Below are 57,671 nucleotides of genomic sequence, written 5' to 3' on the forward strand. Positions count from 1 at the left end.
GAACACCAAAAGAAGGCCGCTCCAACCCGGAGCGGCCTTTTTTCATGCGGCGGCGACAGCGGGTTTGGGTTTCTGGGTACCCGTTCAACGGGGCGAGCTACCGTGGCGTTCTACTGGGCAGGTCGGTGCAGCAGGTCTAACCTGCACGGAAACCAAACCGGAGACACAGATGAAGTTTTATGATTGCTCGACCGCCCCGAACCCACGCCGGGCGCGGATGTTCATTGCTGAAAAGGGGCTTGATATCGACACCCAGGACGTGTCGATCGCCAAAGGCGAGCAACTGCGCCCGGAATTTCTGGCGGTCAACCCACGGGCAACAATCCCGGTTCTGGTGACGGATGAGGGACATGTTCTGACCGAGAACCTGGGCATTGCGGCCTATCTGGAGGCACGGTTCCCCGATCTCCCGTTGATGGGTCGGACGCCTGATGAAAAAGGGTTGGTTCTGATGTGGCATTCGATTGTCGAGCAACAGGGCGGCATGGCCGTCGCCGAGGCGTTGCGCAATACAAACCCGCATTTCAAAGACCGGGCTATTCCCGGACCCACAAATTTCCCTCAGATTCCTGCTCTCGCCGAACGGGGTTTGGCCCGGATTGATCTGTTTTGGGATATTCTGGAAGACCGGCTGCAACAGAGCCGCTGGATCGCCAGCGATGCGTTTACCTTTGCCGATATCAGTGCGTTTGTTTTTGCGGATTTTGCCCGGGTGGTCAAAAAGCGGATCCCCGAAGGCAATATTGCGTCGCTGGCGTGGTACGAGGCGATCCGATCGCGACCCAGCGCACAGCTATAGCGCGCTGATGCCAGACCGGGGCGGTGTGCCGGTGTTGCCCCGCCCAGTTGTTCCTCCCGGGCCAGTGTCCCCCCCCCACAGGGCCAGTGTTTTTCCTGTCCGGCGTATCCCCACGGGGTATCGTGACACAGTACAGTTGCGGCACTTGTTGGATCGGGCAGAGACAGACCAAAGGAGAGGCCCAAGCGATATGGCGATGTCTTTGCCGGCGTCGGACGCGTCGTCACCTATCTGCATTTTACCGGATAGGTGGTGCGAAACTCGGACGTAGGATACACCTGTTTTGGGTCAAAACAGGTGACGCGACCGACACCCTGCACCCAATGCAGATGGGGATCTGAATATTCTTCGCCCCGTATTCGGGCTTTGGTCAGGGTTTCAAAATGGAGGTGCACCGCCATCCCCAACGCCCCGGTCGCCCCCATGGTTCCAATCTGTTGGCCGCGGGCAACCTGTGTTCCGGGTTCGACCTGCCGTGTTTTGAGGTGTTTATAGACCGTCAGACGTTCGGCTCCGGTGTCATCAATCCCGTGGGACAGGACGATCCGATTTCCATAGGCTGGTTCATAAAAGGAAGCCTGCACCACGCCGGGTGCTGCTGCCAGAACCGGCGTGTGCAGTTTTGCCCAAATATCAATGCCCAGATGCTGTTTCGAACCGTCGTTGCGGTATTGCTCGGAAATATAGGGGGCGTTGGCCGGCATGGTCACGGGAATCTCCGGGATATGCTGATCGTAATAGTCTGATTTTCCATAAAGTTTTTCCCGGTCGCATCCACCAAGGAGCCCAAGGGTCAAAGCCAGTAAAAGGATGCGCATTCATATCTCCCCGAGATTTGTTGAAGATTTGCAAAACCGGGTCATCTGTGCAATCCAATAGTACTAGACAGAAATGTCTAGACAGGGCTGTTGTCGCTCAATACGCTCGTGCCGACAGTGTGATTCCGGGGAGGAACAGGGATGAAGTCTCATTATCGGGCCGTTGTGATCGGCGGCGGTGTGGTTGGTGCTTCGGTGTTGTATCATTTGGCCAAGATGGGATGGTCGGACGTCTGTCTGATCGAACGCAAGATCCTGACCGCTGGATCCAGCTGGCACGCGGCCGGTGGGTTTCACGCTTTGAACGCAGACCCCAATATTGCCGCCTTGCAAGCCTATACCATTGATTTGCTGGAAGAGATCGAAAAGGAAAGCGGTCAGCCGGTCGGTATGCACATGACCGGTGGGCTGACGCTGGCGGGGACGCCGGAACGCTGGGAATGGCTCCAGTCCGCATACCGTGTGTTTCAGACGATCGGTATCGACGATTGTCGATTGGTCACGCCAGAAGAGGCTGTAGCGTTGAACCCGGTCATGTCCGGTGATGGTATTCTTGGGGGGCTTTGGGCCGATCGCGAAGGATACATCGACACCACGGGCACGGTCCATGCCTATGCGGGGGCGGCCAAGAAATACGGTGCCACGGTGGTCGAAAACAACCGGGTGATCGAGCTGAACCAAACGGCTGATGGGTGGCAGGTGGTCACCGAAAAGGGCACGATCACCTGTGAACATGTGGTCAATGCCGGGGGGCTCTGGGCCAAACAGGTCGGGCGCATGGCGGGGGTCGAACTGCCGCTGTCACCGCTGAACCACCATTATCTGATCACGGATACCATCCCCGAAGTGGCCGCGCTGGATCGTGAATTGCCAATGACTGTGGATCTCGAAGGATTCACCTATATGCGCCAAGACCAAAAGGGGATGTTGGTCGGGATTTACGAGATCGACTATGATCACTGGATGGAGGACGGCGCGCCTTGGGAGTACGGGTTCGAGCTGCAGCAGGAGGACCTAGGGCGGATCGAAAACGAGCTGATGCTGGGATTTGAACGCTATCCGTGCCTGAATGATGTCGGGATCAAGACCTGGGTCAATGGTGCCTTTACCTTCTCGCCCGATGGCAACCCGCTGGTTGGGCCTGTGCCGGGCAAGCGCGGCTATTGGACGGCCTGTGCTGTCATGGCGGGTTTCTTGCAGGGTGGTGGCGTTGGAAAATCGCTGGCGGAATGGATGATCCATGGTGAGCCAGAGGCGGATGTCTATGGTATGGACGTGGCGCGTTATGGCGATTTTGCCCAGAACAAACGCTATATCCGCGAAACCACCGGGCAGTTCTATTCGCGCCGGTTCGTCATGACCTATCCCAACGAACAACTGCCTGCGGGCCGACCGCTGAAAATGGCCCCTGCGCATGATGCGATGACGGCAGCAGGGTGCCAATGGGGATGCAGCTGGGATTTGGAGGTGCCGCTGTATTTCGCACCGCAGGGGTTCGAGGAAACCCCGACGCTCAAACGGTCGAATGCGCATGACATCGTGGCCGAGGAATGCAAGGCGATCCGTGACGGTGTGGGCCTGTTGGACATCACCGGTTTCTCCAGGTTTGAGGTCACAGGGGACAATGCCGAAAGCTGGTTGAACCGGATCATGGCATCCAGGCTGCCCGCTCCGGGGCGGGCCAGGCTGGCCCCGATGCTGGGCGAAAACGGCAAGCTCAAAGGCGATCTGACCGTGCTGAATTGGGGTGAGGGACGGTATTGGATCATGGGCAGCTATTACTTGCGTGCCTGGCATATGCGTTGGTTCAACGACCATATGGAGGATGGCGTCTCGGTACGTGATCTGGGCGAAGAAATCTGTGGATTTGCCGTGATTGGTCCCAAGTCGCAGGCCGTCGTTGAAAAATTGGCGGAACAGGACATCGGCACGTTGAAATTCATGGGCTGTGGGCAATTCGACATTAGTCTGGTGCAGGCGCATGTGGCGCGCATGTCGGTGACCGGCGAAAAGGGATACGAGATCAACTGTCGCTATGGAGATCATATCGCCCTCCGCCGGATGTTGCTGGATGCGGGCGAACGCGAAGGTATCCGCGAAGTCGGATTCAACGCCATGCTGTCGACCCGGATCGAAAAGAGCTTTGGGATCTGGTCGGCGGAATTCACCCAAGGTTATACGCCGGGCATGACGGGCATGGATCGCTGGATCGACTGGGACAAGGAGTTTGTCGGAAAACAGGCGGCGGTGGCCGAACGTGATGGGAACGGGCCAGCGCAGGTGCAGGTGACGCTCGAGGTGGACACACCGGACGCGGATGCCAGCGGGTATGAACCGATTTGGTCGGACGGTGCACGGGTGGGATTTGTCACGTCCGGGGCCTATGGGCACCATACCGGGAAGTCATTGGCCATGGCGTTGGTTGATCATGACAAATCCGCAGAAGGCACCGAGCTGGGTGTGCATATCGTCGGTGTGGAACGTACGGCGCGGGTGATCGCGGCGTCCCCCTATGATCCAACAGGAAAGGCGATGCGAGGATGAGCCGCAGACGAGGACGTGACCGCGCACGCGAGGCAGCAGCGTCGCCCCAGCGCAAGGTGGACTATCGAAACCTGAAAAACCCGTTTCCGCCGATGAATGCCTTTACCGAAGACCGGATCGAGGCGCTGCACGAGGCGTCGATGACGGTGCTGGAAGAGCTGGGCATCAAGGTGCTTCTGCCCGAGGCGCGCAGGCTGTTTCGTGCGGGCGGAGCCAGGGTCGATGAGACCAGCGAGATGGTGTTCATTGGTCGTGACATGGTTGAGGCGGCGTTGTCCACGGCACCAAAGGCGATCCAGTTGCGCGCCGGGGCACGGCACCGTGATTTGGAGCTGAAGCTGGGCAATCTGGCGTTTCAACCCGGGGCTGGAGCCCCCCATGCCACTGATCTGGTGCGGGGGCGTCGTCCCGGAAGTTTGCGCGATTTTCAGGAAATGGTGAAAATCACCCAATCCTATGACGTTCTGCATATGGTGCCGCCTCTGGTCGAGGCACAGGATATCCCGATGCATCTGCGCCACTATGCGATGACGGAAACAGAACTGTTGCTAAGTGACAAGATGCCGTTTCTATATTCGCGCGGCACCCCACAGGTGATGGACGGGTTCGAGATGATCCGCGAATTTCGTGGGCTGTCAGAGGAGGAATTCCAGGCAGAAAGCCATTGCTACACGATTATCAACACCAATTCGCCGCGCGTGATTGACATGCCGATGGCGCAGGGGCTGATCGATTTTGCCCGGGCCGGGCAGATGTCGGTTGTTACGCCGTTCACCCTGATGGGGGCAATGGCACCGATCACCGTGGCGGGCGCGATGGCGCTCAGCCATGCCGAAGCGCTGTCGGCGATCACCCTGACTCAATTGGCCAAACCCGGCGCGCCGGTGTGCTATGGCACCTTTACCAGCAATGTTGACATGAAATCAGGTGCGCCCGCCTTTGGCACACCAGAACATTTCAGCGCCTCTCTGGTCGCAGGGCAATTGGCCCGGCGTGTTGGATTGCCGTGGCGCTGTGCCGGGGGCAGTGCGGCCAATGTCAACGACGCGCAGGCCGCCAATGAGACCCAGTTCGGGCTGTGGGGGTGCCTGATGGCCGGGGCGTCTGTGATCATCCATTCGGCCGGGTGGCTCGAAGGCGGGCTGACCGTGTCCTATGAAAAGATCATCACTGATCTGGAAGTGCTGCAGATGGTTGGTGAACTGTGCGCTGGAACCCCGGCGACGGACGCAGATATCGCATTGGACGCTCTGCGCGAGGTGCAGCCATCGGGCCATTTCTTTGGCGCAACCCATACGATGGAGCGGTTTCAGGATCAGTTCTATGAACCGGTTGTGGCGGATTGGTCGAACTTTGGCACCTGGACCGAACGGGGCAGCGTGGATGCAAACCATCGCGCGACAGGCGTCTGGCAGCGGGTAGTGGACAATTTCCAGCCACCACAGCATGATCCGGATCGGGTGGATGCGTTGAAATCTTTCATCGCCCGTCGTACCGAACAAGGGGGAGCTGCCCCCGAAAGCTGAGGAGCAAGCATGGCCCGTTCTAAACCTGTTCTGCACCGGGATGATCCCAAGGCCGAGCCCTTGGTCGGAAATATCAAGGTCACGCGGGAGGATTGGCTGAACGTGGCCATGGACGTTCTGATTTCGGATGGGGTTGAACAGGTCAAGGTGCTGGCACTCGCGGACCGTATGGCCGTGTCGCGGTCGTCCTTTTATTGGTACTTCAAATCCCGGCAGGACCTGTTGGATGCGCTGTTGCAGCAGTGGGAGGAAACCAACACGGCGGGCATGGTCGCCATGGCCGAACGCGCCGCGCCGACCATCACGGCTGCGATCTGCAATGTTTTCCGGTGCACGGCCAATTCGGGGTTGTTCAATACGGCGTTGGACTTTGCGGTGCGGGATTGGGCGCGCCGCTCTGGCCCTGTGCGCAGTTTGCTGGACCGGTCGGACCAGCGCCGGATGGAGGCGCTGAGCCGGATGTTTGCCCGGTATGATTATCCGGAATTTGAAGCGGAAACCCGTGCCAAGGTGCTGTATTACATGCAGCTGGGGTATGATGTGGCACAACTGAACGAACCCAACGAAGAGCGTGTCGGGACAGTGCCCGAATACCTGCGCATCTTTACGGGGCGCGACCCGCAACCCGGCGAGGTGGAAGAGTTCCAGGCCTATGCCATGGAGCAGTGGAAACAAGCGCGCTGATCCATCGCGGTCGAACACGCGACGATGCGATGGATCAGATTTGTGATCATGCTGCGTTCCGGTCCAGATCGTTCAACAGATCCAAGGCCGTTTTGCGGGCCGCCTTTGCGGCCTGTTCGCGAACGGGCCCATAGCCGCGAATTTCCATGGGCAGGGACAGGATCTGCTGCCAGGTCTCAACCGTCTGATCTGTGGCATCCCGCGCAGCCTGGGCAACCAGATCCTGATACCAGGCCAGCAGCGCCCGGTGCATGCGCGCTTCGCCGTGATAGGCAAAGGGATTCATGGCGGAGCGGCGGAGCCTCTTGCTTTGGGCAAGCAGCGACAGCACCGGGGTCAGCCATTGCCCAAAGGCGCGTTTCAGCGGGCGACCGCGGGTGTCAGTCTTGCGGCTGAACAGAGGGGGCGCGAGATGATAGTTCACCCTGAAGTCGCCTGTGAATTCCTGGCCCAGACGATCCGTGAACAACGGGTCGGTCATCAGTCGGGCAACTTCGAATTCGTCCTTGTAGGCCATCAGTTTGAACAGAGATCGGGCCGCCGGTTCGACCAGTGCCTCTGGCAGACCGGCCAATTGATCCGAATATTGCTTGGCATAAGCTGCATCTTGGTATCCGCTTAGAAACGCGACGCGCCGGGCAATCATCTGGTCCAGCGTTTCCTCCTGATCCTCTGGTTCGGCATAGTGGCTGGACAGGCGTGCGGGGTCGGCGGCCAGCGCCCGCCCGATGGCAAAGGCCAGCTTGTTCCTGTCAATGGCGACGCCGTTCAGAACAATCGCCTGATCCAGTGCAATTTGGCTGACCGGGACCAGACCCCTTTGCCAGGCAAATCCCAACATCATCACATTGGCCAGAACGGTATCTCCCAACAGGGTTTCTGCAACTTCGTTGGCGTCAAAGCCGCTCAGGTTTTCGGCACCGATCAAACCGGCGATCGCGTTGTGGCGCTCGGCGACCTTTAGCCGGGCGTCCCGGTGCAAGACCAAGTCTCCGGTGGGCATTTCGGCAGTGTTCAGCACCATACGGGTGCCGGGGCGGTAATGCGCGGATGCTTTGGGGGCCGAGCTGACGACCACGTCACACCCGATGACAGCATCCGCCGCGCGGGGATCTATGCGGACCTGGTTGACGCCTGCGGGTGTCTCCGCCAGCCGGATATAGGACAACACCGTCCCGAATTTCTGGGCGAACCCGGTGAAATCCAGAACCGAAGCCCCACGCCCTTCGAGATGGGCGGCCATGGTGATCAACTGACCAACGGTGACCACACCTGTTCCCCCCACTCCGGTGACCAACAGATCAAAGGCTGTGGTGAGAGGGGGGAGCTGTGGGGTGGGCAGGCCCTGAGTCAACTCGGCGACATCCAGTCCGGCGGGCTGACGTTTGCGCCGGGTGGCACCTTCGACGGTGACAAAGGACGGGCAGAATCCGTTCAGACATGAAAAATCCTTGTTACAGGAGCTCAGGTTGATCTTGCGCTTGCGCCCAAACGGGGTTTCCAACGGTTCGACGCTCAGACAGTTGCTCTCGACGGAACAATCGCCGCACCCTTCGCAAACCAGGTCATTGATAAAGGCAAACCGTTTGGGATCATCCATTGTGCCGCGTTTGCGGCGGCGGCGTTTTTCCGTGGCACAGGTCTGTTCATAGATCAGAACACTCACACCTTTGATCTCACGCAGCTCACGCTGGACGGTGTCCAGGGCGGCCCGATCATGAAAGCTGGTGCCCGCGGGGAAATCGGCACGGGTGAATTTGGCGATGTCATCTGACACCAATGCAATCCGGTCGACCCCTTCGGCGCGACACGTCTGGGCAATGCCCACGACACTGACGGGGCCGTCGACCGGCTGGCCCCCGGTCATGGCCACAGCATCATTATAAAGGATCTTGTAAGTGATGTTTGTGTCCGCAGCGACAGCCTGACGAATGGCAAGAGACCCCGAATGATACCAAGTGCCTTCGCCCAGGTTCTGAAAGACGTGTTTGCCACCGTTGAATTTCGACGCGACAACCCAAGGTACGCCTTCGCCGCCCATCTGGGCGTAGCCTGCTGTTTCCCGGTCCATCCAACTGGCCATCACGTGGCACCCGATGCCGGATTTGGCGACACTGCCCTCGGGAACTTTGGTCGAGGTGTTATGCGGGCAGCCCGAACAGAAATAGGGGGTGCGGGTGGCTCCGGATATGTTCAGCAGGGTGGGCGGAGTATCGACCAGCGCCTTGGCTTTGGCGGGCAAGTTTTCTTCTGGGAAAAAACTGTCGAGCCGCGCAGCCACAATGGGGGCCAGCATCTGCGGATTCAACTCTCCGGTCCAGGGAACCAGCGGTTCCCCGTGGCTGTCGTATTTTCCAACCATCCTGTCCGGCTTGTTGCCGGGCCAGTCATAGAAATACTCCTTGAACTGACTTTCGATGATGCCGCGTTTTTCTTCGACGACCAGCACTTCCTTTTTGCCGTTTACGAACCGCAAGGCGTTGCGTCGTGCCAGTGGCCAGACCATGCCGACCTTGTAGATGTCGATTCCAAGACGGCGACAGGCGGCTTCGTCCAACCCCAACAGGCGCAGGGCTTCCATCAGATCCAGATGCCCCTTGCCGGTGGTGACAAAGCCGAATTTGGATTTTTCGGTGTCATAAACGCGCGCATCAATCGGGTTGGCTTCGGCAAAGGCGCGCACAGCCTTGAGTTTGGCCTGGATGCGGGTTTCGATTTCGGGGCTGGGCAGATCGGCCAGACGCACATGAAGCCCACCAGGATAGTCGGGCAGATCAGGCAGGGTGAATGCCCGGTCGGGTTGCAGATCAACCGAACGAGCGCTTTCGACGGTTTCGGACACGGCCTTGAACCCGACCCAGGTGCCCGAATAGCGCGACAGCGCAAAGCCGTATTCGCCAAAGCTCAGAAATTCATCCACTGTGGCCGGGTTCAGCACCGGCATGAACCACGACATGAACGCCACATCCGACTGATGCGGCATGGATGAGCTGACACACCCGTGGTCATCTCCGGCCACCACCAGCACGCCGCCTTTGGATGATGACCCATAGGCATTGCCATGTTTCAGCGCATCGCCAGAGCGGTCCACTCCGGGGCCCTTGCCGTACCACATGGAAAACAGGCCTTCGACCTCGCAATGAGGGTCCAACACCGCCTGCTGCGCGCCCAATATTGCTGTTGCCCCCAGGTCTTCGTTCACAGCGGGCATGAAAGTGACGCTGTTTTCCTTCAATCGGTCCCGCGACCGCCACATCTCCAGGTCCACCCCTCCGAGCGGAGAACCGCGATAGCCAGAGACAAAACCGCCGGTGTTCAATCCGGCGTCTCGATCACGACGCGCCTGATCCAGCATCACCCGGGTCAGCGCCTGCGTGCCGGTCAGGAAAACCCGACCGGTCGTACGGGTGTAGCGGTCGTCCAACTGGTAGCTGGTAAAGTCATGAGTGAGCCGGGTCATTGCTGGGCTGTCCTTGCGCGGGTTTCGAAGTGACGGTTAAAATACCCTCGAATTGGTGGAGAATTCTTCCAATAATGTTCCAGAATGGAGATAATTCGGGTAGAGTTTCCAGAAGATAATGAAATTCTGAAAGGGATACCCAATGATCCTGGATAGCAGAGACCGGCGCATCCTGATGTTGCTGCAACGAGATTCCCGCATGTCGAATGCAGATCTCGCCGAAGCGGTGGGCATGTCGTCTTCGGCGCTGTGGCGCCGGGTGCGTGCATTCGAAGAGGCGGGCGTGATCGAACGCTATGGTGCCGTGGTCAATCCGCTCCGTATGGGGTTGGGGTTTCAGGCAATTGTGCATGTGCATTTGACCCGTCACGATCCAGAACGGATCGTCGAATTCATCCAGGCCGTAGAACGCCATGACGCCGTGGTGGAGTGTTACGCGACCACCGGGCAGGCGGATTACCATATGCGGGTGCTGACCCAGGATCTGGAAGTCTACAATCGCTTTCTCGAAGATTTCCTGTTTCGCCTGCCCGCCGTTGCCAGCGCACAGACCAATGTGGTTTTGCGGTCGATCAAGCAGAATGAACCAATATCCGGCTAGGACCATGCGGGATTTGCAGTGATTCCTTGTCAGGATATCGCAAGCACCAAAAAAGCGCGAAGTTGAGAGCTGGCGGTCCCATGGGGCGAGTGCGGGCTGTTTCCCCTTTGGAAACAAAGAGGAAGCTATGGCGGACATGGTTAACGCAAAGTCATCCTGAATCCGTCAAATAGGTGAATTTCCTTGCCTGAATTGGATTGGCAGCCAAGAATGGTGTCTATTCAAGTCAAATTTTTTCGACCTCGCCGTTTTGGAAAGGCATCGCATGTGATCCAAATGCGCACCGGAATACTCAAGGTCATGGCCCTGACGTTCTTGATTGTGGCGATAGGCACAGGAGGTGCGCGCGGCGTCCGAGCAAACCAGTTGAATGCTCCGATGCCGGTGATCGAGTTTCAGGCCGGTGATACGCTGCGTGAGTTGGCCGCGCAGTATTTGCAGGACCCGGACCTGTGGCCGGTGGTTCTGACATTGAATGGCATCCTCTCTCCTGCCCAGGTGGTTCCCGGCGTGCAGTTACGTATGCCGGTTGAACAGGTGCGGGCGGCTGATGTTGCTTTGACCGCGTCGCTGGATGCGATCCAAAAAGCCAATGCAGAGGGGGCGCAGATCTTTGCGCCCGTCGAAATTGACAGCGCCATCAACAATCGCGAACAGGCCGGTCTGCAACGTGCAGTCGGTGAATGGGAGGATGTTGTCGCGCTGTCCGATATTGCCACGGGATTTGCACAAGAGGCGTTGGCCATTTCCGTTGCCCAGCGGGATCGCTCAGCCGAAGCTGTGGTGTCGGACGTTCAGGGCAGCGTCGAAGGACGGTCACCCGCGGAACCGACATGGTCCGGGCGGACCCTCAACGATGTTCTGGTCGAATTCGAGCGCATGCGCACTCTGTCGAATTCGACGACACAGATCACCTTTCGCGACCTCAGCCGATTGCGTCTGAATGCCAATTCCAACGCCACCATCCAGCGCATGCGGTCAGATCCGCTGACCGGAGGCGAAGTGACCAAAGTGTCGCTGGTCAACGGGGATTTCTATGCGCTGCTGAACCAGCTGTCGGACAATACCAGCTTTGAAATCGATGTGCCCGGAGTCAAGACGACGACGGATTCCACCGACTTCTGGATCAAGAACGACCAGAAGGGCGCGCGGTTTGTCAATTACGACGGGCCGGATTTGGCAATCCAGCAGGGAAAAAACACGATTATGGTCGGGGCGAACGAGGGCGTGGTCCTGAGCGGCGGTGACGCCAAACGGGCGGATGTTCTGGGTGCGGTCGATCTGACGCGGCCCGCAGCCGAGGCCATTGCCTATGCCGGTCAGGTCGATCTGGCCTGGGCTGTGGTACAGGATGCCAAAGGATACTGGCTCGAAGTGGCACGCGACCCCGGTTTCAACCAGATGCAGGTGTCCGAGTGGGCGATCCCCGAGGCGGGGTTCAAGGCGCGGGATCTGGCACCGGGAGACTACCACTGGCGAGTTGCGGCGATTGATTTGTTGGGCTTGCCGGGATCATGGAGCCATCCGCGTGTTTTTACCATGCGTATAGACGAAACCCCGCCATTCCTGACAGTTTTGTCACCTGCCACGGATAGCCTGGTGACCAGTTCCCAGGTCGAATTTCTGGGCGTGACCGAAGCGGATGCAATATTGAACCTGAACGGGGAGCGGCTGGAACCCGGTGCGGATGGCAGCTTTGCCGCGACGCTGACTTTGGAACCGGGTGAAAACCAGATCCGTGTTGATGCTCAGGATCCTGCGGGGAATCGGACGACACGGGCCATTTCGGTGGTCTACCGTCCCGTCGAGCAGGTTTCGATCACGTTCTCGGATCAAATTCCCAGATCAGGTCAGGCGCTTGCCACACGCACGGAACAGATTTCGGTTTGGGGGTTCAGTACCGCGGCTCCGGGGGCGGATATGGTTGTGATTGGTTCCGAAGCCGAGACCGTCCGGTCCCGTATCGGTCCGGATGGTGGGTTCCGGTTCTCTGTACCAGTCAACGAAGAGCCGTCGACGTACCGGGTAGAGATCCTGTCTCCGACCGGAGCAGTCGAAGGCCGAGCAGCGTTTTCGGCGTTGCAAGACCGGACGCCGCCCGATCTGGATCTGGACTTGCCACCGCCGCAGGCCACCGGCGAGCCGGAGTTGCGGCTGGAAGGCGATGCGGGAGATGCGGTGCGGCTGATGTTGAATGATGCTCCGCTTGCCATGCAGGATGGCCGGTTTTTGATCGATGCGGAATTGGAACCGGGGCAGAACGTATTCGAACTGGTCGCTGAAGACGCAGTGGGGAATCTGCGAGTTCTGCGGTTGGAAACCCTCTTGGATGTGGACCCGCCGCAAATCATCAATGTCGATCTGGGGCGGCCGAACGGGGCAAATGGTCCGATCGAACTGAAGGTGGAGGCCACCGACGCCAGCGGTCTGCGACAGGCGGCGTCCTATGTACTGCGCATCGGAGACGTGGAGCGTGAAGGCTTCCTGCGGTGCAACGCTGCACAGAATATATGTTCGGCGAGCCTGCCGGCCGAGCCTGGGGAGCTCGAGTTGGTGGAGTTGATCATCGAAGACTACGCCGGAAACGCGGCATACGAATAGCACTGGGATGGGCCTAACCGGGGTCTCGATGAAGACCCCCCTGGGAAATGCGACAACGAGGTACGGATGACAGCACAATTCACAAGGAGGGCAACCCGCGCTGTGGCGCTGGCCGTTGCGACAGTGTTGAGTCTCGCACCAGTTGCCGACGCTGACGGGCCAGGACTGGATACCGGAAAATTGGTTGTCTATGGCGCGCTTGCGCCCAGTCGCGAAGGCGATGTGGACCGGCGTGAACAGGTGTTCTTCAGTGTGCCAAAGGGGCTGCGCGACCGGATCTATATCCGGGTGTTTGACCCCGAAACCTCGGGGCAGGATGATTTCACCTATGGGGGGACCGGCAACGCAGAAACTGCGTTTCGGGTGTTTGGGGGCGAAGGTGCCTTTAGCGCTGCCGAGCGTCCCGTGGCCGTCGCCGATGATGCGCGTGAACCGCGCCTGACAAAATCCGTCCCCGTGACCGGTCCGGGCAAGATGCTGACCGAAAAACTGTATGGCAATGACCGTGCGACGGACCAGCGGTGGGTCACGCTGACCGGAGTGCGGACGCGACAGGGCGAGATCATCGGCGAACGGGCCTGGTTCCGCATCGACGTGCAGGGCACCGGCGGTGATGACGGCAATGGGTTTACTGTGGGGGTGAGCCTGTCGCGGGATCGGGATCGCGCGCCCGACGGGCTTGAGATGTTTTCCTATCAACCCACCGTGCGATGGGAGGCAGGTGCCACCCCGACGCAGGTTTGGTTTGACGCCCCAAAACCGGGCAAGTTGACCGTCCAAAGCTTTGATGGAGCCAACGGTCGCCTGGCGCTGTTGACCCAATACAAGGATATCGACCTGCCGATTTCCGGGCAGGACCATTGGCGCTCTGCAGAAGTCATGGTGGATGAGAGTAACCTGTCGTTGTCGCTGTCGGGTGGGTTTGAAACCCCGAATGACGTCACGCTCGCAGTCTATGATAGCGACGGCAATCCGCTGCCTTTGCGGATGCCCCCGTTGCGCGCACCGGAACCAGAGCGCCCGACGGCGGTTGGTACGGCGCGACCTCTGGCCGATTGCCGGTCGGTGGCCTTTGACGGCAACCTGTCGCGCGGTCTGACACCGCTGGGAGTCGAATGGAGTTTCGGGGACGGTCAAAGCGCTCAGGACGCGGTGATCGCCTATCGGTACAGCGAACCAGGGCGCTATACGGCGCGTTTGCGTGTGCTCGAAGAGGGCATTCGTCCGGGCCGTGGTGCCGAAATTGATGTGCCAGTGCATGTGCGCAATGCCCCTGTGGCGGTCGCCGGGGCGGACATCGTGGTTGCACCCGGGCAGGCGGTCACCTTTGAAGGCGGAGGGTCGAACCCTTCGGACAGTCCAATCACCCGGTATCGCTGGAGTTTTGGCGATGGGACTCTGGCCCAATCGGTGCGCGCAACACATGTCTATGCCCAGCCGGGACAGTATCGTGCGGTGCTGCGGGTCGAGGATGACAGCCAGCATCCTTGTAACTTTGGTGTGGCAACGCGGCTGGTTGCTGTGAACTTTGCCCCCGTCGCCGAAGCGGGCACGGATCAGAGCGCGGTTGTCGACCAGCCGGTGTTTCTGTCTGGCGCGGCCAGCTATGATGTGGATGGGGCCGTTGGAGCCTGGCAATGGGACATGGGTGACGGTACCGTTCTGAACGGGACCAATGTTTCCCACATCTACCGGGACTCCGGGGTTTATACGGTTCGGTTGACCGTGACGGATAACAGCGGTGTCGCCAATGCTTCGGCCGTGGATCACCTGCAGATCAGCGTCAACGCTCCGCCGGTGCCAGTGTTCGCCATTCCGGATCGTCCGGTGTCCGTGTCCGAGGCCGCGTTGTTGGATGCAGGGGCCTCCAGCGACGCCGACGGGCAGATTCTGTCCTACATCTGGGACTTTGGCGATGGCGCATCTGGCGAGGGACCACTGGTCACCTATGCCTGGACGCAAGCGGGTGAATTCACGGTTACACTGACGGTGATAGATAACAGTGGCACCGCTTCGGCGTTGCAAAGCACGACCCGTGTGGTTCGTGTGGATGCAGCCCCTGTGGCGAATGCGGGTGCGGACCAATTTGTCAGTGCCAGCGAGGTGCAATTTGATGGAGCAGGATCGGCGGATCCCGATGGCACCATTACCGAATGGCTCTGGGATTTTGGCGACGGCAGCACGGGGCAGGGGCCCAATCCGCGCCATGTCTATGCACGTCCGGGTGTTTATGAGGTGTCCGTGCGGGTGCGCGATGACAGCGGCGCGCCGCTGAATGTGGCGCGCGACCGGATGCGGGTCACGGTGAATGCCGCTCCGATTGCCGACGCCGGCCGCCCCCAGGTCGTGGCACCCGGCGAAGAGTTCCTGTTGTCCGGGCGTGGATCAATTGATCCCGATGGCGCGATTTCCGAATATCTGTGGACCTTCCCTGACGGCGGCCAAGCCACCGGAGAACGGGCGGCGCATCAGATTTCTGACCCTGGTTTGTATCGCATCGGATTGACGGTTACCGACGATTTCCCCGGCCCTCCTGCACAGGATGAGGCGGAGACCCTGATCACCGTCAATGCCCAACCTGTGGCCGTGGCAGGGGCCGACCGGTTGGTGGCGCCGGGAGACAGTCTGGTGTTTGACGCGGGCCAAAGCTTTGATCCGGATGGTCAGATCATTTCCTACCGTTGGGAGTTTGATGACCTGGGCGTGCCGCTGGATGCACAGCGGGTTGAACGCGCCTATGACGCGCCGGGAACCTGGAGCGCGCAATTGGTCGTTACCGATGACAGCGGCGTGTTGAATGCAGTTGCTGATGATGACGTGACCATCCGGGTCAACAGCGCCCCCGTTGCAGATGCCGGTGATCCGGTGATCTCGGATGGTTTGATTGTGACGCTGGATGGTTCTGGGTCAGCCGATGCTGACGGTGATCCGCTGATCTATCGTTGGGACATGGGCGATGGGTCGGGGCCGATCTTTGGCAAGACGATATCCCATACCTATGACAAGGCTGGCAAGTTCCCGGTGACCCTGTTGGTGGACGACGGCACCGGATTGTCCAACGCCCTGTCCACCGACGCCACAACGGTTTCCGTGCGGGCCCGCCCGATGGCGGATGCCGGGGGCAACCGGGATGTCTGTTCCGGCCAGCCGATCCTGTTTGATGCGTCGGCCAGCGCCGACCCGGACGGTGGGCTGTTGCTGTATGAATGGGATTTCGGGGACGGCAATACTTCGGATCTGATCAACCCGACCAAGACCTATGAACAACCTGGTATTTACCCGGTTACGCTGAAAATCCGCAATGAAACCGGCACCGATTGGGGAACAGCCATGGACCGCATCGCGGCATTGGTGCGCGAGGGCCCAATTTCGGATGCGGGGGCGGACCGCACTGTATGTTCGAACCAGCAGGTGCGTCTGGACGGGTCGGGATCGACCGATGCGGATGGTGCAGTGAACGCCTTTGCCTGGGATTTCGGCGACGGCAAGGCGGCGAATGGCGAAACCCCGCTGCATATTTTTTCCCGCCCCGGCACATATACGGTCACGCTGACGATTACCGGCGAGGCGCGCGGCGGTTGTAGCCCGTTGGATTCCGACACGGCGATCTACAAAGTGATCGCAGCGCCCGAATTGAAGGTGGAGACCAACGACCGTGCCGCTCAGGGGTTGGACCACTTGATGTCGCTGAGCCTGCGCGAAGGGGGCACAGATCTGCCGTTGGATGGGGTCGAAATCACTTGGGATCTGGGAGATGGCACGACGGCAACTGGGCCGTCCCTATCGCATGTGTACGCCGAGCCCGGCGAATATCTGGTCAAAGCCACTGCACAATTGCCCGAAGGCTCAAGCGACAGCAGCCGGATCTGTGGTCAGCTCGAAGCTGTCCGCAAGATCATGGTGAATGCTGCACCCGTGGCCGAACTCTCCGCACCGGACCGGGCGTCGATCGGTGAAGCGCTGACTTTTACCGGGTTGGGTTCGTTTGACCCCGACGGGGCAATTGCCCTGTTCGAATGGGAATTTGGCGATGGGGCCAGTTCAGTTGGGGTTGATGTGAGCCACCGCTATACGCAGGCCGGGACTTATCCGGTGATCCTGCGTGTCTATGATGATGCTGGTGTCGGTAATTCGGTTGTGGAACGCCGCCATACGATCACTGTTGAACCGGCGCCCGATCCAGGATTGGCGCTGTCGGGTCAGGTATGCCCTGCACAGGATGTGCCATGGTCGGTTCAGGTGCCCGAAGGCGCTGCGGTCGCCTGGAACTTTGGGGAGACCAAAGCCGAGGGCGCGGCCGTGAGCCACGCGTTTTCGGCACCCGGTCTGTATCCCGTTTCGGCGGTTCTGGACGACGGGGCCAACCTCCCTGGCAGCCAGCGCCGGATCGAAGTCTATCAACGCGTCAATGCCGCGCCCACCGCTTTGGCCGGGGCTGATCGCATTGTCTGCCCCGGAGACGTCGTCGTGTTTGACGCGGGGGCGTCCTCGGATCTGGATGGCAAACTGACGGAATGGGAATGGCAGTTTTCGGACGGAGAGGTGCTGACGGGTCCGCGGGTTGAACGGGTGTTCCAGTCCGCCGCCGACATTGCGGTTACCTTGACCGTGCGCGATGACAGCGGTGCCGCGGCATGTGACACGGGACGCGATACTGCACGGGTTTTGGTCAATGCTGCGCCGCAGCTGGATGCGGGCGAGGATCGGACTGTGTCGATTGGCGGATCCTTTGACATCGAACGGTTTGAACCTGCTCGGGTCAAAGACCCGGACGGGCATGGGGTGATGCTGGATTGGTCATTTGGCGACGGAGCACAGGCAACCGGGCGCGTGGCGCGTCACGGATATCAATCCGCCGGAACCTACACCGTGACCTTGACGGCACGTGACAGCACAGGGTTGGCCTGCGGTGTCGCGCAGGATCAGCTCCAGGTCACCGCAACTGCCCGAAACTAAGGCACGTCAAAGCGTAAAAACAAGCCCGCGCTGCGCAATACCGGTGACTTCCCGGCGGATTCCTTTAATCTGCCGGGCATGCGGTTTCCTTTGCGCCTCAAGTTCTTTGTCTTTGCAGCGGCCCTGGCGGTTGCACCTTTGGTGATGGTGGCACAAAATCTGACCCAGTTGACACGGGACGAATTGAAAAGCGCCGCCAACGAGAGCCTGACCCTGGTCGCCGCGCAATTGCGTGAAGATTTTGATGCAACGTTTCAGGGGCGCTGGTTGACCCCGCTGATGGTGATCCGCAATGGGGTGGACAGCATCGATCTGGGCGTTGCGCAAAAGATGTCACTGCTGACGCTGGGGCTTCAGGAACTGTCGGATGTGGTGGCGCTGCAGCTTAGCGTCGAGGGCGCACCGCAGCCTATTCTGGTCACCAACGAAGCGTTTTCGCAAAAGCTGGTCGAGGCCGGCATTGACCCCGTCCAAGCGCTCACAACCGGGCCCGATCTGTTGCGCTCCATTGCCGCGACCGGGCAGTTTGGCCGCCCATTGGTGTCACGACTGCCGGGAACAGGTCGTTGGATGGCAACGTTGGCTCTGCCACTCAACCAGAAGATCGCAAACCGGCGTGTCACCATGGTGGCCAAGGTTGACCTGTCCATGCTGGGAGAGATGGTGCGCCGACATCCCTTTGCGCAACGGGGCGAAATCACTGTGATTGATCAGGCCGGTCGCACCGTTCTGGTCGATGACATGCAATTGCTGACAGAGCGGCAGATCGTTCAATCCGCCCTGCCGCTGATTGTGGCCGGGGCGCGGGCCGACGCGCTGGAACCCTATGTGCGTCCGGACGGTCAGGCGATGCTTGGGGCTTATGCCTTTCCCGATTGGTTTCCCTGGGCTGTGATCACCGAGCTGAGCGAAGCAAATGCCTATGCGGTGGTCAATGCGATCACCCGACAGATTTTCGTTGTCGGGTTGGTTGGGTTCGCCATCGCCAGCTTGGGTGCAATGCTGTTTGCCCGTCGCCTGACGCGGCCGATCCTGCGTATCGGTGAGGTGGCAGAACGGGTCGGGAGCGGTGATTTTGGCGCCCGGGTTCAGGATGTTCGGTCGCGCGATGAAATCGGCGACCTTGCGCGCCGTTTCAATCAGATGATTGCGCATCTGGGAGAGCGGGTCGAATTGATGAAATTCGTGTCGCACGGAACAGTCTCGGCCATTCAGAACGCCGAAGAGACCGGAATGGAGCGGGGCGGCGAACGCAGGCGCGTCTCAGTGATTTTCACCGATATTCGCGGCTACACCGAATTCTCCGAGCGCGTGCCGCCGGAACGGGTGATCGAGGTTCTAAATCAGTATTTCGACGCGCAGACAGATATTGTCGTCCAGCATCACGGGGATGTCGACAAATTCATCGGGGATGCCCTTGTCGCCGTGTTCGAAGGCGATGACATGGAGCGGCGCGCCGTGTCGTGTGCAGTGGGGATTACGCGGGCCATGGCCCGCCTGCTCGAAGAGCATCCGGAACATGAACTGCATGTTGGCATTGGAGTGGCGTCGGGCGTGGTCGTCATGGGGGCCATGGGCGCGCGTGATCGTATGGATTTCACTGTGTTGGGATCAACGGTAAACCTGTCGGCCCGCCTGTGTTCCAAGGCGGCACCTGATCAAGTGTTGACAGATCGGGCCACACGAGACGCTGCGCGCGGATTGACGGGTGTCGATTTCGACGAACTTCCGGCAATTCCGCTCAAAGGCTACGCCGACCCGGTTCCGGTCTTTGCTGCAACGCCACGCCCGGATGTTCATGGGGATCAATATCAAGCGGAAAATGCCCCGGCGGACTTGCGATCTGCCACAACCGGTGCAGATGCGCCAACCTGATCAACGTCCAACGCCTGTCGTGGGCTACCCGGTGTAAACCACCCAGGCCCAGACCATCGCGATATACGTCAGATGATGAGCCGCCTGATCTGTACCCGCAGCACGCCAGAACCCTGCCTGTGTCGGGGTATACTGTTTGGCGTCCGAATAGCGGGCTTTGCAGTAGTCGATGTTGAAATGAACCACCCATTCGATACCGGCCAAAACAAGGGAAAACAAAAACGGTGCCCCAAACAGCACCAGCACCAGAAACGATCCAATCGCGTGAATGCCCGCATGCTGAGCACGTCCCATATGCAGGTATTCGCCCCGACCAGACAACATCTTGGGCGTCTGCATGTAATAATCGGCAAACATATGTTTAATCTGCAGGGCGCAGAGCAACAGCAGAACAGTGCCGACAGACGTTAACAAAATCACGATCCTCGAGTGGTTTGAGCGCGGTTACACTCACAGCTTACGGATTTTTCGGAGGGCTGCAAATGAACCGTTTCACACCGGTTATTTTAGGAAACCAATTGCCTGTTTGCTCTGCAACTTGCTAATCTGGCGCTGAACCCGCGGACAGAGCTTTTTATTTTCTGGAATATTGACATCGAACGTACCCTTTTTGGATTCATCTGGAAGTACTCCAAACGTGACCAACTGATCCTGTTGGCTGTCACGACCAGTTTGTTTCCATTGCTTTACCTGACGCTTGAGCTGCCTAAACGCATCATCAACGATGCCATCGGATCACAGACCGCCGTCATTGACGTCTTTGGCATTCCTGTAGAACAGATCATGTTCCTGGGGATTTTGTGTATCGCCTATCTGCTGTCGGTTCTGGCGCATGGGCTGATGAAAATGCGGATCAACACGATGAAGGGTGTGTTGGCCGAACGCATGCTGCGTCGTTTCCGGTTCCAGTTGATCGCGCGGGTTCTGCGGTTCCCGCAGCCCTATTTTGAACGGGTGAGCCAGGGCGAATTGGTGTCGATGGTCACCGCCGAAAGCGAACCGATGGGCGGTTTGATGGGGGATGCGATCAGTCAACCGGTACTGCAGGCCGGTCAGATGATCACCATTCTGTCCTTTTTGTTTCTGCAGAGTGTCTGGTTCGGGTTGGCCGCTGTCGCGCTGATTCCGCTACAGGCCTGGCTGATCCCCAAGCTGCAAAAACAGATCAACCTTCTGAACAAGAAGCGGATCAAGGAAGTGCGGGCGCTGGCTTCGGAGATTGGGGAAAGCGCAGCCGGGGCGTCGACATTGCGGATCAACGGGGGCTGGCGCTATCGGTTGGCGATGATCACGTCGCGCCTGGGTCGTCTGTACGAGATTCGCTTTATCATCTACCAGAAAAAGTTCTTCATGAAGTTCCTCAACAACTTCATCGGGAACCTGACCCCGTTCTTTTTCTATTCGGTTGGCGGGTTTCTGGTGCTTCAGGGCACCGTGTCGCTGGGGGCGCTGGTGGCGGCACTGGGCGCTTACAAGGATCTCTCGAGCCCCTGGAAGGAATTGTTGGCCTATTACAACCAGACACAGGATATGGCGCTGCGCTGGGACGTGATCCTGGAACGCTTTGCCCCGGCGGGGATGGTGGATGACGACCTGATGAAGGGCGAGCCCGAGCAAGTGTCGCATCTGTCCGGTGATATTGTGCTGGAGGGGGTAAATGTGCGCGACAGTGACGGGAATCTGGTCTTAGAGGATCTGAGCGCAACGCTGCCGGCGGGCAAGGTTATCGGGATTGCAGCCCCCAGCGAAGAAGACCGCCGCGCGATGGCTGAATTGCTAACCCGTGAATTGCTGCCGTCGGCTGGCAAGCTGCGGTTTGGGGATCAGGATGCAACGAAACTGCACCAATCCATTGTCGCAGCGCGGATCGGTCATGCGACGTCACGGCCAGTGATGTTCCAGGGTACGTTTGGCGACAATGTCATGATGGCAATGCGCCCGCGTCCGCAAGAGGAGTCTGACGACCCCAAGGTTCAGGCCGACGCGTCACGGGCAGGAAACAGCCCGGATGCCTTTGACGTGCCCTGGGTTGATCCGTCGATCGCCGGGCTGGCCAATGATGACGAATTGCGCGCCTGGTGGTTGCAAATCGTCGAAGGTATGGGATCAGGAACGGCGTTGTTCCGACGCGGGATTGATCAGCACTTTGATCCGGCCGCCCATCCTGAACTGGTGGCCCGGTTGATTGAATTGCGGCCAGCGATACAGGGAGCCATCGACGAGGCCGGCCTGCGCCAGTATGCCTTTCTTCTGGACCCAGAAAAATACAATCACGCACTGCCGGTGGCCGATAACCTGCTGTTTGCCTCGCCAAGGGAGCCGATTACCAAGGAAATGATGGTGGGTCAGTCCGGGTTCCTGGAAAAATTGGCCGAGCTGAAGCTGGATGATGACCTGGTCGCCCTGGCCCGGGACGTGATTGACATGCTGCGCCAGATCTTTGGATTGGATGGGACTGATCACCCGTTGTTCCGCAAATTGGGGCTTGAGCCACGCACCTATGATGCTGCGCTGGCTCTGGTAGAGAAAACCCGGGACGGTGGCGTCAAGGCGCTGGAACCTGATGAGCTGGTAGAGCTGTTGATTGTGCCCCTGCGGATCTCGGCCGAACAGATCGGGCCTGGGTTTGGCGATGAAATGAAACAGCGGATACTGGATCTGCGCCGCGGACATGCGGCCGAGATTCTGGAAACGCTGGGCGACTTGTTCGAACCGCTGGCGCGGGACCGCTTTGCCCCAGGCCTGACGGTTCTGGAAAACGCGATGTATGGCAAAGTTTCAGAGAACGCGGGCAGCAAGGGGGACGAGCTGCGGAATCTGGTGGCGGATCTGCTGGTGCAACACGGGCTGCGCGACATGGTGGTGGCACTGATCTACGATATGCCCATTGCGCTGGGCGGCCAGGGGTTGGCGCAGGTGTTTGCTGAACCATTGGCCTTTTGTCGGGCGACAATCAAAAAGCCGGACATTCTGATCCTGGACAATGCGTTGGCCAGCTACGATTTCGAAACCCAAGTGTCGGTCTACAAGAACCTGCGCAAGCTGCTGCCGGACACGACGCTGATCTATCTGAACAACAGCTTTGAAAGCGCTGACGTGTTCGACACGTTCTTTGAGCTGCGGCAAGGACGGTTGGTCAGCGAGGAGCCCCATGTGGACGTCGCAGGCGACGGGGCGGCCAGTCAGGATTTGGCGCTCAAAGTGCGGGCGCTGGAGCAGATTGACCTGTTCTCCGGGCTTAACCGCAAACAGCTGCGGTTGCTGGCTTTTGGCGCACGCTGGTACACGGCAGAACCGGGGCAGGTCGTTTTCCTCAAAGGGGACAAGCCGACAGACGGTGCCTATGTCGTGATCGATGGCGAAGCGGGTTTGTATTTGCCCCAGGACGAGACAGAGGATCAGCTGATTGTCACGGTTGGCCCGGGGCGGCTTGTGGGTGAATTGGGCCTTATCCGCAAGGAGCCACGCGCGCTCAGCATGGTGGCTGCCACGGATCTGAATTGTTTGCGGATCGGCGAGGAAGAGTTTCTGGCGGTGGTTGAAAATGATGCCCAGACCGCATTCAAATTGTTGCAGGTCGTCGCAGGATATGTGTCCTAGGTGTCATCTGGATTGCTGCGGGACACCAGGTCGCTGAGCCGGAAGATCAGTCTGGATCGCAGAACAGGGAATACAACAGCCCGATCACCTGTTCGGTGTTGCTGTCGCTTAGGGAATAATAGATCGTCTTGCCATCGCGGCGGGTGGTCACCAACCCTTCGTCGCGCAGGCGGGCCAGCATCTGGCTGACTGCGGCCTGTCGAATGCCCAGCAGCTCTTCCAGCTCTCCCACCGAGCGTTCGCCGGTTCCAAGATGACACAGGATCATCAGTCGTCCCTCATGCGCCAAAGTCTTGAGAAAGGCTGCGGCCTCGGCGGCACGCTGTTCCATATCGGTTGGAATTTCCGGTGAGATAGCGGAGGCGGGTTGAGCAGTCACGGTCCTGAATCCTGAATTGATATAGATAGAATATATCGTTGTTACAGGCATTGTGAAGCGACTCTTGCAATCCGCACGAATTGGTGAAGGGTGATGCCCCTTTGCAGGCGCATCACTGTGTCGGGTCAGGTTTTTGAGAGTATGGCCGGAGAGCCGCCCTGGAACGCATTGCCATTCACGTAGTCGCAAGGATCATCGCGCATGTTCAGATGCAGGTCGGATCCTGTAAACGGGTGGGCGCGAGCCAGGTCTTCGTCCACGTCTATCCCCAATCCTGCTGCTGTCGGCGTCGGGATGAACCCGTCTTCGACCTGAATGCTGCTTTTGATCAATGCGTCGTGAAACGGGGTTTCGATGGTTTCAGCCAAAAGGATATTGGGAATCGACGCTGCCAATTGAATGTTCGCAGCCCATTCCACGGGACCCGCATACAGATGCGGTGCAATCTGGGCGTTATAGACTTCGGCGATGGCGGCGACCTTTTTCATCTCCCAGATCCCGCCTGCACGTCCCAAAGCCGGTTGCAGGATCGTTGCGGCACCCGACTGTAGGACGGCTGCAAATTCGGCCTTGGTGGTTAGCCGTTCACCGGTGGCGACCGGGATGCGGACAGCGTGCGCGACTTTGGCCATTTCAGGATAATTGTCTGGTGGCACCGGTTCTTCGAACCACAATGGCGAATAGGGTTCCAGCGCCTGCCCCAGGCGGATGGCCCCGGCGGTTGTGAATTGCCCGTGCGTGCCGAACAGCAGGTCGGCCTTGTCGCCAACGGCCTCGCGGATGGCTTTGCAAAAGGCGACGGACTGTGAAATATCGCTCATCGCAGGCATGTGCCCGCCACGCATGGTATAGGGGCCGGCCGGGTCGAATTTTACGGCTGTATAGCCCCGCGAGACCAGTTCGGAGGCAGATTCGGCGGCCATATCTGGTGACGTCCAGAAATCGTTCAGGTCGTGGTGCGGCAGCGGATAAAGGTAAGTATAGGCCCTGATCCGGTCATTCATCCGCCCGCCGATCAGCGCGTGCACGGGCCGGTCGCGGTCTTTGCCCAGAATATCCCAACAGGCCATTTCCAAACCTGACCACGCCCCCATGACCGTCAAATCGGGGCGTTGGGTAAAGCCCGAGGAATAGATGCGACGAAACATCAATTCGATGTCTTCGGGATTTTGATCGCCCATGTGACGGTCGAACACATCCTGGATCACATGTGTCATCGCCTGGGGGCCAATGGTCGACGCGTAACATTCCCCCCAGCCGGTCACCCCGCTGTCTGTGGTGATCTTGACCAAAATCCAATACCGACCGCCCCATCCTGGTGCTGGCGGGGCCGTGACGATAACGTCGAGATCTTGCAGTTTCATCTCGTGCACTCCCAGGTGTTCAGTTTCCTGCCGGGTCTCGATCGAACAGGATGACGTTGCGCTTGGCGCTACCGGTCTTGGTGTCGGCAATTGCGTCGTTGATCTGGTCCAACGTCCAACGTCTGGAAATCAGTTCGTCCAGCTTCAGCCGTCCCTGTTGATACAGGTCGATCATCCAGGGGATATCACGCTGGATCACAACGTCTCCCATTTTTGACCCGATAAGCCCCTGACCGATGGCGGCCATGACCACGGGTTCATAGGCAGCCTTGGCCCCGGAATGGGGCATTCCGATCATGATTGCCTTGCCGCCTCGTCCCAGATAGCGCATTGCCTGTTCATAGGCCGGGATTGCGCCGACGGTGACCAGCACCGCATCCGCTCCACGTCCTCCGAGGGCCTTGTAGGATGCCTTCCACGGGGTCGGGTCGCTGGCCAACACCCCATGCGTGGCACCGAATGACCGGGCTATCTCGAGCTTTTCTTCGGTCATGTCCACGGCCACGATCCGCCGGGCCCCGGCGATGCGCGCGCCCTGAATGGCGTTCAACCCGACACCGCCCGCGCCGATCACCACCACGTCCTGCCCGGCCCGCAGCCCGGCCGCATTCACAGCAGCTCCGACGCCGGTGATGACCCCGCAGGACAGCAGAGAGGCGACGTCCTTGGCCATATCCGAGGGGATTTGGACGATCTGGCGCTGGTCCACGACAACTTTTTCGGCGAAGGCACCACAGGACATTGCCTGATCCAATGGTCCGCCTTCTGCAGTGCGCAGCGGCCCCTTGACCGTATTGTGGGGTGTTTCGCAAATGGTCGGCTTGCCGCTGGCACAGCTGGGGCAGGTTCCACAGCTGCGGATCAGCGTGACCACAACGCTGTCCCCCAGATCGAAGCCGGTCACACCACCGCCGACGCGGGTGATGATTCCAGCCGCTTCGTGACCATAGACGGCCGGCAGATGTCCACCCCAGGCCCCATCGGCATAAGAGATGTCAGAATGGCAGATCGCGACGGCATCCAGGGTGATTTCGACCTCGCCCATTCCCGGCGGTGCCAGTTGGATATCCTCGATGACCAAAGGGGCCCCAAATTCGTGGCAAACGGCTGCCTTGATGGTTTGCATTGCGAGTTCCCTTGCTGCCTTGTTCTGGTCAGGGTGACCCGCCAGCCCTGGTGTCGCAAGCGGTAAACCGCCCCATTCATGTCGTTATTACGCTACGAAAGTCAGTCGGTATCAACTTTGCTCTTTGGGTTGACGCAGGAAGACCGCCAACGCGACAAAGATCAGCGCCATTGATACCAAAAACGGCGCACCGGGGAAATGGACCGGCGCGCCGTCGCGGGTAAAGGCTGAAAACACGGATGCCATCATCAAAGGCGACACGATCATGGACAAGGCATGAACCGACGTGAACACCCCCTGCAATTCTCCTTGTGCGTCATCGCTGACCCTGCGTGACATGATGGCCTGCAATGCTGGCGACACCACTGCGCCCAGCGCGGCAACCGGTGTCAGGATCAACGCGGCTGCGCCGCTGGTGACAATCGCCAACAGGAAAAAGGCCACTGCGTCGAACAGCTGACCATAGATCACAGTCTTGCGTTCCCCGACCCATCGCAGCACCAGTCGGATCAACACACCCTGAACCAATGCCATTGAAATCCCGAACAGCCCCAGCGACAGGCCGATAGTTTGCGGGCTCCAGTCGAACCGGGCCTGCGTGAAGTAGGACCAGATTGCCGGATAGACATACAGCGCAACGGAATAGATGAAATAGACCAGCAACAAGGGTGCGATCCCCGGCAGTTTCGAGATCCCGAAAAAGGCACCCAACGGGTTGGCACGGCGCCACGCAAAGGGACGGCGTTTTTCGGGGGGTAGAGTCTCGCGCATGGCGACCGCGCCCAGCAGCGCATTCAGCCCGACCACACCGGCTGCTGCGTAGAACGGCGCGCGGGTGCCCAATTCCCCCAGCAATCCGCCCACCAGCGGCCCCAAGACAAAGCCAACGCCAAACCCGGCTCCCAACAGCCCGAAATTTGCCGCCTTTTCGTGCGGTTTGGATTGATCCGCCATACAGGCACCCGCGGTCGCATGGGTGGCCGAAGTGATGCCGCTGATCATTTGCCCGACCAACAGAACCCACAAGGCCGTCGCCTGGGCCAGCACCAGATAGGAGCAGCTCATCATAGTCAGAGAGACCAGCAACACCGGACGCCGCCCGAACCGGTCCGACAAGTTGCCCAAAAGCGGTGAAAACAGAAACTGCATCACTGCAAACACCGTGGACAGGATGCCGCCCCACAATGCAGCATCCGCGAGGTCGCCGCCCTGAACTTCGCGGATCAGGGACGGCATGATCGGCATGATCAGCCCGATTCCCATGGCATCCAGCATCACGGTCGACAATAGAAACAGAACGGACAGGCGCAATGCGGGCCTCATGAATGGATCTGGGTTGGGCGCAGGCTAATATGGACGGGAAAGCGCGAAAACCTCGGATCTAGTTTGGCGACGCGAGGGAACAGGTGCGGGGGCAGGTCATCTGGGCGCGTCAGCGCCTTGTGACCTGCCAGGCCCAACGGGTTTTGGTGCCTCGCAGAGGCGTCACAACCGGGCGGGAGCGGCCCGATTCCGTTTCACGTGTTCACGTTGCGGTTCTGGCCAACCCGGGCAACAAAGGCACGGGCCTCTGTCGGGGCCTGGCCCAACTGCCGACCGGGATCGAACAAGTGTTCCACGTCCAACTCAGGGTGGGCTGCTGCCACAAGGTCGCGCAGGTGCCGCTGGCTTTCCTGTGCGGTTCGGCAGAGCTCCTTGACTGCCGCTTGGGCATCCGGTCGTGGCATGGTTTCTGCCAGAGCAAAGCTGAGCGCTTCGGCGTGGATCATGCCCAGGCCGCCATCGACGGTGGTCAGCATCTGTTTGGTCTGAGGTTCCAATCCTGTGCCCAGGTCACATGCCGTACGCGCTGAACAGGCGGCCCCCAACACGATCTGGGGCAGGCACATCCATTCAGTGAACCATGCCGCCCCATCGCGTTGATGACGGTGCACCGATGCGTTTTGCAATGTGCCATTCAGGGCCACAGTCTGCGCCGCAACAGCACACAGCACCGCCGGAGCCACCGGGTTCTGTTTCTGGGGCATGGTCGAGGATGCCCCAGCGCCACCCAACCGCAGCTCTGCGATGCCACTTTGCACCAGATCGGTTGAATCTTCGCCCAGCTTAGCCAAGGCCAGCGTGACCCGGGTCATCCAGTCCGCGATACGAAGAATTGGATTGCGGTCCGTGTGCCAGCTGCGCCCGGGATCACCCAGCCCCAAGCCCTTTGCCAGCTCGGCTCTTTGCTGTGCTGCTGTCTCTCCCAGCGCTGAACTGGTCCCGGCAGCGCCTGACAGCGAGACCAGCAAGCAGGAAGATCGCAGGTCGCCCAAGTCATCCAGAAGGTCCATCACCGGTTGCCCCCACCCTGCCACCACAGCGCCAAAGCTGGTGGGAGTGGCGTGCTGGCCATAGGTGCGTGCAGGCATTGGCGTATCCGCATGACGTTCGGCCAAAGTGGCCAAGGTTTCGACAAATGCACGCAGATCCGTTTCCATCAAGGCCAGCGCCTGCCGCAACCGCAACATCAGGCCGGTGTCGATGATGTCCTGGGATGTGGCCCCCCAATGGACGAATTGGGCATGTTCTGGTGCTTGCATTTCCGCCCGGAACGCTGCGACAAGGCCGGGAACCGAAACGCCATTTTGTCCAGTCGGCTTGCGCAGGGCACCAGGATCCAGCTGAATTTCCAAAGACGCTCTGCGAATGGCACCTGCGCTGTCCGCTGGTATTACGCCCAGAGCGCCCTGAACCTGGGCCAATGTACCTTCTACCAGCAACATGGCGCGCAATTCGGCGCTGTCGGTGAATAAACGCCCGATCTCGGCTGTCGAAAAAAGGTCGCCGTACAGCGCAGATGTAAAAACCGAACCTGCCATCATAATCCTCGTGAGATGTGTCCCATCAGCGTTGCCAAACCCTGTGGGTCCGCAAAGAATGGGGAATGGGATGTCTGCATTTCAAAGACTCGATCCAATGGCCAATCGGCCGTCATTTCGGTCTGATACTCTGGTGGGATCGTCCTGTCCTTTGTACAGCGGATATACGCTTTGGGAACGCCCTGCCAGCGGGTCGTCGATACCAGCGCAGTGTCCTGCGGGCGAATGGCCTGAGGTGTCAGGCGATCCAGCGCCAGCGCAACTGAGTCAACAGGACAATCGTGATAAAACAATGCGGGAACCTGATCTGGATCAATCGTATAGCTCTGTCCAAGCTCATCCTTTACGATGGCCCCCATCAACGGTTGTCGGCGTGCCCGTTTGCGAAGATCGATCATCGACAGCCCTGCCACCGGAACATAGGCACACAGATAAATCAGCCCGCGCATCGCAGATGGGTTCATCTCCGCCGCCAGGCTGATCGGAATGCCGCCCCAGGAATGCCCCAGGAGGATGGTGCCGGGATCAGACGCTTTCAGAATGGCGTCTGCGGTCATCTCCAATGTCACGTCCGTCAATGGGGTCGGGTCATCTCCATGACCGGGGAGGTCGATGGCGCGGGCCGTGTGTCCCTGAGCTTCGAGCGCAGCGATCAAAAAGCGCCAACACCAGCGCCCGTGACACGATCCATGAATCAGCAGAAAATCCGACATCAGATCTGACCATGTCCTGTGTCAGTCAAAAACTGGGTCAGGAGCGCTGCATATTCCTCGGGCTGCTCTACACACGGCAGATGCCCGGCTTTGCGGATCAGGTGAAATTTGGAGCCTGGGATCAGGGCTGTTGTTTCGCGTACCAGATCCGGCGGTGTCGCGCCGTCGTCGCTGCCCGCGATGCCCAATGTCGGAAGGCGTAATCCGCTGGTTGGGGTAAAGAAATCTGTGCCTGAAATCGCAGCGCAACATCCAGCATAGCCTTCGGCTGGCTGGCGCAACAGCATGTTGCGCCACAGGGCGCATTCTGGCGTATTGCGGAATGCGCGCGAAAACCAGCGCTCCATGATCGGATCAGCCAGAGCTTCAATGCCATGCGTCTTGATGGTCTGAATCCGTTCCTGCCATTGTTCGGGAATCCCGATTTTGGCTGCAGTGTTGGACAAAACCAACGCCCGGACTTGATCCAGCCGTTTGACAGCCAATCCTTGGGCGATCATGCCACCGATGGACAGGCCCACAAACAAGCAGTCTCGCACCTGGAGGTGATCCAAAAGGCGTTCGGCATCTCTGACCAATGCGCCCATGGAATATGGTCCGGACGGCAGTGAAGAGAGACCGTGCCCGCGTTTGTCGTAGCGGATATAGCGGAACCTCGGGGGCAATAGCGGCAAAACCTGATCCCAGAGTCTTAAATCCGTGCCCAGAGAATTGGCAAACACCACCGGAGCTCCATCAGATGGGCCATCGATCCGGTAATGCAGCTGTACGTCTCCGAGATCTGCAATCTGCATGCGCTTGCTCCCTGTGAATGGATCTGCCCGTTGTAACCGGGCTGCAACCGTGGGGTAAAGCGTTCTGGAGGGCGGCAGCGGGAAAATTTCTTAACTAAGAAATTTGCCAAAAGTTTTAGTGAAAACTTTTGGTCACACGGATGCGGAGACAAGTTCCATGTGGGCCATGATCTGCCCGTGGTCCGAGGCGAGTTTGTTATAGGGAGCCTCGGGGTGGCTGCCATCCGTCAAGTGATCATTGAAAACGCTAAAATACTGCATTCTTCCCACCGCCTTGGGCCACGACGGATCGAAATGGCGGGACATATATATCTGATCGATGCTTTCATGTACCCCGCCAAAGGCGGTGGTGTACACGACATCCCTCAAGGATTTTCGCAAGAACATCTTTTCGGCGGACCGCAGTCTGACCCGATCAACGGCTTCGGTGATTAGCCTGTTTTCTTCGCGTGTATATCGGTCACTCGATTGCTTAGCATCGTGGCGCAGCATCCAGGAATAATTGTGAAAGGGGATCTCGCCGCTGATGATTTCGCTGCTGACTGCATGTTCTCCATCGTTGAAATCACCCAGAACCATAACGGGGTGGCCCTGGTCTATTTCTTCCAGAATAGCACGGCGCAGAACCCAAGCTTCGGCCATCCGGCGCAGTGCGGCGCGGAGGGCACCCATGGCGCGCCCAGCCGGATCATAGGCACTCAGAACGGCCTCTGGGGCGTATTCAGCACCTTTGGGCGTGATATATTCGCCCAATTTGGATTTCAGGTGGCAGTTGAAAACCGTGATCACCTGGCCACCGACCGGGATACGCACCTTGAGGATTGGGCGCGACAGGCGGTGCAGGCGAAAACACCCTGCATCCTCGTCTCCGCCAAGAGCAGCCATCGGGATGTCCAGGGGCGCATCTAGGTTCTGTATGATTTCCGGCGCGCCAACGAAACCCAGTCGTGACAAGATCGCCAATCCTGGGCGGCGTCGCCCGGGTTCACCTGTATCATGCATATTTGGCGCAAAGGCGAGCGCTGCGCTGGTATAGGGGGTGTAGGAAAGTTTGCGAAAGATTGCCTTGCGCCGATAGCGTTTGCCGGGGCCAGGAATATTTGCGGCATTTGCTTCGTGCCCGCGACGATCGGTTTCGGCGATGACCTCACGCAGCGCGTCTTCTTCGAAGATTTCCTGAAAACCGACAACATCCGCGTCCATTGTCAGCAATTGGTCCGCCATCCAGTCCAGTTTCCAGGCGTATTCCTCGGGCGTGTAAACTTGGAATTTGTAGTATTCCCGATCAGGGCCGATCAGATTTTTGACGTTGAACGAGGCGATGGTAAAGCGCGTCATGATACCCTCCGGTCGGGTTGGGGCTGCGGACAGCCAGCTTTGTTCGTCACGGTCTCAAGCATAGGTTGCCAGGGCGGCGCGAAACATTTCCGGGTCGACGTTGCCGCCGGAAATCAAGGCAACAACGGTGTCGCCCTGGATTTGGTCCTTGCGAAACAAGGCGGCGGCCAGGGCCACGGCACCGCCGGGTTCGGCCACGACCTTGAGCCGGGAAAAAGCCAGGGCCATGGCATGCATGGCTTCGTCGTCGGTCACCACCAACCCGGGGCCACACAGGCGCGACATGATGGGAAAGGTCAAATCGCCCGGCTGCTGTGTCACGATGGCATCACAGATCGACCCGGATTGGGTTGGATTGGCCTGGATTTTTCCAGACGCCAGCGATCGGGTTGCGTCATCGAACCCGGCCGGTTCACAGGGGCGCGGGCGCAGGCCCGGTGCATGCCCTTCGAGCGCCAGGGCGATGCCTGACGTCAACCCGCCACCACCGCAACAGACCAGAACATCCGCGGTTTCAACCCCCAATTCGGCGGCTTGGGCTGCGATCTCCAAACCGGTTGTCCCCTGACCTGCAATCACCTGCGGTTCGTCATAGGGTTTGATCAGGGTCAGACCGCGCGTGTGTGACAGCTCCTGTCCGATGGCTTCACGGCTTTCACCGCCGACACGATCATAAAGGACAACCTCGGCCCCCAGCGCACGGGTGTTGTCGATTTTCATTTGCGGAGCATCCGCCGGCATGACGATCACCGCAGGAACCCCGTGTTGTCGTGCTGCCAATGCAACACCCTGCGCGTGATTGCCGCTGGAAAAGGCGATCACGCCCCGCTGTCGCACGTCCGGTGCCAGCGCCGAAACAGCCGACCAACCACCGCGGAACTTGAACGATCCGGTATGCTGCAGGCATTCGGGTTTGATCAGCACCCGTCGTCCGGCAATGTCATCCAGAAATGGAGAGCTGAGCAGTGGCGTCCGGCGGGCGTGCCCCTTGAGACGTGAGGCGGCCGCTTCGATCATGGCGAGCGAGGTCATCGGGACATCTCCGTGATGGTATGGATCAATTCAATGGCGGGGGCCTCGTCAAGAAAAGGCACATGGCCGCGGTTGGGCACGGTGCAAAACAGCATATCCGGGTTGCGGCGTTGCATGTCTGCTAGCGTTTTAGGGCCAAGTATGTCTGAATTCGCACCTCGGATCGCCCCCAGAGGGCCAGAGGCCAGAGCGTCAAACAGCGGCCAAAGGTCCGGGGCTTCGCCAGAAGCCGCCTGATCCTGCAAGGCCTGGGCCAGCATCGGATCATAGCGCGGGGTCAGCCCGTCGTCCGTTTCCAGATACTGGATTTCAGCCTGTTGCTGCCAGCGGGACAGGGGAACGTCCGGGAACTGTGGGGCCATTGCATCACCAAGGGCGCTGGCGGCCTGCTCTAGCGTTTTGGCGCGGGGCGGTTTGCCCACATAGGTCAGGATCCGGGCGATACCATCTGGGCTGATTTCGGGGCCGACATCGTTCAGGATGACGCCTGACAGACGATGGGCATGGGTTGCGGCCAACACCATGGCGATCAGCCCCCCGCGCGAAGTGCCGAGAAGGGAGACCTTTTCCAATCCAAGATGATCGAGCAATTCGATCACGTCACAGGATTCCTGCACCACATTGTAGTTGGCATAGGTTGGGTCGTACGCAGATTTTCCACGTCCGCGATAATCCAGCGTGATCAACCGCAGGTCGCGGGCATGGGGGGCAAAGAAATCAAAATCGCGACCACAGCGGGTCAGGCCGGGTAGGCACAACAGGGGGTGACCGGTGCCCTGATCCGTATAGTGCAGGAACAGGCCATCGGCGGTTGGGAACCGGGGCATTCAGACTCCTGCCAACTGTGGGATCGTGGTCAGGTCGGACAATACATGGGCTGGGGTCCAGGGCAGGCGATCCATCGGTTCTCCTGCCCGGTTAACCCAAGCTGTCGTGAACCCATAGCCGGTTGCGCATCCCGCGTCCCAGCCGTTAGAGGAGACGAACAATACCTCGTCCTTGCCACAGCTGAATCGTTGCCCGACCAGATCGTACACATTGGCATGGGGTTTGAAGATGCCAACGCTTTCGACTGACAGGACATCATCCAAAAGAGCGCCGATCTGTGCAGATTGCACGGCCCCGTTCAACATATCGGGAGACCCGTTGGACAGAATCGCCGTGTTCAGCCCCGCCTGTTTCAAAGTGGTCAGCATGGCGGGGACCTCGGGATAGGCTTGCAGCTCCCAATAAAGATCAAGCAATCGCTGGCGCAAAATCGCGTCGCCGTCCAGCCCCGTTGCCTCCAATGCCCAATCCAACCCGTTCTGAGTCACCTCCCAGAAATTGTCATGTGCATCGGCCACGGCCCTGAGCCACGTATATTGCAGCTGTTTCAGCCGCCAATGGTTGGCCAGTGCCATCCAGCGATCTGCCAGTTGTGGAAACTTGGGGTCTTGGGCGGCCTGACGGGCGGCGGCTGCGACGTCGAACAAGGTTCCATAGGCATCAAAAATACAGGTGGTAATGGGCATGACGGGTTCTCCTTGACGCGGAGAGTGGCACAGGCCCGCAGATGGGGAAAGGGCGGTTTTGACGGAAAATCCCTGCGCGTCTTTACATTCCTGTGAGAGGCTATAGGGTTTGCCGCCTTTGAAACCCGAACAGGATCGGACCCCTCATGACAGAAGTGAAGAACGGCGACACGGTGCATATCCACTACAAGGGCACCTTGACCGATGGCAGCGTATTTGACAGCTCCGAAGGCCGCGATCCGCTGTCGTTCACTGTGGGGGCCGGTCAGGTTATTCCGGGTATGGACGCGGAAATGGCAGGCATGAAGGTTGGCGACAAAAAGACCATCAATATCGCCTGCGAGAAAGCCTATGGCCCAATCAACCCGGCCGCACGTCAGGCAATCCCGCGCGAAGGGATCCCAGACGATATTCCGTTGGAAGTCGGCACTCAGTTGCAGATGCAAACCCCCGAAGGGCAAGTTTTGCCGGTGACTGTGGTGGAAGTTGATGACGCAACGGTGACTCTGGATGCCAATCATCCGCTGGCGGGCCAAGATCTGAATTTTGACATTGAATTGGTGTCGATTGCCTGATCACAACCAGCCTGCGCCCAGAAATCCCCGCATGTGCCAGCATCTGTGCTGCCACATGTGATGCCTGGGTGTGTCAGTTGCTGACGCCTGCGCGACGTATTGGAATGCGGTTCTGGGGCATGGCGCTGACTGCTGGCCGGGCTACCGGATCCTCGTCAGAGGCAAAAAACGCCGAAAAGCCGCCTTCGGAAGGATCTGTGTTTTCTTCCGTGGGCAGTTCAACATAGTCCATCGGGTCGCCATACCCCAGTGCACTGCGGGCCGACCGCGACAATGCCCCCAGAGCAGACATGAGCTTCCCCGGTGCTGCGAGTGGCGTTCCGTCGGTCGTGAATTCGGGGTTTTGTGTGTCCGGGTTGGCCTCAGAGACCGTTTCAGTGGTCAGCGTCGCGGTATCTACCTGGGTCGCGGCGGGCACGTGGTTGGTCCAGGACGACAGCTTTTGCGTTACCTGGGGTGTGCTGGCCAGGATGGCACCCATGGACAAGGCGCACCCAACAACAAGACACCAGCCTGCTACACGCAGATAGACGGGTTTACGTGTTGGTTCCCGTAAAACGGCCCCGAGCGTGATTTCGTCGGGAAGCGTGGGAACGGATGAGGCGGCAGCGGTTTCCTGTTTCATGTCGTCTGTCTAGCAACGAATCATGGCAACCAAGGGGCAATGCCATGACGGAGCCACGGCAATTGCCTTGGGTTTGAAATCCCGCCAGTTGCGAGGTGATCAGAGATGATCCGGCTGCGGCATGCCCAGAACGTGGAACCCGCCGTCGACGCGGATGATTTCACCAGTCGTACAGGCACCTGCGTCCGATGCCAGGTAAACTGCCGTACCGCCAACGGCCTCCAGCGTTGCGTTCGACCGCATGGGGGCGTTTTGGTCAGTATGTTTGAATGTCTTGCGCGCCCCACCAATTGCGGCCCCGGCCAGGGTCTTCATGGGACCGGGCGAGATCGCGTTGACGCGAATGCCTTCGGGACCCAGATCATTGGCCAGATAACGGGTTGCCGACTCCAGGGCCGCTTTGGCCACGCCCATGACGTTATAGTTGGGGACGACACGGTTTGACCCCTGATAGGTGAGTGTCAGCAGGGTGCCACCATTGTCCTGCATCAGCGGATAGGCCCGGCGCGCCACCTCTATGAAAGAGTAGGCGCTGATATCCATCGAATTCTTGAAATTCGCACGGCTGGTGTTCAGGAACCGGCCTGTCAGCTCTGTTTTGTCCGAATAGGCGACGGCATGAACCACGAAATCTATCGTTGGCCACCGCGCGCCCAATTGTTCGAATGCGGTATCCAATGATGCGTCATCGGTGACATCCACATCGACCATGAAATCCGAACCGACGCTGGCGGCCAGCGGTTCCAACCGCTTGCCAAAGGCGTCGCCCTGATAGGTAAAGGCAAGTTCGGCCCCGGCTTCGGCCATGGCCTTGGCGATGCCCCATGCGATCGACCGGTCGTTGGCGACGCCCATGATCAAGCCGCGTTTGCCTTGCAAAAGTCCCGACATCAGCGCTTACCCCTTGTACTTGCTCAGGATCATCGACCCATTGGTGCCACCAAAGCCGAAACTGTTGGTCATTACGGAATCAAGACCTGCGTTTTCGACCAGTTCAGTGGCAATTTCACCCGGTTGAATACCCTCGGCGAGCGTTTCGACGTTGATCGACGGTGTGATGAAGTCATTGTCCAGCATCAGCAGGCAAAAGATTGCCTCCAGCGCACCGGCTGCTCCCTGGGCGTGGCCGGTCATGGATTTGGTCGAACTGATGGGCGGCACATACCCTTGGCCAAATACCCGGCGGCAGGCTTCGACTTCGCCGACATCGCCGACCGGGGTCGATGTGCCATGGGCATTGATATAGCTGACCTTGCGATCTTCGGGCAGGGTGGACAGGGCCAGACGCATGGCGCGTTCGCCACCTTCGCCCGACGGGGCCACCATGTCATGTCCGTCCGAAGTCGCGGCAAAACCGGTGACTTCGGCATAGATCTTGGCACCGCGCGCCAAGGCGTGATCCAGATCTTCCAGCACGACAATGCCGCCGCCGCCCGAAATCACGAACCCGTCGCGGTCTTCGTCAAAGGCACGAGAGGCCTTGTCAGGGTTGTCGTTCTGTTTCGAAGACATCGCGCCCATGGCGTCGAACAGACAGGACAGGGTCCAGTCCAGTTCCTCGCCGCCGCCGGCAAACATCACGTCCTGTTTGCCCATCATGATCTGTTCCGCAGCGTTGCCGATGCAATGCAGCGAGGTCGAACAGGCAGAGGTGATCGAATAGTTGATGCCTTTGATCTTGAACGCAGTGGCCAGATTGGCCGAAATCGTCGAAGACATGCATTTTGGCACGGCGAACGGCCCGATGCGTTTGGTCGCGCCGGTTTTGGCCACCACCTGATGCGCGGCCAGCATGGCGCTGGTCGATGGACCGCCGGATCCAGCCACCAGGCCGGTGCGCGTATTGACCACATCATCTTCGCCCAATCCCGCGTCAGCGATGGCCTGGGTCATGGCAATATGGGCATAGGCGGCACCGGGTCCCATAAAGCGCAGGGTGCGTTTGTCCACCAGTTCCTTGATGTCGAGCTTGAGCGTACCAGCAACCTGGCTGCGGAACCCGTGTTCCACCATTTCAGGACTGGCAACGATGCCCGATTTTCCGGCTTTCAAGGAGGTGATGACCTCCTGAGCATTGTTCCCGATCGACGAGACGATCCCCAGCCCGGTAACGACGACACGACGCATACGTGCACTCCCTTGTTTGCTTAAGCCTTAGTAGGCTTTGAGGGGGAGAGGTGCAAGATGGGTTGGGGCAGAGCCCAGTCGGCGTTTCCAATCGCGCGGCGGGACGCGGGTGTCAAACGAGTTGAAACAACAGGGATGGCCATCTTCAGGGCCACATCCTGTTTCCTGTTACAGAACCGGATAGGGCAATTGTTTATGAACAATTTCTAGACAAGTTTCCGTGCAGGGGTGTTAGCCTGCACACGATAGAATTAAGTTATTTACGAGATTGGTGAATTCATGGCTCAGTCGGTTTTTTTGGAAGACCGTTATCTTGAAAAAAACCCTCACACTGACACCGAATGACGGGTCAGGATCTGTCTGGCAGATTTTGCCGAATGGCGGTCTTGGCGTGATAACTCAAAGCACGACAGAGGCAATTCGAACTCTCACGTATTCTGTGTTCGATGTTTCGGGAGAAATCGTGGGATCCCCAATTGTTCTCGCCTCTGTGCCAAAGGACAGTGGGTATTTGAGAGGCGATTTTGTTGTTGGGTCTACTGGTGACGTTTCCATCCAATATAGCGTGGTTACAGGCAGGTCCTATTTCCACTCTCACAAGGTGCCTGCCGGGGATCGTGTGGAAACGGAACTTCGCCACGTCAGTCTGACCGAAGACGGTGCTTTGGATGGAACACAAAGTCTTGCCAGCTGGTCCGGGTACATTCCGGAACTCCGCCTTACGGCGTTGAATGATGGTGGTCTGGCGCTTGTGTATTCGGGCGAGCCAAAGGACTGGATCGCGCCCGCCTCGCCCGGGGGGTATACTTTGGCGTCCATACCCGATCCGGACAGTCTGTTGCAAAGATTTGACGCTGATGGCAACCCGGTTGGTTCACCATCTGTTTGGACCAACCCGGGCGTTGCAGACCTGTATCGTGACATTGGGCTGGGCCGTGGTGGCGTCGAAGTGTCGGAAGTTTTGAGCATCTTTGAACGCCCGGATGGCACTGCGCTTGTGATCGTGGCAGAGCCGTTTGGTGCCGAATCCCGTTCCTACGGTCTCGAACCGCCTGCCCACATTTACAGCTATATTCTGCAGGCTGACGGCACATTGGGCGCGCGTCAAACGTTGTTCGATAACCCGCTGTCTGACCCAAATCCGTCTTCTGTTTGGGACCAGGACGGTGAAATCCAACAGTGGCAGATTGTGACGCTTGGGGATGGAACGTCCGCGTTTCTGAGCGTGCGCGGCTTTGTCGTTGGAGAAACACCAGACGGGTCATTGGATTATCATGCTTCGATCATGATGCAAGGGATCGACGCAAACGGTGCTTTGACAGGCGAAGCACGCGAGTTGGTGCGGTTCGACGCGTCCTATGCCAGCTTTGTCCAGCTTTTGGATGTGGAGCTGAATGCGGATGGGGCTTTGGTTCTGGTAACGTCTTCGGTTAGGTCGGGCTTCGACAAACACGTTGTGCCGGATGACGGGACAGAGGTTGTCAGCATCAATTTGGTCGACAAGGCAGAGGATCCTCTGGCTGGTCTGTTTTATGAACGAACCGCGATCGCGGAAATTCGCCCCGACGGTGGTGTCGTATTGCTCAGAGGCGGGCAGCTTGAGGATACCGGCGGGCCCCAAGAAGACGTGATTTATCTGTCAACCTATGCCGCTGACGGACAAAGCGAAGGACCGGGAATTCGCCTTGGAGACAAAAGAAACATCAACTGGCGAGAACTGAACGTCACGGCGGATGGTTTGATTACGGCGGTTTGGGACAATGCAGGCGAACCTGGTGATCCCTATGTCGGACGATTGATTGACGGGGCAGCATTTCACGTTCTGTCGCCGCGTATTCTGACAGACGATGCCGATTTGGAAACACTGGACAGCCCTGGATTTGTTGATGGGGCCGCCGGTGACGATACATTGACTGGCAGTGACGGGGATGATCGCCTGATCGGTGGCACCGGCAACGACATGCTGAGCGGCGGGCTGGGTCATGATCTGTTTCTTGCCGGTGCAGGCGACGATACGATTCACGGCTCCGATGGCACGGATGTCGCCTTTTGGGCTGGAAACTGGGCGGATTATACCGCCGTTTTGGTCGCGGAGACGGAGGTTCCCGAGCACCTTCGGGATATGGGGCCAGTGTATGCTATCACGGGGCGCAACAGCCGCACCGGGGATGGGCAGGATTTGATCCTTGGGATCGAAGAGCTTGTTTTTGATAACCGTCGGATGACACTTGACGAACTGGTCACGGAAACTCTGCGCGAGACAGGTGCCTTTGACGATGTGATCGAGGGTGTACCCGGAGAGAATGAGACACTTGACGGGGGCATCGGGAACGACACGCTGCGCGGCCTGGATGGTGACGACTCTCTTGTCGGGGGCGAGGATATCGATTTGCTGGAGGGCGGATCCGGCGATGATACGCTAGTTGGCGGTGACGGGGTCGATGTTCTGGATGGAGGAGAAGGCACCGATACAGCCGTCTTTTCCGGAAACTGGCGGGACTATGACTTTGCGTTGACGGGAATACCGGAGCGGTTTTCGTCGATACCCGAGATTCCAATGTCTTTGGAGCGGGAGGGGCAGGCCATTGTTGTGACCGCGCGTGACGATGCGCTGGGTGATGATCAGACAGATTTCCTCTATAATATAGAAGACTTGGTTTTCGCGGATCGCAGCGATAGCGCTTATCAGATCTTGCTCGAAGCGGGGACGTTCAACCTTTACCTGAATGGCACACCAGGTGCTGATACCATTACCGGTGGCATCGGGAATGACCAGATCGACGGAGACGCAGGCAATGACCTGATTTTTGGCGGCCCGGGCAACGACTACCTGAATGGGTCCTACAGCGATGATTCCATCGAAGGCGGCCGGGGCAACGATACGCTGGAAGGCGATTTTGGAAACGACACGTTGGATGGTGGGCCCGGAGACGACGAATTGCAATCTGGAGGCGGAGAAGGTGACGTTCTGCGTGGGGGGGATGGCAACGACTCTCTGAACGGATGGTACGGCCCGACCACCCAGGAAGGCGGCGCGGGTGATGACCGGCTGTGGGGTGGGAATGCGGATGACGTTTTGTATGGTCAAAGCGGGGTCGATACCATCGACGGGAACGAAGGAAATGACTTCGCGGATGGTGGCGACGGGGACGATTACGTTCGTGGCCAGGAGGGCAGTGACTATTTGTTCGGGCGCGCAGGAAACGACACGATCAATGGTGGGCAGGGCTCTGACACGATCAATGGGGGTGTGGGCGATGATCTGATCATCGGCGGAAGCGACATGGCCGAATTTGATCTGGCAGACATGATTCTGGCGGGTGACGGTGATGATCATGTGCTTGCTGGCGCAGGAAATGATCATGTGTTTGGCCAGGATGGCAATGACCGTATCCTGGGTGGTCTGGGTGCGGACACGTTGGTTGGTCAGCAGGGCAATGACACGCTCAGCGGAGGGGCGCTTTCGGATCTGGTGTTTGGCGGCGATGGAGATGACTATTTGAATGGCGGCTTTGGGCATGATCGGCTCAACGGCGGAAGCGGTGCGGATCGTTTCTTTCATGTCGGAGTTCCGGGACATGGGTCCGACTGGATTCAGGACTATTCATCTGATGATGGGGATATTCTGCTCTGGGGTGGCGGGGCCGCGGCCCGAGGCGATTTTCAGGTCAATTTTGCGCACACCGCCAATGGTGTTGGTGAACGCGCGGGCGAGGACTTGCAGCAGGAGGCCTTTGCGATCTACAGGCCCACCGGTCAAATCATCTGGGCGCTGGTTGATGGTCAGGGCCAGGACGAAATCAATCTCCGGATCGCAGGCGAAACCTTTGACCTGTTGGTCTGACCCGGCCACGGATTGCAGGCTGTAACACCAGGCGTTGCCAGTCAGCGGCGGCGTTCTGGGTTCGGAGACCTGGTACATGGGTGGGGGCGGTGCCAGAGCGGTTGCCCAAGAGCGATTGCCTGTGGCTTTCGCCGGTTTAGCCGCGGTACTTGTGAGTTCATGAAAGTGGCCTGTTGATCCCGGCCCTGTATTTTTTAATAGTCGTGGGCGTCCATCAGGTGTCAATGTTGTCGCGTAAGGGGGCCAAATGCTTCAACTCTATCGTGCGATCTGGCGGGTCAGCGGACGGCGTCAGATCATTCTTATCCTGCTATCACTCGCCATTGCTGGCCTCGCAGCAGCACCCCTGCATTTCCAAAAAGAGATCGTGAACCTACTGACAAAGGGATCTTACGGGGTGTCGCAGCTTTTTACGCTTGGCGCAGGGATGATGGGGGTTGTCTTGCTCAGCCTGGGGTTCAAATGGCTGATGGGGTATCGTTCGCAAATCCTGGGTGAAGATGTTATCCGGTTGATCCGGAAACGTTTATTGGAAGACTCTGCCGGCGGAGGGCGCGATCGGGCAAAAATTCCGACCGGTACGCTGTCAACGGCCATTTCGGCCGAGGCCGAAGAGCTGGGCAAGTTCACAGGTAGCGCTTTTTCCGAACCTGTGATGCAAATCGGAACATTGATCAGTGTGGTTGGCTTTGTGGCATCCACTCAACCCGGACTTGGGATCATAGCTTTTTCGATCATTGCCCCTCAGGTGCTGATCGTATTGTTGACGCAGCGCAAAGTGAACGTGCTGCTGGCCGAGCGTATCCGGGTTTTACGGCGCGCAACGGACCAGATAACCGCCACCGAGCTTGACGCCATTGTCCAAACGGTTTTTCAGGAATTCGACCGCATCTATCAGGTCAGGCAATCAATGTTCAAATGGAAGTTGTCGACCAAGTTCCTGTTGAGCGCAATCAATGGGGCTGGCACGGTAGCTGTCTTTATGATTGGCGGTGTGCTTGTTCTGGAGGGGCGTACGGACGTGGGAACGGTTGTTGCTGCGACGATGGGGTTGAGCAGGCTGAATGGGCCAACGGCGTTCTTGATTTCATTTTACCGTCAGGTCAGTGCAAACCGAGTAAAATTTGAACTGTTGCGTGGGTTGATAAACCCAAATCAATCTGAAACCGCCTGAGATGGGTTCGGGCGGCTAGAGATCCCTCCAGCCCACAGTCGTTTGGACCGGGGTCGCGGCCTGATCGCATAGCAACCGTCTGTTTTGCCTTGGGGCGCACAGCCGGCATGAAAAAAGAGGCCTGAGGGCCTCTTTCACTATTCAATATTCTGATCAGCGTTGTTCTGATCAGCTCTCGCTCAATGCGACTTTCATGCCCTTGACCTGATAGATCACTTCGCCGTCGGCTTCGACGATGCCATCAGCGACGCCCATTGTCAGGCGACGGGTCTGGATCGCTTTGGTAAAGTCGATCTTGTAGGTCAGCATCTTGCGGTCAGGGCGGACCATGCCGGTCAGTTTGACTTCGCCCGCACCCAGCGCGTAACCGCGCCCCAACCAGCCACGCCAACCCAAATTGAACCCGGTCAGCTGCCACAAACCGTCCAGTCCCAGACAGCCGGGCATGATCGGATTGCCAGGGAAATGGCACTCGAAAAACCACAGATCCGGGTTGATGTCGAATTCGGCGACGATATGACCTTTGCCATGGGCACCGCCATCGGCGCTCACCTCGGTGATCCGGTCCATCATCAGCATGGGCGGTGCGGGCAGCTGAGCGTTGCCTGGGCCGAACAAGTCGCCACGGGCACATTTCAGCAGGTCGTCCTTGTCAAAGCTGGTGGGGTATTGGGACATGCTGATCCGTCTCCTGGGTAGGGTCTTTGCGTTTCTGATCTCGCGCACGAGTATCCTGACCCCTCTAGCATTGGGCCAAAGGGTCCCGCAAGTGTGCGAAAGCGCCCCGTTTCAAGGTAAATCGTCACTGTTGCGAATGAAATTCATTTGAATTCCAACTCGCACTGGCCCTATATATACGATCAATAGCATCAAAGCAGGTCCGTCCATGACGCCGAACAGTTTGGAAATTGTAACCGATTGGCTGGTTACAGCCGGGTTGCGTCCAACCCGGCAGCGGGTGGCGTTGGCCGAATTGTTGGTCGGGGACGGCAAACACCGTCATGTCACTGCAGAAAGTCTGTTTGATGCTGCCAAAGATACCGGAGCGGCGGTGTCGTTGGCGACGGTCTATAATACGCTGCGGGCCTTTTGCGACGCTGGTGTGCTGCAGGAAATCACGGTGGACGGCTCCAAAAGCTACTTTGACACCAACACCCACGACCATCCGCATTTCTTCTGGGAAGATGAGGGCCGTTTGACCGACGCTCCGTCGGATCAACTGGTAATCCAAAGGGTTCCGGACGCGCCTGAGGGTGTCGAAATCGCGTCAGTCGACGTTGTAATCCGATTGCGCAAAATCAACCGCTGACATTCATGATTGTATTGGCTGTGATGCCGTGTGCTGATGGCTCAGCTGTGCTGCGAGAGCCGTTTGTGCGGTGTTGACCGTTTCGCCAAGCCGGGTTTGGATGTGGCTGACTAGGACAATTGGCTCTTGGGCCGATGGATTGCTGATTGGGATGGTGACCAGCGGTTTGCCATCATAGCTGATCACTCCAGGCGGCTGGCTATAGCTGATGCCGACACCTTCGTTATTTGCGGCCAGGCTGCGCAACAATTCCAGCGATGATGCCCGATGTGCTACTTTGGGCAATAGGTCGTGGGTTTTGAACAAGCCGAGCATGTGTTGGATCGACAGGCCTTCCTGTGAGAGCACCAATGGGTGGAGGCTCAGTTCGTGCAGGGTAACGCTGCTTTGCGCGGCCAGAGGGTGCAACGGAGACATCAGGGCATGCGGAGCGACTCTGTCCAGTTCGATCCGGTGAAATCCGGCATCCAACCCCAGATCATAGGTGATGGCCAGATCGATATCGCCTTTGAGCAAGGCCGTGATCATGGAGTCAAACGGATCTGCCCGGTAGCTGATCGAAACATCCGGCAAAGCGAGGCGCAGGATTTGCAGGGCTGGAGCCAATAGAAACGGTGCCAGATCGGCAAAACATCCCACCGCCAGCCGCTGAAGTCCCGGGGGTGCCGTCGCTGCGTTCTCCAATTGTGCTGCCTGATCCAGAACAGCCTGGGCACGGGCGGCAAAGCTGCGCCCCTGAGGGGTCAGGATCAACGCCGCGCCGCGTCGGCGCAGAAACAAGGGATATCCCAGATGTTCCTCGACTTTGGTCAATGCGTTGGACAGCGCCGGTTGACTGACATGTACGGCCTGCGCCGCGGCCGACAGGCTGCCATGATGGGCAACGGCGGTGACATATTCATAGTGGCGCAGGGTTAGGTATAACATGAGATTAAGACTACCTTTGTGAGATATGATTTGAAAGGCGCAAAGGCAGTCGGATAAAGATTGTGAAACATGCATCTTTTCAGCAAAGGCAAAACAAATGGTCCATTCACTGATTTCCAAAGCTGACGTCGAACAGTTTCAGCGCGATGGGGTTGTGCTGATCCGAGGATTGTTTGCAGATCAGGTCGATCTGCTGCGCCAGGGTGTAGCAGAGAACATGGCAAACCCGGGGCCCTTTGCCTCGAACAACAAAAAGGATGGTCAGACGGGGCTGTTCTTTGATGACTATTGCAATTGGGAGCGGATCCCGGCGCTGAAGCAGGCGATCCTGGACTCTCCTGTGGCGGATGTCGCGGCCGATCTGATGCAGTCCAAACGCGTTCAGATGTTCCATGATCATGTATTGGTCAAAGAGCCCGGCACGTCTATGCCGACTCCCTGGCACCAGGACGGACCGTATTATTTTGTCGAAGGTCAGCAGACTGTCAGCTTCTGGTCGCCGCTTGATCCGGTAAAGGAAGCGACCCTGCGCTGTGTCGCCGGGTCACATCGCTGGGAAAAGGAAGTGTTGCCAACCCGTTGGGTGTCCGAAGAAGGGTTCTTTGCCGACGAAGGTCAATACATGCCAATCCCGGATCCAGATGCCGAAGATATGACCGTTCTCGAGTACGAGATGCAGCCCGGGGACGCTGTGGCCTTTAACTACAAGATTCTGCATGGTGCCCGCGGCAACACCAGCGATCAGCGACGTCGTGCGTTTTCGTTGCGACTTGTTGGCGACGATGCGCGGTATATCGAACGCCCGGGCCGGACGTCTCCGCCCTATCCGGGACATGACATGATCCCGGGGCAGATATTGCGTCAGGATTGGTTTCCCTTTCTGTTGGAACGCTGATCGACGGTCATTGCCAGGGACGCGCGGTGCGTGTTCTTTGGTGGGGAAATAGTAGGTGTGGACTGGGGGCTGTGCCCCTGGTTCCGCAACCTAATTCCCTGTGGTCTTTTGGGCCACAGGGCAAGGCCAACCTAGGGCGCGGTGCCTAGAACCACTGGCCCGGTTCCATAAGCCCAAGGTCCAGCAGTTGGCGCGAATGCCATTCAAACGCTGTCGAGTTGTAGCTGCGAAATGTATTGATGTCGAAGGCAGAGCCGGGATTGCGTTTGAGCGCCTTGGCGGTGCGGAACGAACAGATGGCCGCGGTCAGGTTGTGGTGCCACGGACAGGCGTAGGTATTGTACTCTTGGTCGTTAAAGGTGTGGTCAGGATTGAGGATCAACCCTGGTTTCGCCTGAAAGAACGAAATTCTATCGATCTTGCGGCTGTTTTTGGGAATGTGTTCTTCGTACCGCCAGCGCAATCCGCCAAAGAAATCCAATTGTCGTTCTCGTGGATGGTTGGTGACCGGGTCCTTGCGGGATTGGGCATAATACCCGGATTTGTCCAGGCTGGCCTTGTCCAGCGAGACCGCATTGGGGTGTGAAGATAGATCATTGGCGTAAAGGTCGATGACATAGGTCAGCATCGCATTGCGTCGTTCTTCGGTGTGAAAAGCCAGCATTTCCGCAACGCTTCGGGTTTCGCAGAACGGGTAGAACAGGAACTCTGCGTTATAGCAGTAATACAGCCAGGTCCCGGGTTTTGACCGGGCAATCAGCCTGTTAATGGCATCAAACACGGCCGTGCGCGGGCCGCAGTCAAAGGGAATACGATGCACTTTGGCCGCAACATCAGCGGGCAGATCGAACGCATCCGGAATAAAAACCAAAATAGTGTCAAAGCCACTTTGCATATGGTGGCGCAGGGTTGTCGCAATTTCGATATCGTCTTCGACAAAGATCATGGCAATCGGGCCCTTGACCAGGATGTCGGCCCCATGCCTGAGGAATGCGTCCAGTGAAGAATGGTCCATGTGCGCCTCTGCCCGTGCTTGATGTTGGCATTTTTGACCAAAATCGGTTAATCGCACGTGCATTGCAAGCTGCAGTATTTCCCCTTATGTGGGGCTGCTGATCCACTCCTTTGTCTAAGGTTCGTCTCAATGTCCGCGCCCAAGAAGCTTTTTATCAAGACCTATGGCTGTCAGATGAACGTCTATGACAGTGAACGCATGGCCGAAGCGCTGGGCGGTCAGGGCTATGTCGAGACGAAATCGGCCGATGATGCGGACATGATCCTTCTGAACACCTGTCACATCCGGGAAAAGGCCGCCGAAAAGGTTTATTCCGAATTGGGGCGGTTCAAGGGGCTGAAGGCAGCAAAGCCTGATCTGAAGATCGGGGTGGCCGGATGCGTTGCGCAGGCTGAAGGCGAAGAGATCATGCGGCGCCAGTCGTTGGTTGATCTGGTCGTGGGGCCGCAAAGCTATCACCGCCTGCCAGAAATGGAGGCCAAAACCCGTGAGGGTAAAAAGGCGCTGGATACGGAGTTTCCCGAAGAGGACAAATTCGAGAAACTGAAAAGCCGTCCCAAGGCGAAACGTGGTCCAACCGCATTCCTGACGGTGCAGGAAGGATGTGACAAGTTCTGCGCCTTCTGCGTGGTGCCGTACACCCGTGGGGCCGAAGTCAGCCGCCCGGCGGACCGGATCTTGCGTGAGGCACGGGATCTTGTCGAACGCGGTGTGCGTGAGATCACGCTGCTGGGGCAGAATGTGAATGCCTATCATGGTGCCGGGCCAAACGGTGATATGACGCTGGCGCAGTTGATCTGGGAGTTGGACAAGGTTGATGGATTGGAACGCATCCGGTTCACCACCAGCCACCCCAATGACATGCAGGACGATCTGATCGAAGCGCATGCCACCTGTACCAAGTTGATGCCCTATCTGCACCTGCCTGTTCAGGCCGGATCTGACAAGATTCTCAAGCGGATGAACCGCAGCCACACGGCAGAAAGCTATCTGCGCCTGATCGAACGGATCCGCGCCGCGCGGCCCGACATCTTGATTTCAGGCGATTTTATTGTGGGTTTCCCCGAAGAAACCAAAGAAGATTTTCAGGCAACATTGGATCTGATTGAAGAGGTCAGATATGGAACGGCCTATTCATTCAAATATTCGACCCGCCCGGGAACTCCGGCGGCCGAACGGGCCCAGGTACCTGCAGCCGAGGCGGACGATCGCTTGCAGCGGTTGCAGGCATTGCTGACCCGTCATCAGCGTGAAATTCAGGACAGCATGGTCGGGCGCGAAGTCGGGGTGCTCTTTGAAAAGCCGGGCCGCTTTGAGGGGCAGATGGTTGGCAAATCCGACTATTTGCACGCGGTGCATGTTCAGGCACCGGACGCGTCGGTGGGTGATTTGGTTCAGGTCCGGATCGCGTCGTCAGGGCCCAACTCGCTTGCCGGTGAATTGATCGGCTGACCCAGGTCAGGATTCGCAGCTTGGGCCTCGTGCGAATCCTCGTTTGACCCCCAGTAAAACGGGATTGAAGCCAGCGCGTTAACAATTCCAGTCTTTGACGGTGAGTGTGTTGCTGGGCGACACAATATATGGTGGAATTTGCTTCACAATTCACACGTATTTTCCTAAGCTTAGTAAAAATGGTTAGTAAGAGTACCTGAAGTTTTGGGGCTCTGGCGTCAATTCTGGGGAAAGGTGAAGGATATCTGTGGTGATTAAATTCAATTTGAAAAGCCTGCTGCCCGCCCTGGCTGTAGTAGCAATGGCTGCCAGTGCCGTGTTCAGTCCTGCACAGGCGCAAACAACAACAACAACCAAGACCGTGATTGGCGAACGGTATGTTCCGACCATCTGGGTGGACCCGGACGGGTGTGAGCATTGGGTGATGGATGATGGTGCCGAAGGGTATATGACCCCGCACGTGAACCGTCAGGGCATCCCGGTCTGTCGCCGTGGCAATGTCTGCGGTGTGATGCCGTCAGATCAGTTCTTTGCCACTGATCGGCACACCATCAATTCCGCTGGTCAACAGCGCCTGCGGGAGTTCTTCCAAAGCGCATCCGCTTCCGGGTTTATCATTACTGGACATACGGATAGTCGTGCGTCCGATGCCTATAACATGCGCCTCAGTGAACGGCGTGCGGATTCTGTGGCTCGTGTCGGTCGCAGCGTCGGTGCCCGGATCCTGGATGTTCGGGGCTATGGCGAACGCAATCCGCGCGCGCCAAACAATTCAGCAGCCAACATGGCCCAGAATCGCCGCGTTGAAATTATCTGTGTCCGTTAAGGGAGAACGATCATGAAACTCGTTAAATACATCGCTCTCCTGGCTGTTGCAGGTGGAATGTCGGCCTGTACGATCGAAGACAAAACCCGTGACCGTGGCATTGATGCCAAGGATCTGTCCCAGCTCAAGGCGGGGATCTGGGTTGATCCACAGGGGTGTGACCACTGGATCATCGATGATGGGCTTGAAGGGTATCTGTCGGCGCGCTTGGGCCCAGATGGCAAACCGATTTGTTCTGGGGCTGCGCCATCCGGCGTCGCAACCGGCCCGTTCAAATCGGGCTCTACCATCCCTGACATTCTTTGACGTCAGATCAGTTTGAAATTCAGGCGGCCACCCAGTTCGGGTGGCCGTTTTTGTCTCAAAATCATGAAATCTTTCACGCTTTGCTTGCGCCGGACCGTCAGCTTCTGCACACTGAACCCAGAACGCCAACACAGGAGATCTGATGGCTCTGGGTGCCCTGACCGAACCGCTTGATCAATCCACCTCGCACGAGGTGCTGCTTGAATTTCCAGACAACCGATTGCTGATCGACCTTTGCGGTGAATATGATCGCAACCTTGCAGATATCGAACAGAAACTGGGCGTGCAGATCGTGCGCCGCGGTAATCAGTTGTCGATCATGGGCGTCGAAGAGGCGCGGACACAGGCCGCAGAGGTCCTGCAAGCGTTGTATGATAGACTTGAAACCGGACGGGCGGTTGAACACGCCGACATTGATCGGGAGTTGCGCATGGGTGCACAGGCGGATCCGGCACCGGGCGACCAGCTTGAAATGTTTCGTGGCGGCGCTGTGGAAATCAAGACGCGCAAGAAATTGGTCGAACCGCGCACAGACGCACAAAAAGCCTATGTGCAATCCCTGTTTGAACATGAGCTGGCTTTTGGCATTGGTCCCGCCGGCACGGGCAAAACCTATTTGGCAGTCGCCGTCGGTGTGTCGATGTTCATCACCGGCCATGTGGATCGCATCATTTTGTCCCGACCTGCGGTCGAAGCGGGTGAAAAACTGGGCTATCTCCCTGGCGATATGAAGGACAAGGTCGATCCTTACATGCAGCCGCTCTATGATGCGTTGAACGATTTCCTTCCAGGCAAGCAGCTGGCCAAGTTGATCGAAGAAAAACGGATCGAGATCGCGCCGCTGGCCTTTATGCGGGGCCGGACATTAGCCAATGCCTTTGTAGTGCTGGACGAGGCACAGAACGCCACGTCGATGCAGATGAAGATGTTTCTGACCCGATTGGGCGAAGGATCGCGGATGGTGATCACTGGCGACCGCACCCAGATCGACCTGCCTCGGGGGGTTCCGTCGGGGCTGGCTGATGCAGAGCGGTTGCTCACGTCGATCCCCAAGGTCAGCTTCAACTACTTCACGTCGCGCGATGTGGTGCGACACCCTCTTGTGGCTGCGATCATCGAAGCTTATGAGGCCGACACCAAACCGGGTTGAACGCCTGTTCTTCCGGTCAACTGTTTAGGGGCGATCGCCTGTTGCTTTTCTGGGACGCGCCAGGTCGGCAGCGGTGGTGACACCTGGTCTGACAAGGGTCTTTTGATGCTGGAATTTTCGATCGAAGACGACCGTTGGCAAGACATTGATTTTGAACCATTGGCAACCCGCGCGGTGGGTGCGGTTCTCGAGAAATTTGAGATCGACCCAGAGGGTTGCGAAATCTCTGTTCTTGCCTGCGATGATGCACGGATCGCCGAACTGAATGCAGAGTTTCGCGCAAAGCCCAGTCCGACGAATGTGCTGAGCTGGCCCGCCGACGATCTTTCGGCCGAGGACCCCGGTGGTCTCCCGACGCCGCCCAAGCCGGATTTCACTGGCGACATTGCGTTGGGCGACATTGCGATTTCCTGGGATACATGCGCCCGAGAAGCGTTGGAAGCGGGCAGGCCGGTGGCCGATCATGTGACCCATTTGGTCATTCATGGTCTGTTGCATTTGCTGGGGTATGATCACATCCGTGACCCGGATGCCACTTTGATGGAAGGAATTGAGGTCGCTATACTTGGCATTATGGGTATTGATGACCCATATAAAGAGAGAGACGGGCCAACGCGGCCCGAATTTTGAGACGCTATCTGGATAGGATAAATGGGCGACATAGACGGCAGTTCTAATGCAGCGCAACGCGCGCATCAGGACAACAGCGGTGACACGACCGCAGAACGCAGTGGGTTTTTCGGGCGAATTTTCGAGGCGCTGACCCCGACCGATGAACCGGAAGAAGCCGTTGTGAACGGTCATGACCGACCCGCATCCCAACCGCATGGGATGATCAACCTGCGACGCATGCGGATCGAGGATGTTGCCATTCCGACTGCCGAGATCGTCGCGGTGCCAAATACGATCGCCAAGGACGACCTGGTTCAGGTTTTCCGCGACAGCGGCTTTACCCGAATTCCTGTGTACGAGGGCACATTGGATACTCCTTTGGGATTCGTGCACCTCAAGGATCTGGCCCTGTCGCATGGATTCAACTGTGACGCCGAGGAATTCGATTTGGCAGGCATGTTGCGGCAATTGCTGTTCGTGCCACCGTCAATGCCGATCGGGGTTTTGCTCACGAAAATGCAGACGGAACGGCGTCACATGGCCTTGGTCATCGACGAATATGGTGGCGTCGATGGTGTTGTGACGATCGAGGATCTGATCGAACAGGTTGTCGGGGAAATCGCCGATGAACACGATACTGACGAAGATCAGACTTGGGTTATGGAAAAGCCTGGGTGTTACACTGCGCTCGCCAAAACGCCGTTGCCGGAGTTCGAAGCCGAGATTGGCCTCTCTTTGACCAACCATGATGATGTGGACGAAGAAGAGATCGAAACGCTGGGGGGGCTGGTGTTCATGTTGTCAGGCCGGGTTCCCGCACGGGGAGAGGTCATCCCGCATCCGGAAGGTCCAGAATTCGAGGTGATTGACGCCGACCCACGCCGGATCAAACGCCTGCGGGTGCTGTTGCCGGACGCCGCCGGATGATCAACCCGGCGCATTGGCGCTGGCGTGGACGTCTGGTCCTGGCATTTGGGCTGGGTGTCTTGCTGGCTCAGGCGCTGGCACCTTTGCATGTTGTTTTGACTGTTCCGATGGCGTTGGGCGGTGTATTCGTTCTGTTTACCCGGGCGGAAACCATGCGACGTGCGGCCTGGATCGGCTGGATATTCGGGGTCGGATATTTTGGCGCGGGGCTGTCCTGGATCGTCGAACCGTTTCAGGTGGACCCCGACCGGCATGCCTGGATGGCTCCTTTTGCACTAGTTTTTCTGGCTGGGGGTCTGTCGCTGTTCTGGGCGGTTGCCTTTGGTTTAGCTGCACGAACCGGTGGACAGGGATGGGGTGCGGTTCTGGCCTTGACGGTTTGGATGTCTATGGCCGAGTTCGCCCGGGCCTATGTGCTGACCGGGTTGCCCTGGGCGGCATTCGGCCAGTTCTGGATCGACACTCCGGCCGCACAAGTTTTGCAATGGATTGGCCCTCAGGGGTTGGCTGTGCTGACTGTCTTTGCCGGATTGTCCGTCGGTCTGGCAGCGCGGCCCGGGGTGCGGTTGTTGGGGCGCGCCTTGGCGCTGCTCCCGGCGATGCTGGGTGTGGCATTGGCCCTGGCCTTGCCGGAACCTTCTGCATTTGCCACCGGTGAAAAAGTCGTGCGCTTGGTGCAGCCCAACGCCCCGCAGGACCAGAAATGGGACCCTGCGTATCGGGATCTCTTTTTCTCGCGCCAGATGGGGTTTACCGCTGCCGAGGGAGAGTTGGGGCAGCCTGATCTGATTGTCTGGCCGGAGACGGCGGTTCCGGTGATGATGGAACATTCAGGATCTGTGTTTGATAGGATTGCGCTTCAGGCGGGTGGGGCACAGGTTATTCTGGGACAACAACGCTCTGACGGTGAAAAATACTTTAACAGCCTTGCTGTGATTGACCCACAGGGAAATTTGATTGCGCGCTATGACAAACGTCATCTTGTGCCTTTTGGAGAGTACGTCCCATTTGGTGATCTGCTCGCGCGTGTTGGCATCTTTGGCTTTGCAACGCAGATGGGCAGCGGATTTTCCCCTGGAACGGACGAGCCGATCGTGACCCTGACCGGGTTTGGGGCCGTGCGCCCATTGATTTGCTACGAGGCCGTTTTTCCCGAAGAAATTCAATCGGGTTCCCAGCGTCCCGACTTGTTGGTGCAGATCACCAATGACGCGTGGTTTGGGACTTATTCGGGCCCCTATCAGCATCTCGTACAGGCCCGAATGCGGGCGATCGAACAGGGCGTGCCGATGATCCGCGCGGCCAACACAGGGGTCTCCGCTGTGATTGATCCAGCTGGGCGCCTTGTTGCGTCTCTGGCGTTGGGGCAGGCGGGATTTGTGGATGCCCGAGTGCCCAAGCCTGTTCAAGCGACTTTGTATTCCAGATCGGGGGATTGGCCGGTGTTGGGTGTGTTGCTCTTCTGTCTCGGTGGCTTGCAATTGCTGCATTCCCGATCTGCACACAGTCGTCGGGACACTATTGGGGATTGACCGAAAGAGGTTGGCCCCCTAATTCCCCTAGATCACCTGTCACAACGGCTTCCTGGCGTGATGGGGTTAACCCAAATGGAGCGTTTCATGGCCCGTAAGAACTATACATTCACCTCGGAATCGGTTTCCGAGGGGCATCCCGACAAAGTGTGTGACCGAATTTCCGACGCAGTACTGGACGCATTTCTTGCGGAAGAGCCCGAAGCCCGTGTCGCGTGCGAAACCTTTGCCACCACCAACCGTGTTGTGATCGGCGGCGAAGTAGGTCTGTCCGATCAGGACAAGCTGCACGAATACATGGACAAGATCGAAGGTATTACCCGCGCCTGCATCAAGGACATCGGGTACGAGCAGGACAAGTTCCACCACGAGACTGTGGAAGTGACCAACCTGTTGCACGAACAATCCGCCCATATCGCTCAGGGCGTCGATGCCTCGGGCGACAAGGATGAGGGTGCCGGCGACCAAGGTATCATGTTCGGGTATGCCACCACCGAAACTCCGGCATTGATGCCTGCACCGATCCAGTACAGCCACGCGATCCTGCGTCGTCTGGCCGAAGTGCGCAAAAATGGCACCGAGCCCGCATTGGGGCCGGATGCAAAATCGCAGTTGTCGGTGATCTACGAAGATGGCAAGCCGGTTGGTGTCAGTTCGGTGGTTTTGTCGACACAGCATCTGGATGCGTCGCTGACCAGCAGCGACATTCGTGCGATCGTTGAACCCTATATCCACGAAGTTCTGCCGGAAGGCTGGTTGACTGACGGCACCGCATGGCACGTGAACCCGACTGGTAAATTCGTGATTGGCGGGCCTGATGGCGACGCTGGCCTGACCGGCCGCAAGATCATCGTCGATACCTATGGTGGTGCCGCCCCGCATGGCGGCGGTGCGTTTTCAGGCAAAGACCCGACCAAGGTGGACCGTTCGGCGGCTTATGCTGCGCGTTACCTGGCCAAGAACGTGGTTGCCGCGGGTATGGCGGAACGCTGCACTATCCAGCTGAGCTATGCGATTGGTGTGTCCAAACCGTTGTCGATCTATGCTGACACGCATGGCACCGGCGATGTCGCACCGGCCGATATCGAAAAAGCCATTGATCAGGTCATGGATCTGACCCCGCGCGGGATTCGTGAAAAGCTGGGCATGAACCGCCCGATCTATGCACGCACCGCAGCCTATGGCCATTTTGGACGTGAGCCCGAAGCCGACGGTGGTTTCAGCTGGGAGCGGACTGATCTGGTGGATGCGCTAAAAAAATCCATCTGATCCATTTCGAATTGGACAGGAAAAGACGGGCTTGGGCCCGTCTTTTTTGCTTCTGGGTGTGGAAGGTTGGACAGTCGCGCCGGCGCAGGGTTAGATGTAATCGCCACAGCTGACTTGGAAACCCTGATGCATCTGTTTTTGACATTTTTTGCTTTGCTCGTTGGGACATTGGCCGGGTCGCTGGATACCCAGGCTAGGGATGTCAATAACGGCAAGTTCATGGTGGCTGGACATACGCTGATCTACAATTCGGATCTGGCCGTTGTGGGCGACAATGATGAAGTCGCCAATGAAGACATTGATACTCTTCTGACCTTGCTTCGGGCCAACCCTGACATATCGGTGCTCGAACTCAACAGTGAAGGAGGCAGTGTCTACGCTGGGATGGAAATGGCACGGATCGTCATTGATTTCGGGTTGGACACCATTGTTTCCGGAGAATGTTTCAGTTCCTGTGTCACGATTTTTTTGGGCGGATCGAAACGGCAGATGATGCTCGGCTCCAAGATCGGCTTTCATCAGACGGCCTGGCCGCCTGCGGCAATCGCGGAATATTATGGTGAATGGCGCGAGAGTGAGGGGTGGGAAACTCCGTTTGATTTTGCCGCGTGGGTCTATGCAGATACGCAGACCGAAGTGTTCGAGGATCTGACCTATATGATCGAACGCGGCGTTGATCCCGAATTTGCGATCCGGACCAAAGGTATTCGGAATTCGGATTTCTGGTACCCCAGCCGGTTGGAACTGACCAATGCCGGAGTGCTGCGGGATTGACCCCAGAGAGCGGTTGCGGCACACGGACGCGCAGCACGTGATCGACCCGAAAGGCCTGAAAACATGACAGATGACACCGACAGCACCAGCAAGCACACGTCTGGCGCACCTTGGCGGAATTTTTATGGCCGGTTCAAGGGCAAGACACTGAAGCAAAGCCAGCAACGCTATCTGGAAGAAGATCTGAGCGATCTGAGTCCTGGTGCCGTGGGCTGGGACGAAAACCCGGATCGTACAAACCTGGATCTCGACGGTTTGTTTGGTGGGCGTGATGTTTGGCTCGAAATCGGTTTTGGCGGCGGCGAACATCTGGTGCATCAGGCGGCAGAAAACCCGGATGTCGGGATTATCGGGGCCGAACCCTATATCAACGGCGTTGCAATGCTGTTGGGCAAGATCCGTCAAGCGGGGGGTGACAATATCGCCATTCATCCAGGGGATGCGCGCGACCTGATGGACGTGCTGCCCGAGGAGTCGATTTCGCGGGCCTTTTTGTTGTATCCGGACCCCTGGCCGAAAAAGCGCCATCACCGCCGTCGGTTTGTAACCCAGGAACATCTGGAGCCTTTGGCCCGTTGCCTAAAGCCCGGTGCCATTTTCCGCGTAGCGACCGATATTCCCGACTATGTCCGCCAGACGCTGGAGGAAGTGCCCAAGGCCGGGTTTGAATGGTTGGCCGAGCGGCCAACAGATTGGCGTGACGCATGGCCGGACTGGATTTCGACGCGCTATGAACAAAAGGCCTTGCGAGAGGGGCGCACGCCTCACTATTTGACCTTCCGCCGGTTGGGATAGTCGCTGGATTTTGGCGGTAAGCGCTGGACCCCAGCCAGCCAATTCGCTAATCCGATAGCGCAAACGTCCAATTGGTGCCACCCGAATGACACCGCCCGAATGACAAAGGATGCCCATGTCCGGTTCTGCCACCCCCACCCCGATGACTTCGCACCGTTGCGGCCCTTTGAGCGGTATTGCCGATGTGCCCGGAGACAAATCAATCTCGCATCGGTCGCTCATCTTGGGGGCCATGGCGGTTGGTGAGACCCGGATTTCAGGGTTGTTGGAGGGAGAAGACGTTCTGGATACGGCCAAGGCCATGCAGGCATTTGGCGCCAAAGTCACCAATCATGGGGACGGCCACTGGTCGGTACATGGCGTCGGTGTCGGTGGGTTTGCAGAACCAGACAATGTCATTGATTGCGGCAATTCCGGAACGGGAGTCCGGCTGATCATGGGCGCGATGGCAACCTGTCCGATTTCGGTGACCTTTACCGGTGATGCGAGCCTGAACAAACGCCCTATGGCGCGGGTCACGGATCCGTTGGCTCTGTTCGGTGCCCAATCTGTCGGGCGGTCCGGTGGGCGATTGCCGATGACCATCGTCGGCGCAGCGGACCCCGTGCCAGTACGCTATGAGGTTCCGGTTCCTTCGGCTCAGGTGAAATCAGCGGTATTATTGGCTGGCCTCAATGCACCGGGCAAGACTGTGGTTGTCGAACAGGAAGCCACCCGCGATCATTCCGAGCGTATGCTGGCTGGCTTTGGGGCGGAGATTACGGTCGAGGACACTGACGAGGGCCGAGTTATCACCCTGACCGGGCGCCCGGAATTAAAGCCTCAGGTCATCGAAGTGCCACGTGATCCGTCCAGCGCAGCGTTTCCTGTATGTGCAGCCCTGATCGTGCCGGGTTCAGATGTTCTGGTACCTGGAATCGGACTGAACCCGACACGCGCCGGTCTGTTCACC

At 58.3% G+C, this 57,671-nt stretch carries 45 protein-coding genes and 1 riboswitch (1 of these 46 cut by a window edge); of the genes, 25 read left to right on the forward strand and 20 right to left on the reverse strand.

The window, feature by feature from the left end:
* Positions 1–169 precede the first annotated feature (169 nt).
* Positions 170–799 carry a glutathione S-transferase family protein gene (locus tag QEZ52_RS03580; RefSeq protein WP_406648041.1) on the forward strand — a complete coding sequence of 210 codons (630 nt, stop codon included), beginning with the start codon at positions 170–172 and terminating at the stop codon, positions 797–799.
* A gap of 227 nt (positions 800–1,026) precedes the next feature.
* On the opposite strand, the gene QEZ52_RS03585 is transcribed toward QEZ52_RS03580, so the two are convergent.
* Positions 1,027–1,617, reverse strand: a complete 591-nt coding sequence (locus tag QEZ52_RS03585; protein ID WP_406648043.1) for a M23 family metallopeptidase — start codon at positions 1,615–1,617, stop codon at positions 1,027–1,029.
* Positions 1,618–1,758: 141 nt separating this feature from the next.
* Here QEZ52_RS03585 and QEZ52_RS03590 point away from each other — a divergent pair, with 141 nt between their 5' ends.
* The 3 genes from QEZ52_RS03590 to QEZ52_RS03600 are packed head-to-tail and all read left to right on the forward strand — an operon-like array spanning position 1,759 to position 6,371.
* Positions 1,759–4,161 carry an FAD-dependent oxidoreductase gene (locus QEZ52_RS03590; RefSeq protein WP_406648045.1) on the forward strand — a complete coding sequence of 801 codons (2,403 nt, stop codon included), beginning with the start codon at positions 1,759–1,761 and terminating at the stop codon, positions 4,159–4,161.
* A complete protein-coding gene (locus QEZ52_RS03595; protein ID WP_406648046.1) occupies positions 4,158–5,687 on the forward strand; it encodes a trimethylamine methyltransferase family protein in 1,530 nt (509 codons plus the stop codon). Before QEZ52_RS03590 ends, QEZ52_RS03595 begins: the two co-directional genes overlap by 4 nt.
* Positions 5,688–5,696: 9 nt before the next feature.
* A complete protein-coding gene (locus QEZ52_RS03600; RefSeq protein ID WP_406648047.1) occupies positions 5,697–6,371 on the forward strand; it encodes a TetR/AcrR family transcriptional regulator in 675 nt (224 codons plus the stop codon).
* A gap of 46 nt (positions 6,372–6,417) precedes the next feature.
* Here the strand turns inward: QEZ52_RS03600 and QEZ52_RS03605 are convergent, their stop codons facing one another.
* On the reverse strand, positions 6,418–9,831 hold the full coding sequence (locus tag QEZ52_RS03605; RefSeq protein WP_406648048.1) for an indolepyruvate ferredoxin oxidoreductase family protein: 3,414 nt from the start codon (positions 9,829–9,831) through the stop codon (positions 6,418–6,420).
* A gap of 142 nt (positions 9,832–9,973) precedes the next feature.
* Between QEZ52_RS03605 and QEZ52_RS03610 the strand changes: the two genes are divergently transcribed.
* The 4 genes from QEZ52_RS03610 to QEZ52_RS03625 all read left to right on the forward strand — a co-directional run bounded on the left by QEZ52_RS03610 (position 9,974) and on the right by QEZ52_RS03625 (position 19,864).
* Positions 9,974–10,432, forward strand: a complete 459-nt coding sequence (locus QEZ52_RS03610; RefSeq protein WP_406648050.1) for an Lrp/AsnC family transcriptional regulator — start codon at positions 9,974–9,976, stop codon at positions 10,430–10,432.
* 276 nt (positions 10,433–10,708) lie between these two features.
* Positions 10,709–13,033: a FecR domain-containing protein gene (locus QEZ52_RS03615; RefSeq protein ID WP_406648051.1), complete on the forward strand. Its 2,325-nt coding sequence runs from the start codon at positions 10,709–10,711 to the stop codon at positions 13,031–13,033.
* Positions 13,034–13,099: 66 nt separating this feature from the next.
* The gene (locus QEZ52_RS03620) at positions 13,100–17,989 is read left to right on the forward strand and encodes a PKD domain-containing protein (RefSeq protein WP_406648052.1); all 4,890 of its coding nucleotides are present in this window, start codon (positions 13,100–13,102) and stop codon (positions 17,987–17,989) included.
* Between the two features lie 78 nt (positions 17,990–18,067).
* Positions 18,068–19,864, forward strand: coding sequence for an adenylate/guanylate cyclase domain-containing protein (locus QEZ52_RS03625; RefSeq protein WP_406648054.1), 1,797 nt, complete (start codon positions 18,068–18,070; stop codon positions 19,862–19,864).
* Positions 19,865–19,888: 24 nt separating this feature from the next.
* On the opposite strand, the gene QEZ52_RS03630 is transcribed toward QEZ52_RS03625, so the two are convergent.
* Entirely contained in the window at positions 19,889–20,278 is a 390-nt protein-coding gene (locus tag QEZ52_RS03630) for a DUF3307 domain-containing protein (protein ID WP_406648056.1), read from the reverse strand.
* Between the two features lie 231 nt (positions 20,279–20,509).
* On the opposite strand from QEZ52_RS03630, the gene QEZ52_RS03635 reads away from it, so the two are divergent.
* A complete protein-coding gene (locus QEZ52_RS03635) occupies positions 20,510–23,464 on the forward strand; it encodes an ABC transporter transmembrane domain-containing protein (RefSeq protein WP_406650284.1) in 2,955 nt (984 codons plus the stop codon).
* Between the two features lie 46 nt (positions 23,465–23,510).
* Here QEZ52_RS03635 and QEZ52_RS03640 read toward each other — a convergent pair whose 3' ends face one another.
* The 11 genes from QEZ52_RS03640 to QEZ52_RS03690 form a co-directional block, all read right to left on the reverse strand.
* Positions 23,511–23,795, reverse strand: coding sequence for an ArsR/SmtB family transcription factor (locus tag QEZ52_RS03640; protein ID WP_406650287.1), 285 nt, complete (start codon positions 23,793–23,795; stop codon positions 23,511–23,513).
* Positions 23,796–23,968: 173 nt separating this feature from the next.
* Complete coding sequence (locus QEZ52_RS03645; protein ID WP_406648058.1) at positions 23,969–25,207, reverse strand: mandelate racemase/muconate lactonizing enzyme family protein; 1,239 nt, start codon at positions 25,205–25,207, stop codon at positions 23,969–23,971.
* A gap of 19 nt (positions 25,208–25,226) precedes the next feature.
* Complete coding sequence (locus tag QEZ52_RS03650) at positions 25,227–26,333, reverse strand: Zn-dependent alcohol dehydrogenase (RefSeq protein WP_406648060.1); 1,107 nt, start codon at positions 26,331–26,333, stop codon at positions 25,227–25,229.
* A gap of 111 nt (positions 26,334–26,444) precedes the next feature.
* On the reverse strand, positions 26,445–27,644 hold the full coding sequence (locus QEZ52_RS03655) for a TCR/Tet family MFS transporter (protein WP_406650290.1): 1,200 nt from the start codon (positions 27,642–27,644) through the stop codon (positions 26,445–26,447).
* Positions 27,645–27,850: 206 nt separating this feature from the next.
* On the reverse strand, positions 27,851–29,194 hold the full coding sequence (locus tag QEZ52_RS03660; protein WP_406650293.1) for an adenylosuccinate lyase family protein: 1,344 nt from the start codon (positions 29,192–29,194) through the stop codon (positions 27,851–27,853).
* Entirely contained in the window at positions 29,194–29,907 is a 714-nt protein-coding gene (locus QEZ52_RS03665; protein ID WP_406648061.1) for an alpha/beta fold hydrolase, read from the reverse strand. The genes QEZ52_RS03660 and QEZ52_RS03665 overlap by 1 nt, the downstream gene beginning before the upstream one ends.
* Positions 29,907–30,701 (reverse strand): 3-oxoadipate enol-lactonase, encoded by a 795-nt coding sequence (pcaD, locus tag QEZ52_RS03670; protein WP_406648062.1) that lies wholly within the window; start codon positions 30,699–30,701, stop codon positions 29,907–29,909. Before pcaD ends, QEZ52_RS03665 begins: the two co-directional genes overlap by 1 nt.
* Positions 30,702–30,833: 132 nt before the next feature.
* The gene (locus QEZ52_RS03675) at positions 30,834–32,039 is read right to left on the reverse strand and encodes an endonuclease/exonuclease/phosphatase family protein (RefSeq protein WP_406648063.1); all 1,206 of its coding nucleotides are present in this window, start codon (positions 32,037–32,039) and stop codon (positions 30,834–30,836) included.
* Between the two features lie 54 nt (positions 32,040–32,093).
* Positions 32,094–33,071 (reverse strand): threonine/serine dehydratase, encoded by a 978-nt coding sequence (locus QEZ52_RS03680; protein WP_406648065.1) that lies wholly within the window; start codon positions 33,069–33,071, stop codon positions 32,094–32,096.
* Entirely contained in the window at positions 33,068–33,898 is an 831-nt protein-coding gene (locus QEZ52_RS03685; protein ID WP_406648066.1) for an alpha/beta fold hydrolase, read from the reverse strand. Before QEZ52_RS03685 ends, QEZ52_RS03680 begins: the two co-directional genes overlap by 4 nt.
* Positions 33,899–34,585 (reverse strand): haloacid dehalogenase type II, encoded by a 687-nt coding sequence (locus QEZ52_RS03690; RefSeq protein WP_406648068.1) that lies wholly within the window; start codon positions 34,583–34,585, stop codon positions 33,899–33,901.
* A 146-nt stretch (positions 34,586–34,731) separates the two neighbouring features.
* Between QEZ52_RS03690 and QEZ52_RS03695 the strand changes: the two genes are divergently transcribed.
* Positions 34,732–35,160, forward strand: a complete 429-nt coding sequence (locus QEZ52_RS03695) for a peptidylprolyl isomerase (protein ID WP_406648069.1) — start codon at positions 34,732–34,734, stop codon at positions 35,158–35,160.
* Positions 35,161–35,233: 73 nt separating this feature from the next.
* On the opposite strand, the gene QEZ52_RS03700 is transcribed toward QEZ52_RS03695, so the two are convergent.
* The 3 genes from QEZ52_RS03700 to fabB all read right to left on the reverse strand — a co-directional run bounded on the left by QEZ52_RS03700 (position 35,234) and on the right by fabB (position 37,912).
* Entirely contained in the window at positions 35,234–35,785 is a 552-nt protein-coding gene (locus QEZ52_RS03700; RefSeq protein WP_406648071.1) for a hypothetical protein, read from the reverse strand.
* Positions 35,786–35,884: 99 nt separating this feature from the next.
* Positions 35,885–36,676 carry an enoyl-ACP reductase gene (locus QEZ52_RS03705; RefSeq protein WP_406648072.1) on the reverse strand — a complete coding sequence of 264 codons (792 nt, stop codon included), beginning with the start codon at positions 36,674–36,676 and terminating at the stop codon, positions 35,885–35,887.
* Positions 36,677–36,682: 6 nt separating this feature from the next.
* Positions 36,683–37,912, reverse strand: coding sequence for a beta-ketoacyl-ACP synthase I (gene fabB / locus QEZ52_RS03710; protein WP_406648073.1), 1,230 nt, complete (start codon positions 37,910–37,912; stop codon positions 36,683–36,685).
* A gap of 619 nt (positions 37,913–38,531) precedes the next feature.
* Here fabB and QEZ52_RS03715 point away from each other — a divergent pair.
* Both QEZ52_RS03715 and QEZ52_RS03720 read left to right on the forward strand, forming a co-directional pair.
* Positions 38,532–41,756, forward strand: coding sequence for a calcium-binding protein (locus QEZ52_RS03715; RefSeq protein WP_406648074.1), 3,225 nt, complete (start codon positions 38,532–38,534; stop codon positions 41,754–41,756).
* A gap of 247 nt (positions 41,757–42,003) precedes the next feature.
* Positions 42,004–42,930: an ABC transporter transmembrane domain-containing protein gene (locus tag QEZ52_RS03720; protein WP_406648075.1), complete on the forward strand. Its 927-nt coding sequence runs from the start codon at positions 42,004–42,006 to the stop codon at positions 42,928–42,930.
* A 168-nt stretch (positions 42,931–43,098) separates the two neighbouring features.
* Here QEZ52_RS03720 and fabA read toward each other — a convergent pair whose 3' ends face one another.
* Entirely contained in the window at positions 43,099–43,608 is a 510-nt protein-coding gene (gene fabA / locus QEZ52_RS03725) for a bifunctional 3-hydroxydecanoyl-ACP dehydratase/trans-2-decenoyl-ACP isomerase (protein WP_406648076.1), read from the reverse strand.
* A 208-nt stretch (positions 43,609–43,816) separates the two neighbouring features.
* Here fabA and irrA point away from each other — a divergent pair, with 208 nt between their 5' ends.
* Positions 43,817–44,239 (forward strand): Fur family transcriptional regulator, encoded by a 423-nt coding sequence (irrA, locus tag QEZ52_RS03730; protein ID WP_406648077.1) that lies wholly within the window; start codon positions 43,817–43,819, stop codon positions 44,237–44,239.
* 3 nt (positions 44,240–44,242) lie between these two features.
* Here irrA and QEZ52_RS03735 read toward each other — a convergent pair whose 3' ends face one another.
* Positions 44,243–45,166 (reverse strand): LysR family transcriptional regulator, encoded by a 924-nt coding sequence (locus QEZ52_RS03735; protein WP_406648078.1) that lies wholly within the window; start codon positions 45,164–45,166, stop codon positions 44,243–44,245.
* 97 nt (positions 45,167–45,263) lie between these two features.
* Between QEZ52_RS03735 and QEZ52_RS03740 the strand changes: the two genes are divergently transcribed.
* Positions 45,264–46,061 carry a phytanoyl-CoA dioxygenase family protein gene (locus QEZ52_RS03740; protein WP_406648080.1) on the forward strand — a complete coding sequence of 266 codons (798 nt, stop codon included), beginning with the start codon at positions 45,264–45,266 and terminating at the stop codon, positions 46,059–46,061.
* Positions 46,062–46,206: 145 nt separating this feature from the next.
* Here QEZ52_RS03740 and QEZ52_RS03745 read toward each other — a convergent pair whose 3' ends face one another.
* Entirely contained in the window at positions 46,207–47,076 is an 870-nt protein-coding gene (locus QEZ52_RS03745) for a glycosyltransferase family 2 protein (RefSeq protein ID WP_406648081.1), read from the reverse strand.
* A 129-nt stretch (positions 47,077–47,205) separates the two neighbouring features.
* Between QEZ52_RS03745 and miaB the strand changes: the two genes are divergently transcribed.
* The 11 genes from miaB to aroA form a co-directional block, all read left to right on the forward strand.
* Positions 47,206–48,528 carry a tRNA (N6-isopentenyl adenosine(37)-C2)-methylthiotransferase MiaB gene (gene miaB / locus QEZ52_RS03750; protein WP_406648082.1) on the forward strand — a complete coding sequence of 441 codons (1,323 nt, stop codon included), beginning with the start codon at positions 47,206–47,208 and terminating at the stop codon, positions 48,526–48,528.
* A 301-nt stretch (positions 48,529–48,829) separates the two neighbouring features.
* Positions 48,830–49,354, forward strand: a complete 525-nt coding sequence (locus QEZ52_RS03755) for an OmpA family protein (RefSeq protein ID WP_406650295.1) — start codon at positions 48,830–48,832, stop codon at positions 49,352–49,354.
* A 12-nt stretch (positions 49,355–49,366) separates the two neighbouring features.
* Entirely contained in the window at positions 49,367–49,660 is a 294-nt protein-coding gene (locus QEZ52_RS03760; protein WP_406648083.1) for a hypothetical protein, read from the forward strand.
* 142 nt (positions 49,661–49,802) lie between these two features.
* Positions 49,803–50,810 carry a PhoH family protein gene (locus tag QEZ52_RS03765; protein WP_406648085.1) on the forward strand — a complete coding sequence of 336 codons (1,008 nt, stop codon included), beginning with the start codon at positions 49,803–49,805 and terminating at the stop codon, positions 50,808–50,810.
* 102 nt (positions 50,811–50,912) lie between these two features.
* On the forward strand, positions 50,913–51,440 hold the full coding sequence (ybeY, locus tag QEZ52_RS03770) for an rRNA maturation RNase YbeY (RefSeq protein ID WP_406648087.1): 528 nt from the start codon (positions 50,913–50,915) through the stop codon (positions 51,438–51,440).
* Positions 51,441–51,461: 21 nt separating this feature from the next.
* On the forward strand, positions 51,462–52,349 hold the full coding sequence (locus QEZ52_RS03775; RefSeq protein ID WP_406648089.1) for a hemolysin family protein: 888 nt from the start codon (positions 51,462–51,464) through the stop codon (positions 52,347–52,349).
* Positions 52,346–53,881 (forward strand): apolipoprotein N-acyltransferase, encoded by a 1,536-nt coding sequence (gene lnt / locus QEZ52_RS03780; RefSeq protein WP_406648090.1) that lies wholly within the window; start codon positions 52,346–52,348, stop codon positions 53,879–53,881. Before QEZ52_RS03775 ends, lnt begins: the two co-directional genes overlap by 4 nt.
* 33 nt (positions 53,882–53,914) lie before the next feature.
* A riboswitch (SAM-SAH riboswitch) is annotated at positions 53,915–53,964 on the forward strand.
* Positions 53,965–53,968: 4 nt separating this feature from the next.
* Positions 53,969–55,150, forward strand: a complete 1,182-nt coding sequence (gene metK, locus QEZ52_RS03785) for a methionine adenosyltransferase (RefSeq protein WP_406648092.1) — start codon at positions 53,969–53,971, stop codon at positions 55,148–55,150.
* A gap of 126 nt (positions 55,151–55,276) precedes the next feature.
* Positions 55,277–55,924, forward strand: coding sequence for an ATP-dependent Clp protease proteolytic subunit (locus QEZ52_RS03790; RefSeq protein WP_406648094.1), 648 nt, complete (start codon positions 55,277–55,279; stop codon positions 55,922–55,924).
* 63 nt (positions 55,925–55,987) lie between these two features.
* Positions 55,988–56,719, forward strand: a complete 732-nt coding sequence (locus QEZ52_RS03795; protein WP_406648096.1) for a tRNA (guanine(46)-N(7))-methyltransferase TrmB — start codon at positions 55,988–55,990, stop codon at positions 56,717–56,719.
* Between the two features lie 115 nt (positions 56,720–56,834).
* A protein-coding gene (gene aroA / locus QEZ52_RS03800; RefSeq protein ID WP_406648098.1) for a 3-phosphoshikimate 1-carboxyvinyltransferase crosses the window boundary here: on the forward strand, positions 56,835–57,671 show its 5' portion. 513 nt of this gene lie beyond the right edge of the window; the window shows 837 of its 1,350 coding nt (coding positions 1–837); the start codon lies at positions 56,835–56,837; its stop codon lies off the right edge, out of view.

Source organism: Aliisedimentitalea scapharcae (assembly GCF_045277565.1).
Lineage (GTDB): Bacteria > Pseudomonadota > Alphaproteobacteria > Rhodobacterales > Rhodobacteraceae > Aliisedimentitalea > Aliisedimentitalea scapharcae.

What these genes read in the sequence shown, in the direction of transcription:
- QEZ52_RS03580 (WP_406648041.1), top strand. Translation starts at nt 170, where the DNA reads ATGAAGTTTTATGATTGCTCGACCGCCCCGAACCCACGCCGGGCGCGG.
- QEZ52_RS03585 (WP_406648043.1), bottom strand. Translation starts at nt 1,617, where the DNA reads ATGCGCATCCTTTTACTGGCTTTGACCCTTGGGCTCCTTGGTGGATGC.
- QEZ52_RS03590 (WP_406648045.1), top strand. Translation starts at nt 1,759, where the DNA reads ATGAAGTCTCATTATCGGGCCGTTGTGATCGGCGGCGGTGTGGTTGGT.
- QEZ52_RS03595 (WP_406648046.1), top strand. Translation starts at nt 4,158, where the DNA reads ATGAGCCGCAGACGAGGACGTGACCGCGCACGCGAGGCAGCAGCGTCG.
- QEZ52_RS03600 (WP_406648047.1), top strand. Translation starts at nt 5,697, where the DNA reads ATGGCCCGTTCTAAACCTGTTCTGCACCGGGATGATCCCAAGGCCGAG.
- QEZ52_RS03605 (WP_406648048.1), bottom strand. Translation starts at nt 9,831, where the DNA reads ATGACCCGGCTCACTCATGACTTTACCAGCTACCAGTTGGACGACCGC.
- QEZ52_RS03610 (WP_406648050.1), top strand. Translation starts at nt 9,974, where the DNA reads ATGATCCTGGATAGCAGAGACCGGCGCATCCTGATGTTGCTGCAACGA.
- QEZ52_RS03615 (WP_406648051.1), top strand. Translation starts at nt 10,709, where the DNA reads ATGCGCACCGGAATACTCAAGGTCATGGCCCTGACGTTCTTGATTGTG.
- QEZ52_RS03620 (WP_406648052.1), top strand. Translation starts at nt 13,100, where the DNA reads ATGACAGCACAATTCACAAGGAGGGCAACCCGCGCTGTGGCGCTGGCC.
- QEZ52_RS03625 (WP_406648054.1), top strand. Translation starts at nt 18,068, where the DNA reads ATGCGGTTTCCTTTGCGCCTCAAGTTCTTTGTCTTTGCAGCGGCCCTG.
- QEZ52_RS03640 (WP_406650287.1), bottom strand. Translation starts at nt 23,795, where the DNA reads ATGGAACAGCGTGCCGCCGAGGCCGCAGCCTTTCTCAAGACTTTGGCG.
- QEZ52_RS03645 (WP_406648058.1), bottom strand. Translation starts at nt 25,207, where the DNA reads ATGAAACTGCAAGATCTCGACGTTATCGTCACGGCCCCGCCAGCACCA.
- QEZ52_RS03650 (WP_406648060.1), bottom strand. Translation starts at nt 26,333, where the DNA reads ATGCAAACCATCAAGGCAGCCGTTTGCCACGAATTTGGGGCCCCTTTG.
- QEZ52_RS03660 (WP_406650293.1), bottom strand. Translation starts at nt 29,194, where the DNA reads ATGGCAGGTTCGGTTTTTACATCTGCGCTGTACGGCGACCTTTTTTCG.
- QEZ52_RS03665 (WP_406648061.1), bottom strand. Translation starts at nt 29,907, where the DNA reads ATGTCGGATTTTCTGCTGATTCATGGATCGTGTCACGGGCGCTGGTGT.
- pcaD (WP_406648062.1), bottom strand. Translation starts at nt 30,701, where the DNA reads ATGCAGATTGCAGATCTCGGAGACGTACAGCTGCATTACCGGATCGAT.
- QEZ52_RS03675 (WP_406648063.1), bottom strand. Translation starts at nt 32,039, where the DNA reads ATGACGCGCTTTACCATCGCCTCGTTCAACGTCAAAAATCTGATCGGC.
- QEZ52_RS03680 (WP_406648065.1), bottom strand. Translation starts at nt 33,071, where the DNA reads ATGACCTCGCTCGCCATGATCGAAGCGGCCGCCTCACGTCTCAAGGGG.
- QEZ52_RS03685 (WP_406648066.1), bottom strand. Translation starts at nt 33,898, where the DNA reads ATGCCCCGGTTCCCAACCGCCGATGGCCTGTTCCTGCACTATACGGAT.
- QEZ52_RS03690 (WP_406648068.1), bottom strand. Translation starts at nt 34,585, where the DNA reads ATGCCCATTACCACCTGTATTTTTGATGCCTATGGAACCTTGTTCGAC.
- QEZ52_RS03695 (WP_406648069.1), top strand. Translation starts at nt 34,732, where the DNA reads ATGACAGAAGTGAAGAACGGCGACACGGTGCATATCCACTACAAGGGC.
- QEZ52_RS03700 (WP_406648071.1), bottom strand. Translation starts at nt 35,785, where the DNA reads ATGAAACAGGAAACCGCTGCCGCCTCATCCGTTCCCACGCTTCCCGAC.
- QEZ52_RS03705 (WP_406648072.1), bottom strand. Translation starts at nt 36,676, where the DNA reads ATGTCGGGACTTTTGCAAGGCAAACGCGGCTTGATCATGGGCGTCGCC.
- fabB (WP_406648073.1), bottom strand. Translation starts at nt 37,912, where the DNA reads ATGCGTCGTGTCGTCGTTACCGGGCTGGGGATCGTCTCGTCGATCGGG.
- QEZ52_RS03720 (WP_406648075.1), top strand. Translation starts at nt 42,004, where the DNA reads ATGCTTCAACTCTATCGTGCGATCTGGCGGGTCAGCGGACGGCGTCAG.
- fabA (WP_406648076.1), bottom strand. Translation starts at nt 43,608, where the DNA reads ATGTCCCAATACCCCACCAGCTTTGACAAGGACGACCTGCTGAAATGT.
- irrA (WP_406648077.1), top strand. Translation starts at nt 43,817, where the DNA reads ATGACGCCGAACAGTTTGGAAATTGTAACCGATTGGCTGGTTACAGCC.
- QEZ52_RS03735 (WP_406648078.1), bottom strand. Translation starts at nt 45,166, where the DNA reads ATGTTATACCTAACCCTGCGCCACTATGAATATGTCACCGCCGTTGCC.
- QEZ52_RS03740 (WP_406648080.1), top strand. Translation starts at nt 45,264, where the DNA reads ATGGTCCATTCACTGATTTCCAAAGCTGACGTCGAACAGTTTCAGCGC.
- QEZ52_RS03745 (WP_406648081.1), bottom strand. Translation starts at nt 47,076, where the DNA reads ATGGACCATTCTTCACTGGACGCATTCCTCAGGCATGGGGCCGACATC.
- miaB (WP_406648082.1), top strand. Translation starts at nt 47,206, where the DNA reads ATGTCCGCGCCCAAGAAGCTTTTTATCAAGACCTATGGCTGTCAGATG.
- QEZ52_RS03755 (WP_406650295.1), top strand. Translation starts at nt 48,830, where the DNA reads ATGGCTGCCAGTGCCGTGTTCAGTCCTGCACAGGCGCAAACAACAACA.
- QEZ52_RS03760 (WP_406648083.1), top strand. Translation starts at nt 49,367, where the DNA reads ATGAAACTCGTTAAATACATCGCTCTCCTGGCTGTTGCAGGTGGAATG.
- QEZ52_RS03765 (WP_406648085.1), top strand. Translation starts at nt 49,803, where the DNA reads ATGGCTCTGGGTGCCCTGACCGAACCGCTTGATCAATCCACCTCGCAC.
- QEZ52_RS03775 (WP_406648089.1), top strand. Translation starts at nt 51,462, where the DNA reads ATGGGCGACATAGACGGCAGTTCTAATGCAGCGCAACGCGCGCATCAG.
- lnt (WP_406648090.1), top strand. Translation starts at nt 52,346, where the DNA reads ATGATCAACCCGGCGCATTGGCGCTGGCGTGGACGTCTGGTCCTGGCA.
- metK (WP_406648092.1), top strand. Translation starts at nt 53,969, where the DNA reads ATGGCCCGTAAGAACTATACATTCACCTCGGAATCGGTTTCCGAGGGG.
- QEZ52_RS03790 (WP_406648094.1), top strand. Translation starts at nt 55,277, where the DNA reads ATGCATCTGTTTTTGACATTTTTTGCTTTGCTCGTTGGGACATTGGCC.
- QEZ52_RS03795 (WP_406648096.1), top strand. Translation starts at nt 55,988, where the DNA reads ATGACAGATGACACCGACAGCACCAGCAAGCACACGTCTGGCGCACCT.